This window comes from Georgenia halophila (genome assembly GCF_039541595.1).
This window is the reverse complement of sequence record NZ_BAABGN010000001.1, coordinates 226548-284218: the sequence shown is the minus strand read 5'-3', so window position 1 is coordinate 284218 and position 57671 is coordinate 226548. Positions and strand designations below refer to the sequence as shown.

General features: G+C 71.2%; 51 protein-coding genes (2 of these 51 cut by a window edge). 18 read left to right on the top strand and 33 right to left on the bottom strand.

What is annotated here, in order from left to right:
• From ABD907_RS01285 to ABD907_RS01200, 18 genes are all read right to left on the bottom strand, one after another.
• Positions 1-44: the start of an ABC transporter ATP-binding protein gene (locus ABD907_RS01285; RefSeq protein WP_345214680.1), read on the bottom strand. It extends 1078 nt beyond the left edge of the window; the window shows 44 of its 1122 coding nt (coding positions 1-44); its start codon is at positions 42-44; its stop codon lies off the left edge, out of view.
• Positions 41-1117 carry an ABC transporter ATP-binding protein gene (locus ABD907_RS01280; RefSeq protein ID WP_345214679.1) on the bottom strand — a complete coding sequence of 359 codons (1077 nt, stop codon included), beginning with the start codon at positions 1115-1117 and terminating at the stop codon, positions 41-43. The genes ABD907_RS01285 and ABD907_RS01280 overlap by 4 nt, the downstream gene beginning before the upstream one ends.
• On the bottom strand, positions 1114-2013 hold the full coding sequence (locus tag ABD907_RS01275) for an ABC transporter permease (protein ID WP_345214678.1): 900 nt from the start codon (positions 2011-2013) through the stop codon (positions 1114-1116). Before ABD907_RS01275 ends, ABD907_RS01280 begins: the two co-directional genes overlap by 4 nt.
• The gene (locus ABD907_RS01270; RefSeq protein ID WP_345214677.1) at positions 2000-3076 is read right to left on the bottom strand and encodes an ABC transporter permease; all 1077 of its coding nucleotides are present in this window, start codon (positions 3074-3076) and stop codon (positions 2000-2002) included. The genes ABD907_RS01275 and ABD907_RS01270 overlap by 14 nt, the downstream gene beginning before the upstream one ends.
• Positions 3069-4847 carry an ABC transporter substrate-binding protein gene (locus tag ABD907_RS01265; RefSeq protein WP_345214676.1) on the bottom strand — a complete coding sequence of 593 codons (1779 nt, stop codon included), beginning with the start codon at positions 4845-4847 and terminating at the stop codon, positions 3069-3071. The genes ABD907_RS01270 and ABD907_RS01265 overlap by 8 nt, the downstream gene beginning before the upstream one ends.
• A gap of 291 nt (positions 4848-5138) precedes the next feature.
• Positions 5139-6185: an amidohydrolase family protein gene (locus tag ABD907_RS01260; protein ID WP_345214675.1), complete on the bottom strand. Its 1047-nt coding sequence runs from the start codon at positions 6183-6185 to the stop codon at positions 5139-5141.
• A 10-nt stretch (positions 6186-6195) separates the two neighbouring features.
• A complete protein-coding gene (locus ABD907_RS01255; RefSeq protein WP_345214674.1) occupies positions 6196-7296 on the bottom strand; it encodes a zinc-dependent alcohol dehydrogenase in 1101 nt (366 codons plus the stop codon).
• Between the two features lie 118 nt (positions 7297-7414).
• Positions 7415-8530: a hypothetical protein gene (locus ABD907_RS01250; protein WP_345214673.1), complete on the bottom strand. Its 1116-nt coding sequence runs from the start codon at positions 8528-8530 to the stop codon at positions 7415-7417.
• Positions 8527-9072, bottom strand: a complete 546-nt coding sequence (locus ABD907_RS01245) for a UGSC family (seleno)protein (RefSeq protein WP_345214672.1) — start codon at positions 9070-9072, stop codon at positions 8527-8529. The genes ABD907_RS01250 and ABD907_RS01245 overlap by 4 nt, the downstream gene beginning before the upstream one ends.
• 107 nt (positions 9073-9179) lie before the next feature.
• Positions 9180-10301 (bottom strand): NDMA-dependent alcohol dehydrogenase, encoded by a 1122-nt coding sequence (locus ABD907_RS01240; RefSeq protein ID WP_345214671.1) that lies wholly within the window; start codon positions 10299-10301, stop codon positions 9180-9182.
• Between the two features lie 14 nt (positions 10302-10315).
• A complete protein-coding gene (locus ABD907_RS01235; RefSeq protein ID WP_345214670.1) occupies positions 10316-11812 on the bottom strand; it encodes an aldehyde dehydrogenase family protein in 1497 nt (498 codons plus the stop codon).
• 19 nt (positions 11813-11831) lie between these two features.
• Complete coding sequence (locus ABD907_RS01230) at positions 11832-12995, bottom strand: NDMA-dependent alcohol dehydrogenase (protein WP_345214669.1); 1164 nt, start codon at positions 12993-12995, stop codon at positions 11832-11834.
• 307 nt (positions 12996-13302) lie between these two features.
• On the bottom strand, positions 13303-14133 hold the full coding sequence (locus ABD907_RS01225) for an IclR family transcriptional regulator (RefSeq protein ID WP_345214668.1): 831 nt from the start codon (positions 14131-14133) through the stop codon (positions 13303-13305).
• 153 nt (positions 14134-14286) lie between these two features.
• Entirely contained in the window at positions 14287-15165 is an 879-nt protein-coding gene (locus tag ABD907_RS01220; protein ID WP_345214667.1) for an amidohydrolase family protein, read from the bottom strand.
• Positions 15165-16604, bottom strand: coding sequence for a 3-oxoacid CoA-transferase (locus ABD907_RS01215; protein ID WP_345214666.1), 1440 nt, complete (start codon positions 16602-16604; stop codon positions 15165-15167). The genes ABD907_RS01220 and ABD907_RS01215 overlap by 1 nt, the downstream gene beginning before the upstream one ends.
• Positions 16605-16611: 7 nt before the next feature.
• Positions 16612-17460, bottom strand: coding sequence for an SDR family NAD(P)-dependent oxidoreductase (locus tag ABD907_RS01210; RefSeq protein WP_345214665.1), 849 nt, complete (start codon positions 17458-17460; stop codon positions 16612-16614).
• 39 nt (positions 17461-17499) lie between these two features.
• Positions 17500-18570 carry a hypothetical protein gene (locus ABD907_RS01205; RefSeq protein WP_345214664.1) on the bottom strand — a complete coding sequence of 357 codons (1071 nt, stop codon included), beginning with the start codon at positions 18568-18570 and terminating at the stop codon, positions 17500-17502.
• Positions 18567-19127, bottom strand: coding sequence for a UGSC family (seleno)protein (locus ABD907_RS01200; RefSeq protein ID WP_345214663.1), 561 nt, complete (start codon positions 19125-19127; stop codon positions 18567-18569). The genes ABD907_RS01205 and ABD907_RS01200 overlap by 4 nt, the downstream gene beginning before the upstream one ends.
• A gap of 227 nt (positions 19128-19354) precedes the next feature.
• Here ABD907_RS01200 and trxB point away from each other — a divergent pair, with 227 nt between their 5' ends.
• The 3 genes from trxB (at position 19355) to ABD907_RS01185 (ending at position 20996) form a co-directional block, all read left to right on the top strand.
• The gene (gene trxB, locus ABD907_RS01195; RefSeq protein ID WP_345214662.1) at positions 19355-20335 is read left to right on the top strand and encodes a thioredoxin-disulfide reductase; all 981 of its coding nucleotides are present in this window, start codon (positions 19355-19357) and stop codon (positions 20333-20335) included.
• Positions 20332-20658, top strand: coding sequence for a thioredoxin (gene trxA, locus ABD907_RS01190; protein WP_345214661.1), 327 nt, complete (start codon positions 20332-20334; stop codon positions 20656-20658). The genes trxB and trxA overlap by 4 nt, the downstream gene beginning before the upstream one ends.
• Positions 20659-20777: 119 nt before the next feature.
• Positions 20778-20996: a hypothetical protein gene (locus tag ABD907_RS01185; RefSeq protein WP_345214660.1), complete on the top strand. Its 219-nt coding sequence runs from the start codon at positions 20778-20780 to the stop codon at positions 20994-20996.
• A 15-nt stretch (positions 20997-21011) separates the two neighbouring features.
• On the opposite strand, the gene ABD907_RS01180 is transcribed toward ABD907_RS01185, so the two are convergent.
• Positions 21012-21809, bottom strand: a complete 798-nt coding sequence (locus ABD907_RS01180) for an SDR family NAD(P)-dependent oxidoreductase (protein ID WP_345214659.1) — start codon at positions 21807-21809, stop codon at positions 21012-21014.
• 119 nt (positions 21810-21928) lie between these two features.
• On the opposite strand from ABD907_RS01180, the gene ABD907_RS01175 reads away from it, so the two are divergent.
• Positions 21929-22531: a TetR/AcrR family transcriptional regulator gene (locus tag ABD907_RS01175; protein ID WP_345214658.1), complete on the top strand. Its 603-nt coding sequence runs from the start codon at positions 21929-21931 to the stop codon at positions 22529-22531.
• A gap of 265 nt (positions 22532-22796) precedes the next feature.
• Here the strand turns inward: ABD907_RS01175 and ABD907_RS01170 are convergent, their stop codons facing one another.
• From ABD907_RS01170 to ABD907_RS01150, 5 genes are all read right to left on the bottom strand, one after another.
• Entirely contained in the window at positions 22797-23990 is a 1194-nt protein-coding gene (locus tag ABD907_RS01170; protein ID WP_345214657.1) for an MFS transporter, read from the bottom strand.
• A gap of 203 nt (positions 23991-24193) precedes the next feature.
• A complete protein-coding gene (locus ABD907_RS01165; RefSeq protein ID WP_345214656.1) occupies positions 24194-26320 on the bottom strand; it encodes a beta-galactosidase in 2127 nt (708 codons plus the stop codon).
• A 73-nt stretch (positions 26321-26393) separates the two neighbouring features.
• Entirely contained in the window at positions 26394-27731 is a 1338-nt protein-coding gene (locus tag ABD907_RS01160) for an ABC transporter substrate-binding protein (protein ID WP_345214655.1), read from the bottom strand.
• 74 nt (positions 27732-27805) lie between these two features.
• Complete coding sequence (locus tag ABD907_RS01155; protein WP_345214654.1) at positions 27806-28714, bottom strand: carbohydrate ABC transporter permease; 909 nt, start codon at positions 28712-28714, stop codon at positions 27806-27808.
• Position 28715: 1 nt separating this feature from the next.
• Positions 28716-29630 (bottom strand): carbohydrate ABC transporter permease, encoded by a 915-nt coding sequence (locus tag ABD907_RS01150; protein ID WP_345214653.1) that lies wholly within the window; start codon positions 29628-29630, stop codon positions 28716-28718.
• 185 nt (positions 29631-29815) lie between these two features.
• Here ABD907_RS01150 and ABD907_RS01145 point away from each other — a divergent pair, with 185 nt between their 5' ends.
• A complete protein-coding gene (locus tag ABD907_RS01145) occupies positions 29816-30805 on the top strand; it encodes a LacI family DNA-binding transcriptional regulator (RefSeq protein ID WP_486334037.1) in 990 nt (329 codons plus the stop codon).
• Between the two features lie 24 nt (positions 30806-30829).
• Here the strand turns inward: ABD907_RS01145 and ABD907_RS01140 are convergent, their stop codons facing one another.
• Entirely contained in the window at positions 30830-31747 is a 918-nt protein-coding gene (locus ABD907_RS01140; RefSeq protein ID WP_345214651.1) for a DMT family transporter, read from the bottom strand.
• 72 nt (positions 31748-31819) lie between these two features.
• Between ABD907_RS01140 and ABD907_RS01135 the strand changes: the two genes are divergently transcribed.
• Positions 31820-32728: a LysR family transcriptional regulator gene (locus ABD907_RS01135; RefSeq protein ID WP_345214650.1), complete on the top strand. Its 909-nt coding sequence runs from the start codon at positions 31820-31822 to the stop codon at positions 32726-32728.
• A 39-nt stretch (positions 32729-32767) separates the two neighbouring features.
• Here ABD907_RS01135 and ABD907_RS01130 read toward each other — a convergent pair whose 3' ends face one another.
• Genes ABD907_RS01130 through ABD907_RS01120 form a run of 3 tightly spaced genes read right to left on the bottom strand, consistent with a single transcriptional unit; the run spans position 32768 to position 36185 of the window.
• Complete coding sequence (locus ABD907_RS01130; RefSeq protein ID WP_345214649.1) at positions 32768-33163, bottom strand: PPOX class F420-dependent oxidoreductase; 396 nt, start codon at positions 33161-33163, stop codon at positions 32768-32770.
• A 41-nt stretch (positions 33164-33204) separates the two neighbouring features.
• On the bottom strand, positions 33205-35172 hold the full coding sequence (locus tag ABD907_RS01125; RefSeq protein ID WP_345214648.1) for a DUF2264 domain-containing protein: 1968 nt from the start codon (positions 35170-35172) through the stop codon (positions 33205-33207).
• Entirely contained in the window at positions 35169-36185 is a 1017-nt protein-coding gene (locus ABD907_RS01120) for a hydroxyacid dehydrogenase (RefSeq protein WP_486334036.1), read from the bottom strand. Before ABD907_RS01120 ends, ABD907_RS01125 begins: the two co-directional genes overlap by 4 nt.
• A 194-nt stretch (positions 36186-36379) precedes the next feature.
• On the opposite strand from ABD907_RS01120, the gene ABD907_RS01115 reads away from it, so the two are divergent.
• From ABD907_RS01115 to ABD907_RS01100, 4 genes are all read left to right on the top strand, one after another.
• Positions 36380-38332, top strand: coding sequence for a heparinase II/III domain-containing protein (locus ABD907_RS01115; protein ID WP_345214646.1), 1953 nt, complete (start codon positions 36380-36382; stop codon positions 38330-38332).
• Positions 38333-38577: 245 nt separating this feature from the next.
• Positions 38578-40620, top strand: coding sequence for an acyltransferase family protein (locus ABD907_RS01110; RefSeq protein WP_345214645.1), 2043 nt, complete (start codon positions 38578-38580; stop codon positions 40618-40620).
• Positions 40621-40781: 161 nt separating this feature from the next.
• Positions 40782-41564: an ABC transporter ATP-binding protein gene (locus ABD907_RS01105; RefSeq protein WP_345214644.1), complete on the top strand. Its 783-nt coding sequence runs from the start codon at positions 40782-40784 to the stop codon at positions 41562-41564.
• Entirely contained in the window at positions 41561-42919 is a 1359-nt protein-coding gene (locus ABD907_RS01100; protein ID WP_345214643.1) for an FtsX-like permease family protein, read from the top strand. Before ABD907_RS01105 ends, ABD907_RS01100 begins: the two co-directional genes overlap by 4 nt.
• A 5-nt stretch (positions 42920-42924) precedes the next feature.
• On the opposite strand, the gene ABD907_RS01095 is transcribed toward ABD907_RS01100, so the two are convergent.
• Positions 42925-43965, bottom strand: a complete 1041-nt coding sequence (locus ABD907_RS01095) for a hemolysin family protein (protein WP_345214642.1) — start codon at positions 43963-43965, stop codon at positions 42925-42927.
• Complete coding sequence (locus tag ABD907_RS01090; RefSeq protein WP_345214641.1) at positions 43958-45346, bottom strand: hemolysin family protein; 1389 nt, start codon at positions 45344-45346, stop codon at positions 43958-43960. Before ABD907_RS01090 ends, ABD907_RS01095 begins: the two co-directional genes overlap by 8 nt.
• Before the next feature lie 403 nt (positions 45347-45749).
• Between ABD907_RS01090 and ABD907_RS01085 the strand changes: the two genes are divergently transcribed.
• Genes ABD907_RS01085 through ABD907_RS01055 form a run of 7 tightly spaced genes read left to right on the top strand, consistent with a single transcriptional unit; the run spans position 45750 to position 53658 of the window.
• Entirely contained in the window at positions 45750-47054 is a 1305-nt protein-coding gene (locus ABD907_RS01085; RefSeq protein WP_345214640.1) for an MFS transporter, read from the top strand.
• Positions 47051-48298, top strand: a complete 1248-nt coding sequence (locus ABD907_RS01080; protein WP_345214639.1) for an alpha/beta fold hydrolase — start codon at positions 47051-47053, stop codon at positions 48296-48298. Before ABD907_RS01085 ends, ABD907_RS01080 begins: the two co-directional genes overlap by 4 nt.
• On the top strand, positions 48288-49763 hold the full coding sequence (locus ABD907_RS01075; protein ID WP_345214638.1) for an aldehyde dehydrogenase: 1476 nt from the start codon (positions 48288-48290) through the stop codon (positions 49761-49763). Before ABD907_RS01080 ends, ABD907_RS01075 begins: the two co-directional genes overlap by 11 nt.
• Before the next feature lie 11 nt (positions 49764-49774).
• Positions 49775-50695, top strand: a complete 921-nt coding sequence (locus tag ABD907_RS01070; RefSeq protein WP_345214637.1) for an NAD(P)-dependent oxidoreductase — start codon at positions 49775-49777, stop codon at positions 50693-50695.
• Positions 50692-51525 carry an N-acyl homoserine lactonase family protein gene (locus ABD907_RS01065; RefSeq protein ID WP_345214636.1) on the top strand — a complete coding sequence of 278 codons (834 nt, stop codon included), beginning with the start codon at positions 50692-50694 and terminating at the stop codon, positions 51523-51525. Before ABD907_RS01070 ends, ABD907_RS01065 begins: the two co-directional genes overlap by 4 nt.
• On the top strand, positions 51506-52972 hold the full coding sequence (gene tcuA, locus ABD907_RS01060; RefSeq protein WP_345214635.1) for an FAD-dependent tricarballylate dehydrogenase TcuA: 1467 nt from the start codon (positions 51506-51508) through the stop codon (positions 52970-52972). Before ABD907_RS01065 ends, tcuA begins: the two co-directional genes overlap by 20 nt.
• A 47-nt stretch (positions 52973-53019) precedes the next feature.
• Complete coding sequence (locus tag ABD907_RS01055; RefSeq protein ID WP_345214634.1) at positions 53020-53658, top strand: GntR family transcriptional regulator; 639 nt, start codon at positions 53020-53022, stop codon at positions 53656-53658.
• Between the two features lie 45 nt (positions 53659-53703).
• On the opposite strand, the gene ABD907_RS01050 is transcribed toward ABD907_RS01055, so the two are convergent.
• From ABD907_RS01050 to ABD907_RS01040, 3 genes are read right to left on the bottom strand one after another with little or no spacing between them, the layout of a single operon-like run.
• Entirely contained in the window at positions 53704-54969 is a 1266-nt protein-coding gene (locus ABD907_RS01050) for a type III PLP-dependent enzyme domain-containing protein (protein WP_345214633.1), read from the bottom strand.
• A gap of 10 nt (positions 54970-54979) precedes the next feature.
• Positions 54980-55672 carry an N-acetylmannosamine-6-phosphate 2-epimerase gene (locus ABD907_RS01045; protein ID WP_345214632.1) on the bottom strand — a complete coding sequence of 231 codons (693 nt, stop codon included), beginning with the start codon at positions 55670-55672 and terminating at the stop codon, positions 54980-54982.
• Positions 55669-56649 (bottom strand): ROK family protein, encoded by a 981-nt coding sequence (locus tag ABD907_RS01040; RefSeq protein WP_345214631.1) that lies wholly within the window; start codon positions 56647-56649, stop codon positions 55669-55671. The genes ABD907_RS01045 and ABD907_RS01040 overlap by 4 nt, the downstream gene beginning before the upstream one ends.
• A 206-nt stretch (positions 56650-56855) precedes the next feature.
• Here ABD907_RS01040 and ABD907_RS01035 point away from each other — a divergent pair, with 206 nt between their 5' ends.
• Positions 56856-57671: the 5' portion of a LacI family DNA-binding transcriptional regulator gene (locus ABD907_RS01035; RefSeq protein ID WP_345214630.1), read on the top strand. The gene runs 249 nt beyond the window's last position; only the first 816 of its 1065 coding nucleotides appear in the window; the start codon lies at positions 56856-56858; its stop codon lies off the right edge, out of view.

Here is a 57671-nt window from a genome sequence, read left to right as displayed (position 1 = left end):
CGTGCCGGGTCCTGGGTGGCCGGGATCGAGTCCGTGACGGTCACGACGGCTCCTCCTCGTGCGTCGGGTGGTCGGTGGCCAGGGGCCCTCCGCCGGCGTCGGGCGTGGTCGGGTGCCAGCACGCGTACTTGTGGTCCGGCTCGTGCTCCAGGAGAGCGGGCTCCTCGACGCACTGGTCGGTGGCGCGCGGACAGCGCGGCCGGAAGGGACATCCCTCGGGAAGCGCCCCCAGGTCGGGCGGGTGGCCGCCGACGACGGTCAGCTGGCTGTGCGACGGCGTCGTCAGCTGCGGGATGGCTCCGAGCAACGCCTTGGTGTAGGGCATCCGCACGTTGCGGAACAGCGTGCTGGTCGGGGCCTGCTCGACCGCCTTGCCGGCGTACATGACGAGCACGTCGTGCGCGTAGCAGGCCGCCAGGCCCAGGTCGTGGCTGATCATGACGACGGCGGTCCCGAGCCGCTCCTGCAGGTCGACCAGCAGCTCCATGATCTGCGCCTGGGTCGTCACGTCGAGCGCCGTCGTCGCCTCGTCGGCGATCAGCACCTTCGGGTCGGCGGCGAGCGCGATCGCGATCATCACCCGCTGGCGCATGCCCCCGGAGAGCTGGTGCGGGTAGTCCTTGATCCGCCGCTCCGCGGCCGGCAGCCGCACCAGCTTCAGCAGCTCGACGGCGCGGTCGGTCGCGTCCTGGCGGCTCACCTTGGAGTGCATGCGCACGGCCTCGGTGATCTGCGCGCCGACGCTCATGGTCGGGTTCAGCGACCGGGCCGGGTCCTGGAAGACCATCGCAATGTCGTTGCCGCGGATCGAGCGCAGGGAGGGCTCGTCCAGACCGACCAGCTCGGTGTCGGCGAGCTTGGCGGAGCCGCTGATCTGCGCACTCGGCGGCAGCAGCCCGGTCAGCGCGCGCACGCTGACCGACTTCCCGGATCCGGACTCGCCGATGATGGCCAGGGTCCGACCGGGACGGACCTGATAGCTCAGCCCGTTGACGGCGTGGATGTGGCGGCCCCCGGCCGTGAACCGCACGCGCAGGTCCTCGACGGCGAGGACGGGCTCGGTCGTGGGGGCCTGGACGTCGGGCGTCGGGGCGTCGGTCGTTCCCAGTGTCGTCATTTGCCAGTGACCTCGTCTCGCACGTTCTCGCCGAGCATGTTGAAGGACAGCACCGTCAGCAGCAGCGCGACGGCGGGCCACAGGACCAGCATCGGCGTCGCGGACATCGACTGCTGGGCGTCGTAGATCATGTTTCCCCAGCTCGGTCGGGGCGCCGGGATCCCGAGGCCGAGGAAGCTCAGCGCACCCTCCGTCACGATCACCAGGCCCATCCCGAGCATCGCGTAGGTGGTCAGCTGCGGTGCGATGTTCGGCACCACGTGGCGCAGCAGGATCCGCCAGCCCGGGCTGCCGCTCAGCTCGGCGGCCTGCAGGTACGGCATGTTCATCACCCGCAATGTCGCCGACCGCGAGACGCGGGAGACGGCGGGGATGCTGAAGGCGGTCAGCGCCAGGATCGTGTTCGGGAGGCTGGGCCCGAGGATCTGCGCGAGCACCACCAGCAGGACCAGCGACGGGAACGCGATGAGCACGTCGAGCGCGCGCATGATCAGGGAGTCGGACTTCCCGCCGAGGTACGCGGAGATCGCGCCGACCGTGCCGCCGATCGTCAGTCCGATGACGTTCACGGTGATGCCGACGATCAGCGACGAGCGCCCGCCGTGCAGCAGGCGGGAGAGCACGTCGTTGCCGTTGACGTCGGTGCCGAGGGGGTGGCCCGGGGTGCCGGGCGGCAGCGCGCTCTCCAGCACGTTGCCGCCGACCGGCGGGGCCAGGGGGAAGATCAGCGGGCCGACGAAGCAGGCCAGCACGATCGTCAGGACCACGCCCGCCGGTACCCAGACCAGCAGGTGCCGCCGCAGCTTCGACCGGCTGACCTTCGGGTCCGGCGGCAGGGGCGCCACCCCCACCGTCTTGGGGCTCGTCGTGGTCGTCTCGGTCTCAGTGGCTGCCATAGCGGATCCTCGGGTCGAGCACGGCGTACATCACGTCGACGAACAGGTTCGCGAACACGGCGACGGCCGCGAAGATGAAGACACAGATCTGCACGACGGCGGTGTCGAGCGACCCCACCGCCTGCAGCATGAGCATCCCCATGCCTGGCATGGCGTAGATCTGCTCGATGATGACGGTGCCGCCGATCAGGCCGCCGACGTTGAGGCCGACGAGCGTGAGCAGGCCGAAGGAGGAGTTGCGGAACGCGTGGAGCCACAGCACCCGCCACGGACCCGCTCCCTTCGCGCGTGCGGTGTCGACGTAGTCGGCGGACTTGAGCTGCTCGACGAGGTCGCCGCGGAGGAACCGTGCGTAGAAGCAGGCGATGGGGATGCCCAGCGCCAAGACCGGCAGGATCACCGAGCGCAGGTTCGGGATCAGACCCTCCCCGAGCGGCACGTAACCGATCGCCGGCAGGAGGCGGAGGACCACCGCGAACACCAGCACCAGCAGGATGGCCATCACGAAGTTCGGGATGGCGAGCAGCGTCATCGACATCACCATCACGGCCTTGTCCACCAGCCCGCCCGGGCGCCGGGCGGCGAGCAGCGCAACCGGCAGCGAGACGACGAAGGAGACGACGAACGCCAGCCCGACCAGCTCGAGGGTGACCGGGAGCCGCTGGGCGAGCAGCGTCGTGACGGGCTGCCCGCTCACCGACGACTGGCCGAGGTCGCCGGTGACGAAGCCGCCCAGCCACGACAGGTAGCGCTCGGGGGCCGGCCGGTCGAGGCCCATCCGTTGCCGGACGGCCTCGACCTCCGCTGCCGTGGCGTCCATCCCCGCCTGGTTGCGAGCCGGGTCGCCCGGCATCGCCTCGAGCAGGATGAACGTCAGGATGCTGACCGCCAGCAGCAGCGGGATCGCGATCAGCACCCGGCGGGCGATCAGCCGGAGCAGCGGCGAGCCGGCCAGGCGCCGCAGCGTGCTCTCGCGGCCCGCGGCCGCGGCGGCAGGGGCCGGGCCGTTCGAGGGACCGGCCGCGGGATCAGCCGGGTTCGCCTGGGCCGTGCCACTACTCATTCTCGACCCACACCCTGTCGTAGAGGACGCCCTGGTTGACCGCAAGCGCCGGGATCGGGACATCCAGACCCGGACCGTGCACGCCCTGACGCATCACCTGCGCCGGCGAGAACGCCATCCCGAACGGCCCGTAGGCCTGGTCGGAGATGTACTTCGAGACCTCCCGGTACATCGCCTCGCGCTCCTCGGGGTCGACGGTGGCCACGGCCGCCTCGAGCATCTCGTCGAGCTCGGTGGTCAGGTTCTGCTCGAGCGCCTCCTGCGCCGAGGACGCTCCCTCCGGCAGCGGGGTGCCGCTGAACGGTGACGTCGAGCCGAACCGCACGCCGACGCCAATGCCGACCGCGGGGTCCCACGCGCCGGCCGTCTGGAGCATCGACTGCCACTCACCGCTGGTGAAGGAGGTGATGACGTCGCCCAGCGGCTGCGCGTCGATCTTGACGTCGATGCCCGCCTCGCGCCATTGCGTCTGCAGGGCCGTCGTGACCGACCGGGCGGTGACGATGTCCGTCGTCCCGAGCTCGACCGTCAGCCCGCCCAGCTCGTCGACCAGCGCTCGGGCCTTGTCCGGGTCGTACTCGCGGTAGCCCGGCACCTCGGGGTGGTGGAAGAGGCCGCCGGAGGCGGTGAACGACTGGCTCATCTCGCCCTGACCGTTGAACAGGCCTTCGTTGATGGCCTCCCAGTCGGTGGCGTAGTAGATCGCCTCGCGGGCGCGGATGTCGTCGAACGGCGGCTTCCGGGTGTTGAGTTGGATGACGTACGGCGACGTCGGAGCGCCGAGGACGACGTTGAGGTTGGGGTTGTTCTGCGCCTCGTCGATCAGGGTCACCGAGCTGAGTCCTTCGATGACGTCCCCCTGACCGGCCTGGAGCGTCTGGTACATGACCTGGTCACCCGTCACCGACTGGAAGTTGAGTGCGTCGAGGTACGGCAGCCCGTCCTTGAAGTAGTTGTCGTTCCGCTCCAGCTCGAGGCGCTCGTTCTGCTTGTTGCCGGTGATGACGAACGGGCCGGCGCCGACGGGCTTCTGGCTGAACTTCTCCGCCCCCATCTCGGCGTACGCCGTCGGCGACGCGATGAGGTTCAGGTTGGACGCCGGGAAGCCGTTGACGAGCGAACCGTCGGGCTGGTTGAGGTTCATCTCGACCGTGAGGTCGTCCACCGCACGGATGGAGCCGAGCCGGGCCATGATGAGGTCCCGGTCGACGTCCTGGGGCAGTGCCGCGAAGAGGCTGTCGAGGAACTCCTGGTCGAGGTCGGGCGGTTCCATCTCGAGGTTGAGGTCGAGCTGGGGCGCCCCGGTGCTGCCGGAGGAGATCTGCCGGATCCAGTTCCACACCACGGCGTCGGCGTCCATCGTCGTGCCGTCGCTGAACTCGATGCCTTCGCGGATCTTCACGGTCAGCTTCAGCCCGTCCTCGGACCACTCGTAGCTCTCGGCCTGGTTCGCCACGATCTCGCCCTTGCCCGCGTCGGTGGCCTCGAGGGTGAAGAGGCCGCCGAAGATGGCGCTGTTCTGCGGCAGGTTGGCGCCGGTCGTGTTGCTGGTCGCGGGGTCGAGCCCGGTCGCCCACCCACCGGCGAAGCCGGCGTCCAGCAGGGTGGTGATCTCGCCGCCGGACTGCGGCTCGCCGACCTCCTCGTCGCCGCCACCACCGCCGTCGTCGCCGGCCGCACCGCCGGTGCAGGCGGCGAGAGCGAGGACGGCTCCGACGGCGAGCAGGCGGGACAGACCCGCTCGTCTCCGACTCCAGAATTCTCTTCTCATGGCATGTTCCCCTTTGAACGATCGCGATGATGAAGCTGTGCGGCCCGTGCGAGCCGCCGGTCCGCGTGGCGGACCCTGACCTCATTGGCAGTCTCACCGAGCAGCCGAGTGCGCTGCGGACCGCTTCCATGTGACGAAAGGAGGACTTGGCTCCCTTCTCGGCTCGTCACCCGCAGCCGTCTCCGGGCGGGCGCGGCCCGCGCCCGTCTCCGGGGGGCATCGGCCCGCGCCCGTCAGTGCGTGGGCCGGGCCGGCTTCTGCCCGTTGCCGGGCAGCACCTCCGGTCGCCCGTCAGCGGGCGGACGCCTCCTGCGCCTGAGGTGCCGCGACGCCCGCGGTGACGGGGTCCCGACCGAGCCAACGCATGGCGTTGCGCCAGCTGAGGTCCTCCCACTGGTCCTCCGGGAGCTCCAGCGAGCGCGCCGTCTTCGAGGCCGGATCCTCGCGCGGCATGGCCGGGAAGTCCGAGCCGAGCAGGAGGCGGTCGGCGCCGAGCAGCTCGACCAGGTACTGGATGGTGCGCCGGTCGAAGACCATCGAGTCGTAGTAGAAGCGGCGGGCGAGCTCCAGCGGCGAGGGTCCGTCGTCGGGCATCACGGCCCGCTCGAGATCCTTCGGTTCCTCGTTCCAGGAACCACCCCAGAAGTAGTTGGCCCGCGGCAGCATCATCGCCAACCCGCCGGCCGCGTGGCTGAACGAGATGCGCAGGTCCGGCAGGGCGGCCGCGGTGCCACCGAGCATCATCGACGCCGCGGCGTACATCCCCTCGATGCCGACGACGTAGGTGCCCATGGCGGACGTCGGTAGGCGGTCGATCGGCGCGGGCATGGCGTGCACGAAGATCGAGAGACCCAGCCGCTCGGCCTCGGTGAAGAAGGGCAAGAACTTCTCCTCGCCGATCGAGCTGCCCAGGATGTTGGAGGCGATCTCGACGCCGGGCAGGCCGGCGTCCGCGATGGCGGCGAGCTCGGCCGTCGCGGCGTCCGGGTCCTGCATCGGCACCATGCCGAGGCCGATGATCCGCTCGGGGGCGTGCGAGCTCAGCTCGGCCGCGAAGTCGTTGACGTGGCGGGCGAGCGCCAGCCCGTCGGCCGCCGGCAGGTCGTACCGCAGCAGCGGCGGCATCGGGCTGACCACCTCGGTGTCGACGCCTGAGGCGTCCATCGCCTCGACGCGCCGTTCGGCCTCGAAGAAGACCTCCTTGGCCGGGAAACGCATCTTGCCGAACACCAGGAGGCGGTCGTCGGAGCCCTCGATGGGCTCCATGTGCGGGAAGCACTCGGGGGCGTCTGCCGGGTAGTCCTTCGGCAGGAGGTGTGTGTGGGCGTCGACGATCACTGGGGTCTCCTCAGGCGCTCGGGTGGACGGACACGTGGATGGCGGACCCGTCGCCGGCGGTCCCGGCGAGGGTGTCGATCGCGAGACCGACCTCGTCGAGGCCGAAGGTGTGCGTGTGCAGCTTCTCCAGCGGGAAGCGGCCGGACTCGATCAGCTGGATCGCCTTGCGGTTGGCGGTGGCGTCCACGCCGAAGGCGCCCTTGACGGTGAGTCCGCGGTTGATGAGCAGGTCCGTGACCAGCGGGATCTCCTTGTGTCCCTTGAGCCCGGCGAGCACCACCGTGCCGCTGTGCCGCACGGACTTCAGGGCGTCGGTGATCGGCTCGGCCGCCATCGGGGTGAGGTCGACGGCGACGTCTGCCATCTGCCCGTCGGTGAGCTCGCGGACCTCCTCGACGACGTCACTGCCGCCTTCGCCGACGACGATGGTGTGGTCCGCGCCGAGCTCCTCGGCGACGGCGAGCTTGTGCTTGTCGCTGGCCAGTCCGGTGACGATGATCTTGGACGCGCCGACGGCCTTCGCGGCGATGACGGCGGCGAGACCGCGCTGGCCGGCGCCGAGGACGACGAGGGTGTCGCCCAGCCCGACGCCGCCGAGGTCGACGGCCCAGCGCACGCCGGCGCCCAGCGGGTTGTACATGGCGGCGATCTCGACCGGCAGCGTGTTGTCGATCTTGTGCAGCACGGCGGTCGGGGAGAGGTAGAGGTACTCGGCGAAGCCGCCCCACAGGCTGGGGGCGATGTCGATGTCCGTGACGCCGTGGCCGTACTTGCGGGCCCGGCAGGACTGGTAGCGGCCGGTGAGGCAGTCGTTGCAGGCGCGGCACGGGACCATCACCTCGAGGGCGACGCGGTCGCCCTCCTTGACGCCCCAGCGCTCGGCGGCCCGCTCACCGATCTCCTCGATGATGCCCATGGGCTCGTGGCCGGGGATGAACGGCGCGCGTGCCCCGCCGATGTGGCCGCGGTAGATCTCGACGTCGCTGCCGCAGATGCCGTTCGCCTCGACGCGGAGCAGCCCGTCGTCGGGGCCGGTCTTCGGCCGCGCGAACTCGCGCATCTCGATCTGTCCGGGTCCGGTCTGTACCGCTGCTCGCACCATCTGTGCCATGACGTCCTCATCTCTGTGTCGCCGTCGTGCTGCGTCTCGTCGTTGCTGGGTCGTCGTCGGGTCGTCGTCGGGTCGTCGTCGGGTCGTCGTCGCTGTGCTGTCGCTCAGAGCGATCGCGTCACACGGCCTGCTCCGCGCGCTGGCGGGCCTCGACCGGGACGGGGCTGCCGGACCAGTCGGCGAAGTAGCGCACGACCATGGAGATGCCGGCGTTCCGTGCGCCGGCGACGGCGACGAGCATCGAGGAGGTGTCGGCCGGCGGCATGGTGCGCTGGAAGGCGTCCGGGGTGCCGTCCCCGCCGGGAAACCGCACGCCCCGCCCGTCCGCGTGGTCCTTGCCCGCGCGCACCAGCGCGCTGGTGGTGCGGCCGGAGTGCTCCGAGAGCCACGCGACGACGTCGGCGCGGCTGTACCCGGCGGCCGCCAGGAGCTGGGCGTGCTCGGGGCAGAAGACGACGCCGGCCATCCCGTACTTGAAGATCCAGGCGCCGGACCGACCGATGGTGTCCGCGAAGTCGCCGAGGAGCTGCTCGGGGTCGGAGGTGTGGCGGTTGTCGACGTACTCCGAGGTCCGCAGCAGCGTGGTGCTCACGGCGTTCCCGGGCACGCCGAGCTCCTCCGCCAGCGGCGGCCAGGGGCTCTCCTCCTCGTTCTCGCCGAGGCAGATCGACCAGCGTCCCGGCACGCCCTGCGTGGCCTGCTCGAGCTCGTGCGGGTGCACGCCGAACGCGTTCCGCACGATCAGGCCGATCGCGCGGGCGACCGTGGCGTTGGGCCGGAAGCCCGGGCCGAACGCCCCGCCGGCGCTGTTGAAACCGAGCTCGCGCCGGATCGGGCCGTTGACGAGGATCAGCGGGGCCGGGCCGCTCGTGGACTGCCAGCCGCCGGCGGCGGCGGCACGCTCACGCATCAGCGCGTCCCAGGCGGCGAGCACGACCGGGAAGTACTCCGGCCGGCATCCGGCCATGGCGGCGTTGATGGCGGCGGTCTCCACCGTGACCGAGCGGCCGACCTGCGGCATGTGGCCGATGACCTCGCCGGGCGCGCGTGCGGTGGTGGCGAGGAACTTCTCCACGAAGGGCACGCTCACCGAGACCACCGGCAGCCCGTCCGACCAACCCTGCTCGTAGCAGTACTCGATCGTACGCTGGGTGACGTCCGGGTCGATGCCGACAGCGCCGTTCGAACCAGCAGCGCCGTTCGAGCCGACGGCGCGGGTGCCGTCCCCGCTCACGTGGCGGGTCCCGTCAGGCTGCGCACGATGCTGGGCAGGAGCTGGCGCGCCCGGTCCTTGACCTCGTCCTCGCTGAGCACCGCGATCGGGTGCTCGGTGGTGATCCACCCGTAGTCCGGGTCACCCTGGAGGTTCGCCATGGTGCGCCCCGTGGTCTCGAACGCGTCGGTCAGCACGACGGCGACGGGGAGCCCGCCGCGCTCGAGGCTGATCCCGTCCGCGACGGCGGCCGCGCTGCACGACCCGCAGTCCCCGATCCCGGTGACGACGACGTCGCAGCTGTCGCGGTAACGGGAGACGATCTCGTCGTCGACCGGTACGGAGAAGTTCCGCTTGGTCTCGACGATGCTGACCTCGGCGGCGCCGTGCTCCTCCGTGAGGAGCCTGCCGACCTCCCGCAGGAACAGCATGGCGTTGTGCTTGGTGTTGTCCAACAGGCCGATCCGGGCTCCGGTGAGGTCGTCGCGGCGCTGGGCGTGCCGTGTTCCCTGGTCGACCCGCTCTGCGGACCGGCCGGTCGGGTCGAGGATGGCGTTCGGCACCGTGGTGCTCCTCCCTTTCGGCGCGCGACGGAGGTCTCCGGCGCGGGTACGGAATTGGGCGGCGGCGCAGCAGCGGCGTCGCGGCGGGGCTCGCGGCGCTGCGAGCCCTACTGCTCGTGCACGATGATGCCCCGGATGTTCTTGCCCTCGGTGAGGTCGCGGTAGGCGTCGTTGACCTCGTCGAGCGAGTAGCTGCGGGTGATCAGCTCGTCCAGCTTCAGGTCCCCGGACCGGTAGAGGCCGAGCAGGTTCGGGATGTCGAACAGCGGGTTGCAGTCGCCGAAGAGCGCGCCGCGGATCTGGCGCTGGTAGCCGATGAGCATGCCGGCGTGGACGTGGACGGCCTTCTCGTCGATGTGCCCGACGGCGGTGATGGTGACCTTGCCGCCCTTGCCCGTCATGGCGACGGCGGCGCCCACCATCTCCTCGGTGACGGCGTCCGGCGTGAGGATCACGTGGTCCGCGAGCTGGCCCCAGGTGTGGGCGACGACGAACTCGTGCGCCTCCTCCGCACCTCCGAATGTGTGCGTCGCGCCGAACTCGAGGGCGTTCTCCCGCTTGAACTTGACGGGGTCGATGACGATCACGTTCTTCGCGCCGGCGAACCGGGCGCCCTGGACCGCGTTGCTCCCGACGCCGCCGGCGCCGAAGATCACGGCCGTGTCGCCGGCGCGGACGCCTGCGGCGTAGACCGCGGAGCCCCAACCGGTGGGCACGCCGCACCCGACGAGCGAGGCGATCTCGAAGGGGATGTCGTCGGCGAGCGGGACCACGGCCCACTCGGAGACGACGGCATACTCCGAGAAGGTGCCGAGCGAGCAGAAGCCGCCGTAGTCGTCGCCGTCCTTGTGGAACCGGTAGGTCCCGTCGAGGAACATGCCGGTCCCGGCGTTCAGACCCTTGACGCACATGTTCTGGTGCCCGGTCGAGCACGGCCGGCAGGCGCCGCAGGCGGGGATGTAGGAGCAGACCACCCGGTCACCGGGCTTGACCCGGCCGACGTTGGGACCGACCGACTCGACGATCCCCGCGCCCTCGTGGCCGCCGACGATCGGCAGCCGCACGGGGGCGTCCCCGACGGTGATGTGGTGGTCGGAGTGGCACAGGCCGGAGGCGGCGAACTTGATCCGCACTTCGTGCTCCTTGGGGGCGTCGAGCTGGAGGTCGACGAGCTGCCAGCCTTCCTTCGGTGCGTAGGCGACCGCGGCGTGGCTCGTGAGCGTTGTCATCGGTGTTCCCCTTCTCAGCGCTGAGGTGGGACGGTGGCGCCGCGCATCGACACCGTCTTGACCTGGGTCCAGTCGAGCACCGAGTCGGCGCCCATGGTGCGGCCGAAGCCGCTGTTCTTGTAGCCGCCGAACGGGCCGCCGATGACGCCGGCGCCGAGCGGGCTGTTGACGCCGACCTGGCCGGCCTGCAGGCGGCGGCTCATCCGCACGGCGGTGCCGAGGTCCTGGGTCCACACGGAGGCGACCAGGCCGTAGTCGGTGCCGTTGGCGACCTCGACGGCCTCGTCCTCGTCGTCGACCGGGATGATCGACAGGACCGGCCCGAAGATCTCCTCCTGCGCGATCCGCATGTCCGGGGAGACGTTGTTGAACAGCGTCGGCTCGACGAAGAAGCCGTTGCCGAAGTCGGCGCCCTGCGGCACGCCACCGCCGGTGACGACCTCGGCGCCGGCGTCCCTGCCGAGCTCGATGTAGCCGAGCACCCGCTCGTGCTGCTTCGCGTTGATCAGGGGCCCCATGTTGACGTCCCTGTGCCACGGCCCGACCTTGACCTGCTGCATCTGCTTGGCGAGCCGGTCCACCAGCTCCGCGTGGATGCTGCGGTGCACGACCACGCGGGACCCGGCGGCGCAGATCTGCCCGGTGTTCAAGGTGATGCCCGCGGTCATGGCGGGCACGGCCACGTCGAGGTCCGCGTCGGGGAAGACCACCTGTGGCGACTTGCCCCCCAGCTCGAGGTGCAGCGGCGTGAGGTTGCGCGAGCACGCCTCCATCACGAGCCGGCCGGTGGCGGGCGAGCCGGTGAAACCGACGCGGCGGATGCGCGGGTGCTCCGGGATCGCCGAGCCGGCCTCGGCGCCGTAGCCGGTGACGACATTGATGACGCCGGGCGGGATGCCGGCCTCGAGCGCCAGCTTGGCCAGGGCGAGCGGGGTGAGCGGGGCGTCCTCGGCCGGCTTGATGACCATGCAGTTGCCGGCGGCGATGGCCGGGGCCACCTCGTTGACGAACATCGGGCCGGGGGCGTTCCACGGGATGATCGCGCCGACGACGCCGTACGGCTCGCGGAGGGTGAAGCCGAGTTGGTCCGGCGAGTGGGTCGGCAGGGACAGGCCCTGAACCTTGTCGGCCTGGCCGGCGGTGAAGCGCAGCTGGCTGCCCATCCGGGGCGGGCCCCAGCTCGGTCGGCCGACCTCCTGCCGCTCGAGCTGGTCGAGGTCGCTGCCGTGCTGGTCGACGAGGTCGGCCCACCGGAAGAGCAGGTTGGCCCGGCTCGTGGCGTCGAGGTCGCGCCAGGCCGGGAAGGCCTGCTCGGCGGCCCGGACGGCGAGCTCGACGTCCTCGGCGTCGCTGCGCGGGATGCGGGCGAGCAGCTCACGGTTCGCCGGGTTGATGACGTCGATGGTCTGCCCGGACCGGGCCGCGACCCACTCCCCGCCGATCAGCTGGACGCCGTCCAGGGCGAGCGGGATGTCGACGGTCTGGGTCTGGTGGTCTGACGCGATGGCCATGTGGGGTCTCCTCCGTGTCTCAGTGCTCGATGGTGACGACGCCGCGGATGTTCTTGCCGTCCAACATGTCCTGGTAGCCCTCGTTGACGGTCTCGAGCGTGTACTTGTTCGTGATGAGCTCGTCGAGCTTGAGGTGACCGGTGCGGTACAGGCTCAGGAGCCGCGGCACGTCGTACAGGGGGTTGGAGGCTCCGAAGATGGTGCCCTGGATGCGGCGCTGGAAGCCGATCAGCATGCCCGGGTTCTCGTTGATCCAGCCGTTGCCGACGGCGGTGACCGTGACGGTGCCGGTCTTGCCGACCACGTTGAGCGCGTCGTGGATGACCTCGTCGTGGAGCACGCCGACGGTGATGATGGCGTGGTCGGCCAGCTCACCCCAGGTCGACTCGACGACGAACTCGGTGGCCTCCTTCGCCGTGGCGAAGGTATGCGTGGCGCCGAAGACCTTGGCCATGTCGCGCTTGAACTCGACCGGGTCGACGACGATCACCCGCTGGGCACCGGCGAAGGCCGCACCCTGGACGGCGTTGCTGCCGACACCGCCGGCGCCGAAGATCACGACGGTCTGGCCGGCGCGCACACCGGCGGCGTTGACGGCGGAGCCCCAGCCGGTGGGAACGCCGCACCCGACGAGCGAGGCGACGTCGAAGGGGATGTCGTCGGGGATGGGGATGACGGAGTACTCGGAGACCACGGAGTACTGGGAGAACGTGCCGAGCACGCACAGTCCGCCGAAGTCGTCGCCGCCGGAGTGGAACCGGAAGGTGCCGTCCGGGAAGATCCCGGTGCCGGCGTTCTTGCCCTCGTCGCAGAGGTTCTGGCGGGCCGTGGAGCAGTAGCGACACTTCCCGCAGGCGGGGATGAAGGAGCAGACGACGTGGTCGCCGACCTTGACGCGGGTGACGCCGTCACCGATCGCGTCGATGACACCGGCGCCCTCGTGCCCCCCGACGACGGGCATGCGCATCGGGGCGTCACCCTTCTGGATGTGGTCGTCGGAGTGGCAGAGACCGGCGGAGTGGAACTTGATCCGCACCTCGTTGGCCTTGGGCGGGTCGAGCTCGAGCTCGGTGAGCTCCCACGGCTGTCCGGGTGCGCGGCACACGACCGCTCGGGTGGTGATGCCCTGCAGACCCCGGCCCGTCGTCGACGGTGAGGTGGTGGTGCTGGCGGTCGTGCTCATGTGTCCCCTTACTCCCGCTGGTGATTAGGACGAAAGACTCTGATCCCTCGAAAGACTCTGATCTCTCCTTCGAGATACGCGGGGGCGGCTCGACTGGCGAGCCGGACCACGTCCCTGTGGTGGCGTCCTGCTGGCGCTTCGTTGCTGGCTTCGTTGCTGTGATTGCTCGCCATGCTCGTCCGGTGCGGTAGCCACATCAACGGCCCTTCCGTGCCACGGAAGCGTCCGTCGTCGGGTCGGGCTGCGCCGTCGCCGGGTCGGGTCGTGGGGCCGCTGTCGCGCGGCCCGGGACGGCGGCGAGCCGGGCTCAGATGAGGCCGGCGTGGCGCCGGTTGAAGTCGATGGTCCGCGGGTCCAGGTTCGTCTTGCGCTCGCGCAGGCTGTGCGAGATGCGGTTGGCCGTCGCCCGTACCTGGTCCACGAGTCGGCACGGGTCGTAGTCCTTGGTCAGGTACACCATCCCGACGGCGGTCTCCACCGTGCCGTCGAGGCCCTTGACCGGCGCGCCGACGGACCCGGCCTCCATGACGACGAACTTCGAGGCGATCGAGGACCCGTTCTTGCGCACGTTCCGCAGGTAGGCGCGCAATGCGGCGGGGTCGGTGATCGTCTCCGACGTGTAGCGCTTCAGCGGCTCGCTGAGGTAGCCCTCCAGCACCTCCTCGTCGGAGAAGGCGAGCAGGACGAGCCCGGTGGCGGTCACGTGCAGGGGCAGGCGGCCGCCGATCCGGTTCTCGCCGCTGTAGTTCGGGTGGGCCCGCAGCGCCTCGAGGTACATGACGTTGTCACCGTCGCGCACCGACAGGTGCACGGTCAGGCCGGTCCGTCGGTGCAGCTCAACCAGGTGCGGCAGCGCGGTCTCGCGCAGCTGCAGCGCCTGCGTCGAGGAGGAGGCGAGATCGAGGATCTTGCTGCTCAGCCGGTAGTGGCCGGTGTCGTCGAGCTCCAGGCCGCCCCACTCGAGCACCTCCTTGACGAGGCGGTGCGTCGTCGTCAGCGTGAGGTCGGCGTACCGGCTGATCTCCGAGAGGGTCAGCGAGCCGCCGCCGCGGGAGAAGGCGCCGAGCAGCGCGAGCACGCGCGCGGCGGCCGTGCGCTTTCCGCCCGACGGGGTGACATCGTCCGTCCGTTCTGACATTCGGCAGTTCATCCTCGAACATTGCGATGCGACGTCGCCCTCGTGCGGCGTCGCGGTCGTGTCACCTCACGATAGCCGCGCGCGGCCGCAGCCGGGACGGCCTTTCACCGCGCGGAAGCCTGGATGATTTCGCTGCTTCACGACCCCCTGCCGCTACGCCTCCAGCCCGAGCAGGGCGGCCGCGTTGTCCCGCATGATCAGGCGCGTGACGTCCTCGTCGTAGCCCAGACGTTCGAAGTCCTTCATCCACCGTTCCGGCGTGATCACCGGGTAGTCGGTCCCGAACAGCATCTTCCGCTTCAGCAGCGTGCGGGCGTACTGCACGAGGTTCGGCGGGAAGTACTTGGGCGACCATCCGGACAGGTCGATGTAGACGTACGGCTTGTGCAGCGCCACCGACAGCGCCTCGTCCTGCCACGGGAAGGACGGGTGCGCCAGGATGATCCGCAGCTCCGGGAAGTCGACCGCGACGTCGTCGGCGTACATGGGGTTGGCGTACTTGAGCCGGATCCCGCCGCCGCCCGGCCGGCCCGCGCCCGCACCGGTGTGCCCGCTGTGGAACAGCGCGATCGTCGAGGTCTCCTCGATGGCTTCGTAGATCGGGTAGACGTCGCGGTCGTTGGCGTAGAACTGCTGGCTGGACGGGTGGAACTTGAAGCCGCGCACGCCCCGCTCGGCGAGGCGGCGGACCTCGCGGGCCGCGCGGCGGCCGCCGTGCGGGTCCACGGTCCCGAACGGGATGATCACGTCGGGGTGCTCGGCGGCCAGGTCGCACAGCTCGTCGTTGCTGACGGCCGGCTCCTCGCCGGTCGCCCAGCTCGTGTCCACCGTGAACGCCACGCACATCATGTTCAGCTCGCGGTAGGTGGTGGCCAGATCGTGCACGGTGGGACGCACCATGTCGGTCTTGAAGTACTTCGCCATGGCCTCGGAGTGCTCGACCTCGTCCTCCCCCGAGACCTGGCTCACCGAGGCGAGCACGTGGGTGTGGACGTCGATCGCGACGATGTCCTCGTTCAGCGCCATCGTCATCACCACTGCTCCTGCATGATGCGCGGGGGGCCGAGCACATCGACCGCCATCGCGGTGCGGGCAAGAACCTCGTCGACGGTGAACCCGGCGGCGATCTCCTCGATCACGAACCCGTTCTCGCCGCGCCGCAGCAGGGCCAGGTCGGTGACGATGATGTCGGTGCACGCGGCGGCGGTGATCGGGTAGTCGCACTGCTCGACCAGCTTGGGCCGGCCCTTCGAGTCGACGTGCTCCATGGTCACGATGACGGACTGCGCGCCGACGGCGAGGTCCATGGCCCCGCCGATGCCGCCGCCCGGCCGGCCGGGGTGCGCCCAGTTGGCCAGGTCGCCGTTGCCGCCCACCTGGTAGGCCCCGAGGACGACGAAGTCGAGGCGGCCCCCGCGGGCGATCTCGAAGGACGTCACCGAGTCGAAGAAGCTCACCCCGGGCAGCACGCCGATGAAGTTGCCGCCGGCGTCGTGGAAGTCGGGGTCGGCCTCGTCGAGGTCGACGAACCGGCCGTAGCCCAGGATGCCGTTCTCCGCGTGCAGCGTCACGGCACGCCCCTCCAGGTAGTTCACCGCCTGGTTGGGCAGCCCGGCGCCGAGGTTGGCCACCGCGCCGTCGGGCATCAGCGCTGCCGCGCGGCGCCCGATCTCCTGGCGGGACAGGGCCGGCTTGCCCTCGTACTCGCGGCGAGAGTCGGCCGCGCGGTTGGCCCGTTGAGGCAGCTGGGTGACGTCCACCCGGGTGGTGGTCCGCACCACCCGGGAGACGAAGACGCCGGGCAGGTCGATGTCCTCGGGCCGGAGGTCGCCCACCTCGAGGATCTCCTCGACCTCGATGATCGCGGTCCGAGCGGCCTTGGCGAACGAGTCGTTGAAGTTGCGTGAGCCTCCCCGGAACTGCACGTTGCCGTACCGGTCGGCGCGGTACCCGCGCAGGATCGCGTAGTCGGTGGTGATGGCACGCTCGAGGATGTGCGGCACGCCGTCGAAGTCGCGGACCTCCTTGCCCTCGGCGACGGCCGTGCCGACGCCGACGGTGGTGTAGAAGGCGGCGAGGCCGGCGCCGCCGGCGCGCATCCGCTCGACCAGGATCCCCTGCGGCACCACCTCGAAGTCGAGCTTGCCCGCGACGATCTGTTCCTCGGCCAGGGTGGGCGGGCCGGGCCGGGAGGAGAAGCTCGCCACCAGGTGGGAGATCTGCTCGTTCTCGGCCAGCAGCTGCGCCGTCGGGGCGCCCTGCGAGCCCAGTCCGTTGCAGTAGACGGTCAGCGCCTTGGCGCCCTGGTCAGCCAGCGCCTCGAGCAGGCTCGAGGGGAACCGGTGCGAGATGCCGAAGCCGGAGATGGCGACGGACGCGCCGTCGGGGATGTCGGCGACGGCCCCGGCCGCCGAGTCGAAGACCTTGTCGGTGATGCCGTGCATCGTCTCGGGTGCGTCTTGGATCGTCATCGGGACCTCACTTCTGCTGCGAGCCGGCGGCGCCGGTGTTCCGGGGGATGGCGAAACCGCCGCCGTCGACGGCGAGGACCTGCCCGGAGATCCAGCGGGCCTGCTCGGTGGAGAGGAAGAACGCGGCGGAGGCGATGTCCCACGCGTTGCCCTCGACCTGCATGGCGACGTTCTGGCGGCGCAGCTCGCGCTGCTCCTCGTTCATGCCGCGGGCGGCGAAGGCACCCCAGATCATCCCGACGCGGATGCAGTTCGCGCGGATCCCGCGCGGCGCGAGCGTGCTGGCCACGCCAACGGTGAGCTTCTCGAGCGCGGTCTTGGCGACCGTGTACGGCATGGACGGCCCGCGTCCCTCCGCGGCACTGGAGGAGACGGTCACGATCGCGCCGCCGCGGGTCATGTGCTTCTCCGCGTGGCGCATGAGGAGCCAGGCCGACTTGCAGTTGAGGTCCATGGCGGCGTCCCAGTCCTCCTCGGAGATGTCGAAGACGCTGCGCGCGCCCCCGCCGCCGATGGAGGTGGCCACGACGTCGATCTGCCCGAAGTGATCGTGCGCGGCCTGCACCGCCGCTGCCGTGGAGGCGTCGTCGGTGATGTCGAGGTCGAAGTGCTGGGCCTCGCCGCCGGCCGCGTGGATGGCGTCGATGGTGCGTTCGGCCGCGGTCCGGTCGCGGTCGAGCACGGCGACCTTGGCCCCGCTGCGGGCGTAGAGCCACGCCATGGCGAAGCCGACGTTGCCCAGCGGACCGCTCAGGCCGCCACCGGCGACGAGGGCCACCTTGCCCTCCAGCCAGGGTGGGCCGGCGGCCGCGAGCGAGTCCTCCAGCTGGGGTTCCCAGGTCACTTCGGTTGTCATTGCGCTCCTCGTGGGCTTCGTTGCCGGGTGCTATGGCGTTCAACGTATCGGGAAGGACTGTCCTGACCAGGTCGAGAAGACTCGGACCACCATAGACATGGCGGCGTTGGGCGACCCCGCGACGACGATGGGCAGGCTCGCCGGTGAGGCGTCCGCGAAGACGGGGTGGACGTGGTCGGGCTCGAAGGGGCCGGCCGGCAGATGGTTGAGGCTCTTGCCCACCCGCGCCAGCTCGGCCTCGGTGCGGCCGGCACGCTCGACCAGCCACTCGCGCACGTCCTGCTTGCTCATGCCGGCCTCGGCGAGCACGCGGGCGTGGTCGGGGTTCATGACGATGCCGACGGCGGAGTGCCGGAAGATCCACGAGCCGGCCCGCTGGATGGTGTCGGCGAAGTCCAGCAGCACCTGGTGCGGGTCGTGGAAGTGCCGGTTGTCGACGAACTCGCAGGTGCGCACCAGCATCACGGAGACGGTGTTCTCGCCGGGCGCCATCCCGCCGTCGACCGAGAGCGGCTCCCAGGGGCTGTGCTCCTCGTCCTCGCCCAGGCCCATGGTCCAGCGCCCGGGCAGTCCCTGGGTGGCCTGCTCGAGGGCGTGGGGGACGATGCCGAAGCTGTTGCGCACCGTCAGGCCGATCGCACGCGGGATGGTGGCGTTCGCGCGGAAGCCGGGACCGAGGACCCCGCCGGTGGAGTTGATGCCCAGCTCCGCACGGATCGGGCCGTTGACGACGACGAGCGGCGCGGGTCCGCTGGTGCTCTGCCAGCCGCCGCCGAGCGCTGACCGCTCGGCCGAGAGCGCGTCCCAGGCGGCGAGCACCACGGGCAGGTACTCGGGCCGGCAGCCCGCCATGACGGCGTGGGTGGCGACGTCGCGGACGGTGGCGGTGCGGCCGAGCTGGGGCAGCCGCGCGACGATCTCGTCCTCGTCGCGGCTGGTGTGGTCGAGAAAGGCCGCGACGCTCTCCGGCGTGGCTGGCACCAGCGGCAGCCCGTCGGACCAGCCCTGCTCGAAGAGGTGCTCGGTGACCCGGGTCGCGTTGACCGGGTCGAGCTCGGGCGCGGTCGCGCCCGAGCCGGTGGACCTCGCGGTGGTCGAGTCGGTGCTCACGCGACCACACCGGTCCTGGCGCGCGCCCCCGCGAGGCGGTCCGCCACCCGGCCCGCCAGCTCACGAGCGCGCTCGACGATCTGCTCGTCGGTGAGGTTCGCGACGGGGTGCCCGGTCAGCAGGAACGGATAGCCCGGGTCCCCCTTGAGCTCGGCCATCGCCGTGGAGGTCGCTTCGAAGGCCTCCGTGCAGATGACCGCCGAAGGGGTGCCGGCGGTCTCCAGGGCGATGCCGTCGGCGACGGCCGAGGCGCTGCACGAGCCGCAGTCACCGACACCGAGGACGACGACGTCGCACTCGTTCACCAGGTCTTCGAGCAGCTCGTCGGGCAGCGGCATCGCGAACTGCTTCTTGAGCCGGCGCACCAGCACGCCGGCGCCGTGCTCGCGCACGAGCACCTCTCCTACGGCGTCCAGGATCTGCGCCGCGTTCCGCTTGCCGTTCTCGAGCAGGCCGACGCGGAGGCCGTCGAGGCTGTCCGGCCGCGGCGCGTCGCTGCGCGCGGTCGTGACGCTCTCCCGGCTCCCGCCAGTCGGGTCGATGATTCCACCGGCCATGATTTCCTCCAATGATCGCGAGGCCAACTATGTGGCGTCGGCCGCGGTGCTCGCCTCGCCGCTTCCGCGTCACGGAAAATTGCCGCATCGCGCCGGCGGAGCCACTCTCGTCCACCGCACGGCCCGCGTCCGCGCCAACTTTCGCCCGGTGGAAACCGACCGTGTCCGGTGACCGGTGCGGTGCTAGCAATGGGTCTCCAAGACACTCGCACCGGGAGGAGCAGGACGTGCACGACATCGTCATCATCGGGTCCGGCCCTGCCGCCTGGACGGCCGCGATCTACGCGGCCCGCGCGGCCCTGCACCCGGTGCTCGTGGCCAGCTCCGTCGAGGTCGGCGGCGAGCTCATGAACACCACGGAGGTCGAGAACTACCCCGGTTTCCCCGAGGGCATCACCGGTCCGGAGCTGATGGCGAAGCTGCAGGCGCAGGCCGAGCGCTTCGGCACCGAGGTGGTCTACGAGGACGTCGTCGCCGTGGACCTGGACGGACCGGTCAAGCGGGTCTCGCTGGCGGACGGCACCGAGTACGACACCGCGACGCTCGTCTACGCGACGGGTTCGGCGTACCGGAAACTCGGGCTGCCGGAGGAGCAGGCGCTGTCCGGCCGCGGGATCTCCTGGTGCGCCACCTGCGACGGGTTCTTCTTCCGCGGCAAGACGATCGCCGTCGTCGGCGGGGGCGACTCGGCGATGGAGGAGGCGACCTTCCTGACCCGGTTCGCCGAGAAGGTCTACGTCATCCACCGCCGCGAGACGCTGCGCGCGTCGAAGATCATGCAGCAGCGCGCCTTCGACAACGAGAAGATCGACTTCCTCTGGAACGCCGATGTGGCGGGCATCCACGGCACGACGGCGGTCACCGGAGTGACGTTGCGGGACACCGTCACCGGTGCGGAGCGCGACCTCGAGCTCGACGGCGTGTTCGTCGCCATCGGCCACGACCCGCGCACCCACCTGGTGCACGGCCAGCTCGAGCTCACCGTCGATGGGACCATCGCGGTGAAGGGCCGCTCGTCCGGGACGTCGATCGAGGGCGTGTTCGCCGCCGGCGACGTCGTCGACCCCCACTACCGGCAGGCCGTCACCGCGGCCGGCTCGGGTGCCGCGGCGGCGCTCGACGCCGAGAGCTATCTCGCTGCCCGTGAACCTGCCGCACCCGAACCCGCCGTCGCCGTCGCGGCGGCCACTACGAGGAGTACCCCATGAGCGCACGTTCCGTTGACGAGAGCACCTTCGATCAGGAGGTGCTGCAGAACGACAGGCCCGTCCTCGTCGACTTCTGGGCCGACTGGTGCGGGCCGTGCAAGTCCCTCAGCCCGATCCTCGACCAGCTGGCGGCCGACCACCCGGGCACGCTCGACGTCGTGAAGGTCAACGTCGAGGAGAACACCGGGCTGGCCGCGTCGTACATGGTCACGGCGCTGCCGGCGATGAAGGTCTTCCAGGGCGGCGAGGTGGTCCACGAGATCAGGGGTGCCAAGCCGAAGCGGGCTCTGGAGGCCGAGCTCGCGCCGTATCTCGGCGCCTGACCGACGCCTCCCGCACCAGCGCCGTGCGACGGTGGACGGCGGTGACGCACTCGTCGGCGCTTCCGCTGAAGCGCGCACCGTCGGGACCTGCCCCAGACTGGAGACCGGAGGTGCCCGGCATGGACGAACTGCTGCTGCAGCGGCTGCAGGACGGCTTCGCGGCCGACGGCTTCCGGATGGAGGTCGAGCGCACCGGTGACCACGCGGTCGTCACGGTCACGCCCGACGGCGGAGACGACTGCCTGATCCCGAAGGCCACCCTCACCGGCTACCTCCGGAATGCCCTCGATCTCGACGCCGCACGCATCGAGGTGCGGTACCCGGAAGGCGCCGAGTAGCGGCACCGTCCGCGATCACGCCGCTCGGGTCGTCAGGCGCCGTATCAGGCGCCCGCGCTGCCGGCTCGAGAGCAGGCGCGGCGCCAAGGCCGCCGCGAGCCGGTTGCCCCGCCCGACCGCGATGCTCGGCGGCGGGGTGCGTCGGTCCAGCGCCGAGAGGGTCGTCTCCGCGACCTCTCGAGGGCTCCGCAACCGCGCACCGCCGGAGGCGGCCGGGTTCCCCACGACGTCGAAGAACTCCGTCTGCGTCGCCCCCGGGGAGACCGCCATGACCTTGAGGCCCGTGCCCTGCGACTCGTGCCAGAGGGCCTCGGTGAAGTTCAGTACGAACGTCTTCGCTGCCCCGTAGACCGCCATGTTCGGGGCCGGCTGGTACGCCACCATGCTGGCGACGTTGACGAGGACACCCTGTCCCGACTTGCGCAGCTGGCCGATGAAGGTGCGGCTGATGTCGACGACGGCGCTGACGTCGACGGCGATCTCCTCACGCAGCCGCTCGGGATCCTCCTCGTGGAACGGCCCGAACGTGCCGAAGCCGGCGTTGTTGACGACGCTGGTGATCTTGTCTCCGCCGATCGCCTCCACGATGCGTGCGCCCGGTGCGGGCTCGGCCAGGTCGAGCGGCACCACGTGCACCGCGGTCCCGTGGCGCGCCGTGATCTGCCTCTCAATCTCCTCGAGCCGCTCACGCCGGCGGGCCACGAGCACGAGGTCCGAACCTCGTTCGGCGAGCACGTCGGCGAGCTCGATGCCGATGCCGGCGCTCGCTCCCGTCACGAGAGTGGTCTGTCCGCGGTAATCGACTGCCGCCATGATGTTGCCGTCCTGTCGGAACGAAGAACCTGTCGGCCCGAAGGCTTGCTGGCACTGTACGTCTTCCTGGCACCTTGTGCCAGGTCGGCACGGGAAGGCACGGGCGATAGGCTCGTGCCATGCCCTCCCGTCCGTCGAGCGCCAAGAACCCTCCCCTCTGGGAGCGGGCGCGTGCCGGCGTGCGTTCCGAGGTGGTCGAGACGGCGATGCGCCTCTTCGCCGAGCAGGGCTTCGAGGCGACGACGATCGGGCAGATCGTCGAGGAGGCGGGCGTCTCCCGGCGTTCCTTCTTCCGATACTTCGGGACGAAGGAGGACATCCTCCTGGGTGACCTGATGGAACGCGGCGCGAAGATCGCCGAGGCATTGCGCGAGCGTCCCGCCGACGAGAATCCGTGGACGGCCCTCGAGGAGTCGTTCCGCACGTCCATGGGTGACGCTCCGGTTCCGACCGAGCACGATCTCCTCGTCTCGCGTCTCGTCGTCGAGACGCCGTCTCTGCGGGCCGCGCACGCGGCCAAGCACCAGCGCTGGCAGCGCGACCTCGCCCCCGTGCTGGTCGAGCGCCTGCGTCAGGAACCGAACGCCGAGCTCGCCGCCAACGCCATCGTGGCCGCCGCGCTGGCCTGCCTCGAGACCGCCACCCAGGCCTGGGTGGCGAGCGGTGGGCGCGAGGATCTCGAGCGGCTCTACCGGCAGACAGTCGCCGTGATCCGGACGTAACGCCTCAGGGGGCAGGGTCGCGGTACCACCGGACGTGGCCACACCGGGCGAGCCCGTGAGCGCCGGGTCCACCGCGTCCCACTCGACCGGCAGCTCGGTCGTGGCGCCGATCTCCGTCACGCCCATGACGGTCTCCGGCAGCACCGGCTCGCCGCCACGGCCGGCACCGCAGTAGGCGACGCCCTCCGCGGTCATGCCGCTCGGGTCGTCAGCGGGCGGTCGTCGTCGGGACATCCCGGCGATGACGGAACGTCGCGGCGAACTCTCATCCGTCTGCCGAGCGCCGGTCCCTCCCGGCAGGTACGGCCACCAGGACCAGAGCCGCCGCCAGCGCCACGAGCATGACCATCGGCGCCTGCCACCCGCCCGTGCGCTCGGCGAGCACCCCGGCGGCGATCGGGCCGCCCGCGGCCAGCAGGTAGCCGAGCGACTGGGCCATGCCGGACAGCCGCGTGGTCTCGTCCGGGTCACGCCCGCGCAGGCTGATGAGGGAGAGCGCCATCACGAGGGAGGAGCCCGATCCCACCCCCGCCACCAGCACCCACGGCAGCATCGCCGAGGGCATCAGCAGGATGCCGCTCAGGCCGACCAGGAGCATGCCGGAGGCCCCCACCGCCGCCACACGTTCGTCGGCGGTGCGATGCAGCAGGTTGGGAATGGCGAGCCCGGCGAGGATGCCGGCCATCTGGTAGGCGAACAGGTGCAAGCCTGCGACCGCGGGACCGACCCCGGAGGCGACCTCGATCGTCGGCAACCAGGTGACGACGACGTAGAAGCAGGTTGACTGCAGGCCCATGAAGGCGGTGACCAACCAGGCGTCGGGCTGCCGCCAGACCGTGATCCGGCGGGTCGTGGGCAGCAGCTGTGCGTCCGGGTGCGGGTTTTGCTCCTCCTTGGCGCGCAGTGACCAGATGGCGGCCACGAGGATCGTCGGCACCGCCCAGATGGCGAGCGCGCCCCGCCAGCCGGCGACCTGCGAGATCGGGACGGCGACGGCGCTGGCCACCGCGGCGGAGCCGGCGATGCAGGCCGAGTAGACGCTCGTCGCGCGGGCGACCCGGCGCGGGTAGTCCCGTTTGATCAGGGTGGGGACCACGACGTTGCCGACGGCGATGGCGCAGCCGATCACCGCCGTCCCGAACCACAGCCCGGCTGTGCCGGTGTACGACCGGACGACGAGCGCCGCCGCCAGGGCCAGCAGGGCGAGCAGGACCGCGCGCTCCGGACCCGCACGCCGGACGGCGTGGTGGACGAGGGGCGCGGAGGCCGCGAAGGCGAGCAGGGGCAGCGCACCGAGCGCCCCGAGCGCGGCCTCCCCGAGGCGAAGGTCGGCGCCGACCTGCGGCAGCACCGGTCCGACCGTCGTGATGGCGGGGCGCAGGGAGGTCGTGATGAGGAAGACGGTCGCGAGCAGGACCGGACCGTGCTGCGGGACGCCCGTCCCCGTTCGCCCGGCCATCGCTCTGCTGCACCTCCTCGACGGCCCAGGACACCACAACGAGGACCGAGCGCGCCCAGCGTCTCAGCCGGCGAGGAGCGGCGACGCCCCGCTTCGCACGCGACATGTACTCGGCACGACGCCGCACGGTCTCGACGAGGGCCTGAGGGCACACCGCTCGCGCTGGTGGCCCGCCGGGAGGTTCGGGCGTCAGCCCTCGAGCCTCACCCCTCGGCAGGACGCTGCAGCACCCGGACCGCACGGGGCGGGAGCTCGCTGCCTCGGTCGTCTTCGCCCGCCGAGTCGTCGCCGTCGTCGTCGTCACCGCCGGCCCGGACGCCGCCCAGCGTGGCGACCTCCGTGCCGAGGACGTCGGTCAGGTCGGTGAGGTCGACCGGCTCGGCCGTGCGGTTGACGAGGAAGACGAACTCCCGCTCGCCGTCGGTGCGCACGGCAAGCTCGACCGTGCCGCGCAGCGACTCGGGCAGCTCGCTGGCGACGCCGGCGGCCTCGAGCAGCTCGGGCACGACTGCGGTCAGGCCGTCCACGCCGAGGCTCGTGGACACGTAGGCGGCCGATCCCGATCCGACCGTGCGGCGGGTCACGGCCGCTCCGCCGTCGAGCTCACCGCCGACGTACCGGCGCAGCACGTCGGCCTCGAGGACGTCGACGGGCTCGGACCACAGCGTGCCGGTGGTATCGGACCACACGCTGCCGGTGGGCCCGTCGTCCAGGGTGACCGTCTCCCCCGCTGCCAGCGGCGCGAACTCCTCGACGCGGACGCCGAGCAGGTCCCGCAGCGCCCCTGGGTAGCCGCCGAGGTAGGCGTGGTCGTTCTCGTCGACGATCCCGCTCAGGTACGTGGCGACGAGGTGACCGCCGCCCTCGACGTAGGAACGCAGCCGCTCGGCCCGATCCTGCGAGACCAGGTGAAGCACGGGAGCGATCACCATCGCGTACCCGTCCAGGCCCGAGTCCGCCGCGTGCGAGGCGGGCACGACGTCGACCCGCACGCCGAGGTCCAGCAGCGCGGAGTACCAGGCGCGCAGCTCCTGGCGGTACGACAGCAGGCTGGTGGGATGGGAGTCCGCCTCGACGGCCCACCAGGACTCGTAGTCGAAGAGGAGTGCCACGGGCGCCTGGGCGCGGTCGGCACCGACCACGGCGGACAGCGCACGCAGGTCCTGGCCGAGGGCGACGACGTCGCGGAAGAGGCGAGTGTCCTCGCCGCCGTGCGGAACCATCGCGGAGTGGAACTTCTCGGCGCCGGCGGCGGACTGGCGCCACTGGAAGAAGCAGACGGCGTCGGCGCCGTGCGCGACGTGGACGAGGGAGTCGCGGGCCATCTCGCCGGGCTTCTTCGGTGCGTTGACCGGCTGCCAGTTCACCGCCGACGTGGAGTGCTCCATGAGGAACCACGGCCGGCGGCGGGCGATGTTGCCGGTCAGGTTCGCGGAGAAGGACAGCTCGTCCCGCTCCCGGTCGAGCCAGGACAGCACGTAGTGGTCGTTGGCCACGAAGTCGACCTCGTCGGCCCAGTCCGTGTAGTCCATGTTCTTGGAGCCGGACAGCATGAAGTTCGTCGTCACCGGCACGTCGGGCGTGATCCGGTCGAGGACGTCCCGCTCGGCACGCAGGTAGTCCTTGAGCGCGTCGGAAGAGAACCGCCGGAAGTCCAGCTGCTGCGTCGGGTTGGGGAAGGAGGCGGCCAGCCGCGGTGGCAAGACCTCCTCGAAGGCCGAGTATCGCTGCGACCAGAACGCGGTCCCCCACGCGGCGTTGAGTGCCTCGACGGTGCCGTAGCGCTCGGCGAGCCAGGTGCGGAAGGCGTCGGCTGCATCGTTCGAGTAGTCGTAGAAGTTATGGCAGCCGAGCTCGTTGTTGACGTGCCAGGCCACCAGCGCCGGGTGGTCCGCGTAGCGCTCGGCGAGCGCGGTGACCAGCCGGAGGGCGTGCTCGCGGAAGACGGGTGACGTCGGGCGCCAGTGCTGGCGGCCACCGGGCCACAGCGTCGCTCCCTCGGCGGTGACGGGGAGGATCTCGGGGTGGGCGGTGCTCAGCCAGGCCGGCGGCGAGGCGGTCGCGGTGGCGAGGTCGACGCTGATGCCGTTGGCGTGCAGCAGGTCCATGATCTCGTCGAGCCAGGCGAAGTCCCAGGTGTCCGCCGTCGGCTGGATCTGTGCCCAGGAGAAGATCGCGAGGGAGACGGTCGTGACGCCGGCCTCGCGCATGAGCCGGACGTCGTCGTCCCAGACCTCCCGCGGCCACTGGTCCGGGTTGTAGTCGGCACCGAACTCGATGCGCGGAGCTGTGCCCTCGGGCAGGCGGAGCCAGCGGTACGGGCGGGTCATGACATCTCCTTGACGGTCGGTTCGGCGATCGGCGAGGGCCGGCGGGCCGGGAGTGTCCCGGCCCGCCATGGTGTCACTCGACCGTGAACCCTTGCTCCTCGGCGTAGTCGATCGACGCCTCCTGCCACGCCTGCAGGCCCTCGGCGATCGTGGTGTCGCTGACGTACGCCTGGCCGACGGTGTCGCTGTAGATCGAGTTCGCGTAGACCTGGAACGGAAGGTAGGTCCAGCCCTCGAGCACGTTCGAGGCCGACTCGGCGAAGATCTTGTTCGCCTGCTGGCCGCCGAAGTACTCGAACTCGCGGTTGAGGAACTCCTCGGACTCCATGTGCTCGACGGTCGCCGGGAACGCGCCCTCGTCCAGGCGGGTCTGCACGCCCTCCTCGGCGGTGGCGTAGGCGATGAAGTCGTAGGCCAGGGCGGCGTTCTCGCTGGCGGCCGGGACGGCGAGCGAGCTGCCACCGTTCTCCGCGCTGGCGTTGGCGCCCTCCTCCCACTGGGGCAACGGGGCCACGCGCCAGTCACCCGAGGCGGACGCGACGCCGGACTCGAGGTTGGCGGGCATCCATGCCCCGACGGCGAGGGTGGCGATGGTGCCGTCGGCGAGGCCCTGGTACCACTCGTCGGTCCAGCCGGAGATCGGCGCGACGAGCTCTTCCTCGACGAGGGTGTTCCACGTCTCGGCGTACTGGCTGGAGCCCTCGTCGGTGAAGTCGATGCCGATCGTGGTGCCGTCCACCTGGTACGGCTGCCCACCGGCCTGCCAGATCAGGCTCGTGGTCGTGCCGGCGTCACCGGTGTCGCTGGTGATGTAGGCGTTCGGGTCGGCCTCCTGGAGCTTGCGGGCCGCCTCGACGTACTGGTCCCACGTCTCCGGGACCTCGATGTTGTGCTCGTCGAAGACGGTCTTGTTGTAGAAGAGCGCCATCGGCCCGGAGTCCATCGGCAGCCCGAAGATGCCTTCGCCGGACTGCACCGAGCTCCACGGCCCGGGGGTGAAGGTGCCCTCCAGGTCGGCGGCGCCGAGGTCGCTCAGGTCGGTCACGGTCTCGGCGAGCGAGAACTGGCTGAGCGCGTAGTACTCGATCTGGGCGACGTCCGGCACGCCGGAGCCGGCCGAGATGGCGTTCTGCAGGGCGGTGTACTGGTCGTTGCCGGTGCCCGCGTTGACCAGCTCGATGTCGACCTCCGGGTTGGCCTCCTCGTAGTCGGCGACCACCGACTCGAGCGTGGGCTCCCACGCCCAGACGGTCAGGGAGCCGCCCTCCGCGGCGGCGTCGTCGGGAGACTGGCCGCCGCCCCCGCCTCCTCCGCCGTCGCCGGAGTCCGAGCCGCAGGCGGCCAGTGCGACGGCGACGGCGCCGGCAAGCGCGGTGGCCTGCAGGGCGCCGCGACGCTGAGTGATCCTCATCGTGGTGTCACATCCTTGTGTGGTCGTGGCCCGCCGGTGCGGCGGCCCGTCGGTCGTGGGTCATTCGTCGTGGGTCATTCCTTGACAGAGCCGGCGGCGAGGCCGGACTGCCAGTAGCGCTGGAGAAGCAGGAAGGCCGCGACGAGCGGCAGGATCGTCAGCAGCGATCCGGTGATGACGAGGTTGAAGATCGCCTCGCCGCCCGCCGTGGCCGCTTGGTTGTTCCAGGCGTTCAGGCCGATGGTCAGTGGGTACCAAGACGGGTCGCGAAGCATGATCAGCGGCAGGAAGTAGTTGTTCCAGGTCGCGACCATGGTGAAGAGGAGCACGGTGACGGTGCCGGGCCCCAGCAGCGGCAGCGCGATGGAGAAGAACGTGCGGAACTCGCTGGCGCCGTCGATCCGCGCCGCCTCGAGGAGGTCGTCGGGCACGGCCTCGGTGGCGAAGACCCACATCAGGTACAGACCGAACGGCGAGATCAGCGACGGGATGATCACCGACCAGGGCGTGTTGGTGATCCCCATCTCGGCGAACATGAGGAAGGTCGGCACGGCGAGCGCGGTCCCGGGTACGGCGACCGCACCGATGACGACGGCGAAGACGGCGCGCCTGCCGGGAAAGTTGAACTTCGCGAGGCCGTAGCCGCCGACCAGGGCGAGGAAGGTGGCACCGCCGGCGCCGAGCACCACGTACATGACGGTGTTGAGCAGCCATCGCAGGAAGACGCCGTCGTCGTAGGTGAGTGTGGCGACGACGTTGTCCAGGAGCGAGAAGTCGTCGGCGAACCAGAGGCCGAACGAGTTGAGCAGGCCGCTGCCGTCCTTGGTCGCGTTGATGGCCAGCCAGGCCAGGGGGACGAGGCTGTAGAGCAGCACCAGCCCGGTGAGCACGGTCAGCAGGACGCTGCGGCGCGGGTTGTCGATGCTGTGGCGGCGGCGCGGCCGTGGGCCGGGGGTGCGCAGGCGGGGTCCGGCGACGCTCATCTCAGCTCCCCCGCCGCATGCCGCGGAGCTGGACGACGTACGCGACCGCCATCGTGACCAGTCCCATGATGATCGCCACGGTGGCCGAGTAGTTGTACTGCTGGCCGGAGAAGGACAGCGAGTACGCGTACAGGTTCGGCGTGTACGCGGAGGTGATCGTGTTCGGCGCGAGCGGCTGCAGGATCGACGGCTCGTTGAACAGCTGGAAGCTGCCGATGATGGAGAAGATCGTCGCGATCACCATGGCGCCGCGCAGGGCCGGGAGCTTGATGGCCGTGACGACCCGCAGCTCACCGGCGCCGTCGATGGCGGCGGCCTCGTAGAGGCTGCGCGGGATGACGCGCAGCGCTGAGTAGAAGATCAGCATGTTGTAGCCGACGAACTCCCACGTGACGATGTTGCCGATGGCGATGAGCACCAGCTGCGCGTTGAGCGGGTTGGGCAGCGAGATCCCGAACGCGTCGTTGAGGTTGCCGACGAGGCCGAAACGAGTGCCGTACATGAAGCCCCACATGAGGGTGGCCACGACGGCGGGCACGGCGTACGGCATGAAGATCGAGATCCGGAAGAACGACTTCCCGTACAGCCGGCCGCTGTCCAGCGCGAGCGCGACCAGCATCGAGATGAACAGCATGATCGGGACCTGCACGAGCAGGAACAGCGTGACCCGGCCGAGCGCGTCCCAGAACTTCGCGTCGTTCAGCACCTGCTGGTAGTTCTCGAGCCCGACGAACGAGACGCCGCCCACGAGCTGGTTCTGGAACAGGCTGAGGTAGATCGAGTAGGCGATCGGCGCGAGGAAGACGAGCGCGAACACCAGCATGAACGGACCGACGAAGGCCCAGCCCGACCACCTGCGGCGTTCCCTCCGCCGGGGCGCGCCGGTGGTGGACGTCGGCATCGCCGTCGTCGTCATCTCATGCACCTCGCCGCCGTTGGTCTGCGACTCCCTCGCCGAGGGTGCCGGGCCGACACAAGCCGTGATGTTTGCGCAAACACGGTGAGTGGGATGCTTGCACCATGTCGAACACGACGTCAACCTCGAACGGCCCGGTCACCTCGGGCGAGAACGGCGCCGACGGCGGCCAGCGCCGGCCGTCGATGGCGGACATCGCGCGCCGGGCCGGCGTCTCGTCGCAGACGGTCTCGCGCGTGGCCAACGGCTCACCGCAAGTGGTGGAGGCGACGCGGCTCCGGGTGCTCGCGGCGATGGAGGAGCTCGGCTACCGGCCGAACAGCGCGGCCCGCGCCCTCAAACGGGGCGACTTCCGCACGATCGGCGTCATCATGTTCAACCTGTCGACGACCGGGAACATGCGCACGCTGGAGGCGATCGCCGCGTCCTCGGCGGCGGCCGGGTACGCGATCACGCTGCTTCCGGTGGCCGCGCCCACGCGCGGACAGGTCGAGGGAGCGTTCACCCGCCTGGGTGAGCTGGCGGTGGACGCGGTCATCGCGGTCATGGAGGTCCACCTCCTTGACTCGACCTCCATGGTGCTGCCACCGAGCGCGCACGTCGTGGTGGTCGACTCCGACGCCGACAACAGCTACACGGTGGTCGACACCGACCAGGCGGACGGGGCAGGCCGCGCGGTCAACCACCTGCTGGAGCTCGGGCACCGGACGGTGCACCACGTCGCCGGTGCCGAGGAGTCCTACGCGGCGCAGCGGCGGATGTCGGCCTGGCGGGAGACGCTGCGCCGCCACGGCCGGGAGGTCCCGGCGCCGCTGCACGGCGACTGGTCGGCCGACTCGGGCTACGCGGCCGGGGTGCGGCTCGCCCAGGACGAGGGGTGCACGGCCGTGTTCGTGGCGAACGACCAGATGGCGCTCGGCGTGCTGCGTGCCCTGCACGAGGCCGGCAGGCACGTGCCGAACGAGGTCAGCGTCGTCGGCTTCGACAACATCCCGGAGACGTCGGCCTACTCCCCTCCCCTGACGACCGTCCACCAGGACTTCGCCGAGGTGGGCCGCCGATGCGTCGAGGCCGCCATCAGCCAGCTGCACGGCCGGGACACCCAGCACGGGCGGGACCTGGTGCCCACCTCGCTGGTGGTCCGGCAGAGCACCGCGCCGCCGCGCGGGCGATGAGGCCGGCAGGCGACGGCGCACAGCTCAGTCGCCGGACGAGACGCGCGCCCGTCGACGTTGTGCGCGATCGAGCCCGAGACCCAGGAGCAGCCCGAGGATCACCAGGCACAGACCGACCATCGTGGCGGTGGTGGGTCTGCTCTCGCCGAGCAGCAGGCCGGCCAGCAACGCCCCCACCGGGGTGCAGGCGTAGAACAGGGCGGCGTGATCGGCGCCGATCCTCGGCAGCGCCGCGTACCAGAGCAGGTTGGCGAGCACCGCGATCCCGACCGTCATGTAGGCCAGGCCGGCCAGCTCGTCCGGCGTGGGCACGTGCAGGTAGGTGCCTGGTCCCTCCACGATCAGCGCGGCGAGGACGAGCTGGAGCGCCGCCGCGGACACCGCGTACGCCGTGGTGCGCACCGTCCCGATCCGGTCGATGAGCGGGACGGCGAGCAGCGCGAAGGCGACCTCGCACACGAGCGCGCCGAGCCCGAGGCCGACACCCAGCGCCGTGGCCGTTCCGAAGCCGGCCCCCAGCGCGGTCCCGACGGTGACGAGGGCACATCCCAGCACCACGAACGCCCCGGGCCGACGGCGGCGCAGGACGGGGTCGAGCACCGCCAGCGCCAGCGGTGCGGCCCCCAGCATCATGCCCACCAAGGCCGGATCGGCACGGTGTGACGCGGCCACGAGCAGCACGTTGAAGCCGGCGATACCCACCAGTGCGAGCAAGACGGTTCGCGCCATGGTGCCGGGGCTCAGCCGGACCGGGCCGTCCGGCAGCCGGCGGACCCACAGGAGCAAGACGGCGCCGGCGACGACGAACCTGAGCGCCTGACCACCGAGCAGCGGGTAGTCCTCGAGCCGCGCCGCCGCGGGCGCCGACGTGCCGATGAGGAACAGTGCCGCAGCGGCCGCGAGCTGGCCCACCATCCGCTCGCTGACGGCCCTCGCACCCACGGGCGCCACGCTCGTCGTTCCCGTCTAGTAAGACCAGCGACAACTGAGGCCCGGTCCGTTAAGTTGGACTTCATGCTCGCCTTCGGCCGCCTCGTCGTCCTGCGGGCGGTGGCCGAGCACGGGTCGATGACGAAGGCCGCGGAGGAGCTGTCCTTCAGTCCTTCGGCGGTGTCGCAGCAGATCACCGCTCTGGAGCGACAGGCCGGCACGGCGCTGGTGGTCCGTCACGCCCGCGGCGTGCACCTCACCGAGGCCGGCCAGCGGCTCGCCGAGCACGCCGAGGCCATGCTGGAGCGCCTGCGGCGAGCCGAGGAGGAGCTCGACGACCTGGTCAACCTGCGAGCCGGGCGGTTGCGGCTGGCGGCCTTCCCCAGTGCCGGTTTCCGCCTGGTCCCGGACGCCGTCGTCGCCTTCCGGCGAGCACACCCCGATGTCCGGCTGAGCACGGAGGTCCGCGAGTCCTCAGCATGCGCCGAGCTCGTCCGGAACGGCCAGCTGGACGTCGCCGTGGTGTTCGACTTCGCCACCGGGCCGCTCTTGCCGGCACCCGGACTGGACCTGCGACCGCTGACCGAGGACGTGCTGCACGTCGCCGTGCCGACCGAGCGTGCGAGCACCTTGGAGCACCGCGACAGCGTCAGCATCGCGGAGCTGCGCGGCGACGCGTGGATCCGGGACGGTGGGCCCGACCCCATGTGTCGAGAGAAGCTGGACGAGCTGTGCGCCCAGGCCGGCTTCCGGCCGCGCGTCTCCTTCGAGAGCGACGGGTACCTCACGGTCAGCCGGCTGGTCTCGGCCGGGATGGGGGTTGCCCTGGTGCCCCAGCTGGCGGCAGAACAGATGGAGCCGGGCGTCGAGCTGCGCCGCATCCACCCGCCCGTGGTCAGGCGGGTCTCGGTCCTCACGGCGGCCACTCCCACGCCGGCGGCCGAGGCGATGAGGGACATTCTGACCGCGGCAGCAACCCCGGACCCGGCTTGATCGGCGGGCTGCGGCATCGGCTGCGCCGGGAGGCGTGCCCTACGCGTCCAGCGCGATCTCCAGCCCCACGGGCGGCCCCCCGCGACGCCGCGGCCGACCCAGCAACGTGACGAGGCGGAAGATCCGGAACTGCATGCCGTACTTGGCGGTCAGGGCGCGCATGGCCAGGCGCCGGTCCCGTCCGGTGAGGATCCTGGCGCGGCCGGCGCGCGCGGGTTCGCGCGGCTCGCCGTGGAAGTCCGACGCGGCGATCTCGACCCGAGGATCGCGTCGCAGCCGTCGCACCTTCCACGAGTGGCCGGGCGTGTACCCGTACCAGTGCCCGTTGTCCGGCGCGAGCCAGATGGGGCCGCTCACGCCAGAGCCGTCCTTGCGGTACGTCGTCAGGGCGAAGAACTGGTCCCCGGCCGGGTCGTCCCGGAACTGCATCGGCATGGCGTCAGTGTCTCAGCGCCGCGCGGCACTGCTGAACCGGGTCAGGGCACCTCGGGCAGCGGCACGTTGGTGCTGGCGCCGTCCGGCCACCTGACGCTCGCCCGGCCGCCTGAGATCTCGACGGCGGGCGATGCGGCGGCCGCGTCGCCCGCCTCGAGCCCGACGGCGACGGCGTGCCACTCCCCCGGCCTCGCCGGTCCGCCGACCACGGGAACGGCCGCCCGGTCACTCAGGGGCGAGGCGTCGTCGTGCCGGCTCACCCGGGTAGTGTCAGCCCCGCCGAGCCCGACGACGGTGGAGCGCAGGTTCCCGTCCGTCACCGTGGCACCGGCACGGCTCGCGTCCACCGTCTCCGCCGGCGGCACCTCCGCGGCCAGCGGCCAACCGCCGGCCTCCCAGCCGGTGACCGACTCCGCGACGCCGTCGAGGTGCAGCAGCCGCACCTCCCAGGCGCCGCGGACGACGGAGACGACCGTGACGGTGCCGGCGTGCTCCGCGTGACCGCGCAAGCCCGACCCGTGCGCCCGGCGGCCGGGCTCGTGCGTGACCCAGCGGACCCGCGAGCGCGAGGCACCCACAGCGGCAGGTGCGCCGCCGTCGCCGGACGCACCGCCGTCGGCCATCCCGACGGTCAGCAGCTCCATGCCGCAGCGGTGGGTACGCCGACCGGCACTGTCGAGAAGCACCACGGCGTTGTCGACCGGGTCCCGCCAGGCGGCGTCGTCGAGCAGCGGGGCGGTCGCCGTGGAGTAGCCGAGCCGGGCGTAGAGGGGCGAGTCGCCGGCGTCGGAGCCCGGAAGGTCGTGATCGGTGCCGTGGTTGACGACACGGACCACGCCGCCGCTGCCGGAGACCAGCCAACCCGGGGAGCGCAGGACGTGCGTGAAGTCGCCCGCCTCGACGGGCAGCGGCTCGTCCTCGGCCGCCCACACCGGGTGGTCGGCGGGCAGCGCGACGCCGAGCAGACCCTTGCTGGCCCAGTAGGGCGAGCCGGGCCCGGAGTAGGACTGCGCGATCCGGAGCCATTCGTGGTGCCAGCCGAGGGTGAGGAGGCCGCGGTCGTCCGGGGCGCCGTGCTCGATGAAGTGGCCCACGATGGAGCCCGCCGCGCGGCGGAGCTTGCCGAGCGGGACGGTGTCGACCTCGGCGAGGGCGCCGACCCAGAACGGAGCCGCGGCGGCGAAGCGGTAGGTCAGGCTGCGGCCCTGGATGAGCGGGCCGCCGTCGGCACCGACGAGGTGGACGGCGTCGGTGAGGAACTTTTCGAGCCGGGCACGATCGGTCGCGGCGCGCGGTGCGGCGAGGTCCGCGGCTCCGGCCATCCGTGCCCACAGGGTGGGGTACAGGTGCAGCGCCCAGCCGACGTAGTGGTCGTAGTTTCGGCCGCGGCCGTCGGAGAGCCAGCCGCCCTCGCGCACGAAGGAGTCGTGCGTGGCGAGGTCGGCGGTCATGTCGTCGAGGGAGTACGGGCCGCCGACGGACTTGAGGAAGGTCTGGACGACGAGGCGGAACCACACCCAGTTGTTGACCGGGTAGCGGTCGTCGCCGACGCACTCGGCGAGGTAGTCGACCACCTGCTCCTGCTGGCGCGGGCCGAGCCTGTCCCAGATCCACGGGCGGGTCATGTCGAGGATGAGCGCGATGGAGGCAGCCTCGACCTTGGCCTGGCCGTGCTCGCTCATCCGGACCCACCGCTCGGGTGAGGACGGGTCGGTGCCTTCGGCGAGACCTCGCGCGTACCGCTCGGCCAGGTTCGTCGGGTCGTCGCCACGTTCCCCGGCGAGCCGGAACCCCGCCAGCAGGAAGGACCGGGCGAAGCCTTCGAGGCCGTCGATGTCGTGGCCGTAGCCGCCCTCTGGACCGGGTGGGGTGATCCGCGCTCCGCCGGGCGAAGTGTACGGCTCGAGGGAGGTGAGCAGGTGGTCTGCGAAGGCGAGCCAGTCCGCGCGCCGCCCGGTCGCGCCGCCGGTACCCGGTCCGGCGACGGCGGTAGATCTCTGCGTACTCATGCGCTCACCTCGGCGGCGGTCGGGTCCAGCAGGCCATGGAGCGGCTCGCCGCGCAGCCAGCGGTCGAGCTCGTCGACGGCGTGGTCGCTCATCCGGCGGGTCTCGCTGCCGAGCGAGCCGGCCACGTGCGGGGTGATCATCACGTTCTCCATCCGGCGCAGTGGCGAGTCGGCGGGCAGCGGCTCGGGCTCGGTGACGTCGAGGATGGCGTCGATCCGTCCCGTGGCGCAGGCGGCGGCGAGCGCGTCGTGGTCGACGAGTGCGCCGCGGGCGGTGTTGATGAGCGTGGCGCCGTCGGGCAGCATCGCCAGCTCGGCGGCGCCGATCAGGTGCCGGGTCTCGGGCAGCGCCGGGGCGTGCAGCGTGAGGATCTCCGAGCGCCTGAGCACCTCGTCCAGGGCGGTCAGTCGTCCGCCGAGCGCGGCGACGGCGTCGGCGTCCGCGTACGGGTCGGCGACGAGGATCTCGGCGGTCTCGAGGATGCGGAGCATCTCCATGACGCGCCGCCCGGTGCGGGAGAACCCCACGACGCCGATGCGCCGGCCTCGGTTGCTCAGGTCCCTCCGGCCGTGGGTCTCCCGCCGCCCGTCCGCCGCCGCGAGGTCGGCGCCGTCGTCGCCCCCACCGGCCCATGCCGCGCGGCGGGCCAGGAACGGCGCCTTCTTGCCAGCCATGATGATGGCGGCGAGGGTGTACTCGGCGACCGGGACGGCGTTGACGTCGGCCGCGGTGCTCACCGCGATGCCGCGCTCGTGCACGGCGCCCGTGACGATGGCGCGCACGCTCCCGGCGCAGTGCAGGACGGCACGCAGGCGCGGGGCGGCGTTGAGGATCTCGGCCGTCAGCGGCGGTGCGCCCCAGGAGGTGAGGAGGACGTCGGCGGTGGCGAGCCGGCTGCGCGCCTCGGGCGAGTCGAGCTCGTGGAGCACGACCGGCTCCTGGAGCGTGACGATCTTTCGCAGACGTGCCAGCTGCTCCGTGCCGAACTGGAGCCCGAAGGCCCACGAGCTCATCACCAGCAGCGCCTCGCTACGTTCGACTCCCACGTCACCCTCTCCTGACCGAACGGCACCACGGCGTACCTTCCCCGGTCGCTCCGACATCGACGCGGCCGACGCTACCGCCGTTGCGGACGCGGCCGGATCGTTACGATCACAATCGATCACTGAATCCAGCCGGCCCCGGCCGGGAACCGCGAGGAGGCGGAATGGCCGCGACCGGCAAGCTGGCCGAGACCTGGGGTGATCTCGCGACGGCGGACGAGCTGCGCCGCCTGCTCCTGCCGCCCGCGAGCGCGCTACCGGTGCCGCCCGCCACGGACCGGGCGACGTGGGATCTCGACACCGGCACCGCCGACTCCCCCACCGTCCGCGACCTGCTGGCGCGTGCCGAGCAGGACCGCGGCACGTGGCCGCAGCCCACCGCCACGCTGTTCGCCGACTACGTCCGCACCGGCGACCGCGCCAGCTACGAGCACCAGGTCTTCACGCGGCAGTACCGCCTCTCACGAGCCGTCGTCGCGGCCGCCACGACGGCGGATCCGGCCTGGCTCGACGAGGTCGCCGACGGCCTGGTCCTGCTCTGCGAGCAGAGCACCTGGTGCTGGTCCGCGCACGACGACTCCCACCGACGGAACGGCTGGCTGCTTCCCGACGTGACGAACCCCTACCTGGACCTGGGCGCCGGGGAGGTCGCCGGCCAGCTGGCGTGGACCGACCACCTCCTCGGGTCGCTGCTGGACGAGCGGATCCCGGGGCTGCGCGCCCGCCTGCGCCACGAGGTGCGCAGCCGGGTGATCGACCCGTACGTGCGGCGTCGGGACTTCAAGTGGCTGGGCCTGCAGGGCGAGGTGAACAACTGGAACCCCTGGATCTGCGGCAACGTCCTGCTCGCCGGCCTGGTACTGCTTGACGGCGCCGACGAGGAGAGCCTGCGGGCCGAGGTGGTCGCCCAGACCATCGAGGACGTCGACCGGTTCGTCGCCTCGGTCCCGGACGACGGCGCCGTCGACGAGGGCAGCTCCTACTGGTGGGAGGGCGCCTGCCGCCTGCTCGAGATGCTCGACGTGCTCCGCCACGCGACCGGCGGCGCGCTGGACGCGACCGGCGTCGCCTCCCTGCGCGAGTCCGTGGCCTTCCCGCACCGGATGCATCTCGGTGACGGCTGGTACCTCAACGTCGCCGACGGCACCGCCCGGCCCGGGCAGGACCAGCCGTGGGACGTCCCGCACCGCTGGGCGCTCCGCCTCGGCGACGACGCCGCGCGCCGCCACGCCGCCGCCCACCGCCGGTCGGGGCGCCCGGTGGCCGGCGAGCAGCGCGGTCTCGGGCGGCTGCTGCGCGCCATGACCGACCGGGACTGGATCGTCGCCGAGGGCGAGCCCGCGGCCGAACCGACCGGCGAGGTGTGGCTGCCGTCGGTGCAGGTGCTCCTCGCTCACGCGCCCGTCCGCACCGGCGCCGCGAGCCATCGGCTGAGCCTGTCGGTCAAGGGCGGCCACAACGGCGAGAACCACAACCACAACGACGTCGGCAGCGTCGTCGTCGCGCTCGACGGCGTCCCCGTCCTGGTGGACCCGGGCCGGCCGACGTACACCAGGCAGACGTTCGGGCCGGACCGGTACGACCTGTGGCCGATGCAGAGCCGGTGGCACAACGTGCCCCTCATCCGCGGATCGGCGCAGCAGGTGGGCGCACATCATGCGGCCCGCGACGTCGTGCGGATCGGCGACGGCGGAGCGGTCGGCCTGGAGCTCGACCTCGCCGCGGCCTACGGCCGCACGGACGTGCGCGGCTGGCGCCGGCGCGCGGTGCTCGACCGGGGCGGGTCCGGCGTCGTCGTCACCGACACGTGGGACCTGGACAGGGCCGCCGATTGTGGCGAGGGAGACCGCAGCGGGGCGACCCGCCTGCACTGGATGATCGCCGGCACCGTCCACCTGACCGCACCCGGCCGGGCCGAGATCGAGCCGCTCACCGGGACGGGCACGCTCGAGCTGACGTGGGATCCCGCGCACCACGCCGAGCTCGAGGTCAAGGAGCTCGACGACCCCTACCTCACCGAGCCCTGGGGTCCGAGCCTGACCCGGCTGGCGATCGACCCCGGCCTCGGCAACGGCCAAGAGCACGGCTCCTGCACGTTGAGAGCTCAGCTCCGGTAAGGCGGCGTTCCGCCGCCATACGTTCGAACAACCTGGCTGCCGCTCGGGCTCGGCGCCGCATTCGGCGACCACGATCGACGATTCACGTCCCGGGAGTCCGCCGACCCGCCTTCGGCAGCAACTCGCCGTGACCAACGGAACACAGCGCTGCGATCCCCGGCACCGCGCCGTTCCGACGGGCGTCGATCGACACGCGCCGTTATCATTCTGTGACATTCGGTGGTGAGGTAGGTAGCGTCCGAAACATGGTGGCCAGCGCATCCGCCCAGCCCACGACGGGCCGGCACTTCCGGTCCGACGTGCAGGGACTGCGCGCCGTCGCGGTGCTGCTGGTCCTCGCCTACCACGGCGGCGTCCCCGGAGTGCACGGCGGATACGTCGGCGTCGACGTCTTCTTCGTCATCTCCGGCTTCCTCATCACCACGCACCTGATCCGCGAGGTCGACACCGAGGGCCGGCTCGACCTCATGGCCTTCTACGCGCGGCGGGCGCGGCGGATCCTCCCGGCGGCGCTCACGGTGCTGACCGCCTCCGCCGCCGTCGCCTACCTAGTCGTGCCGCCGGTCGAGCGGCAGGCCGTGCTCGAGGACGCGACGGCGAGCGCGCTCTACTTCCCGAACATCCACTTCGCCGTCCAGGACACGAACTACCTCGCCGACGGCTCGCCGTCGATCTTCCAGCACTTCTGGTCCCTCGGCGTGGAGGAGCAGTTCTACCTGTTTTGGCCGATCGTGCTGCTGCTGGTCCTCAAGCGGTGGGGCAGCACACGCCTGGGTGCCGTCCCCGCGGTGGCGGGCCTGGTGGCGCTGTCCTTCGTCGGGTGCCTGCTGGTCATGGAGGTCTCGCAGTCGTGGGCGTTCTTCGCGCTGCCGACGCGGGCCTGGGAGCTGGGCGTCGGGGCGCTGATCGCCGTCGTCGCCTCCCGCGGGGTCAAGCCGACCGGCCCGTTCGCCGGTGTGCTGGCCTACGCGGGCCTCGCGATGATCCTGGTCTCGGGGCTCGCCTTCAGCGACAAGACCACGTTCCCCGGGGTCGCCACCCTCCTGCCGGTCGGCGGTGCGGCCCTGGTGATCCTCTGCGGCGGTGGCGACAGCCGGACCTCGCCGGGCTGGCTGCTCGCGCTGCGGCCCATGGTCTTCGTGGGCGCGATCTCGTACTCGCTCTACCTCGTGCACTGGCCGCTCGTGATGATCCCGCAGGCGGCCGGGGAGGCGCCGCTGCCGGCCTGGGCGACCATCGGGCTCAGCCTCCTCGCCATCCCGGTCGCGCACCTGTGCTACCGGTTCGTCGAGCAGCCGTTCCGCCGCCCGCGCAGCGCCCGCTCGACGCACCGTCGCACGGTGGCCGTGTCGTTGGCGGCCTCGACGGCGTTGGGTGCCGTCACGATGTCCTCCGGCGTCGCCGTCTCCCACGCCCCCATCCACGCCGGTGAGGATGCCCCGGCGTACCAGCTGGAGCCGAACCCGTCCGGGACACCGTTCGTGCCGGCCAACCTCACGCCCGACCTGCGCAGCGCTGGTGACGACAACCCCGAGATCTACGACAACGGCTGCCTGCGCGGGCAACGTGAGGTGGACGGCAGCGGCTGCCAGAAGGGCGAGGACTCGGAGGCGCCGCGGGTCGTGCTGTTCGGTGACTCGCACGCCGCGAGCTGGTACCCGGCGCTCAAGGGCATCGCCGAGGAGGGCGACATCCAGCTGGACGTCAACGCCAAGAGCTCCTGCCAGTCCGCGATGACCGAGGGCGACGGCGAGGGTCGCGAGGCGTGCGTCCAGTGGCGGGAAAACGTGATCGGCCGCCTCAACGAAGACCCGCCGGACCTCGTCATGCTGGCGAACTACCCCAGGCTGTACGCCTCGGAGGCGGAGGACAGCGAGGCGTTCTGGCGGGACGCGCTGAACCAGACGATCGACGCGCTGCCGGAAGAGACCCAGGTGTCGATCGTGGCGGACAACCCCACGATGCCGGCGGTACCCGCGTCCTGCCTGTCCCGGCACGTCGAGAATGCCGACCGGTGCGCAGCGGACGTGCAGGACGCGCTCGATGCGCCGACCCGGGCGGCGGAGCGCACGCTGGCGGCCGAGCGCGACCGCGTCGACCGCATCGACCTGACGTCGTTCTTCTGCAACGACAGCACCTGCCCGGCGGTGATCGACGACCGCCTGGCCTACCGGGACACCCACCACCTCACCCGGACGTTCAGCGAGTCCCTCGAGCCGCTCGTGCGCGAGGAGCTGGCGGGCCTGCTCGACGACGTCGACGCGCCGCCGGTGATCGCTTCCGGCTGAGCCGTCGTAGGGCAGGAGTCAGCCCCTGGTGGGACGGCGCGCGTCAGCCTCCGGTCGCACGACGGCGGAGCGTCCGCCGCCCCCTGGGTGCACCCCGGCGCCCGCAGCGCTAGCCCGGGGGCCGACGACATGACGGGCGGGGCGCGCCGATGCTGGTGGTCATGGATCAGACCACCCAGTACACGGGCTTCCCCGTCCGCACCGCCGACACGGTGCTGATCGGCCACGGCCTGACCAAGACCTACGGACCGACGCTCGCCCTGGGCGGCGTCGACATCGCCGTGCTGCGCGGGGAGTCCGTCGCCGTGATGGGCACCTCGGGTTCTGGCAAGACGACGCTCCTGCACTGCCTGGCCGGCATCCTGGTGCCCGACGCCGGAACCGTCACCCTGCACGCCGACGGCGCACCCGTCGCGGTCCACAGCCTCTCCCCCGGCGGCCGTGCGGCACTGCGGCGCGAACGGTACGGCTTCGTCTTCCAGCAGGGCCTGCTGCTGCCCGAGCTCACCGCCCTGGAGAACGTCGCGCTACCGCTGCTGCTCAACGGCACCGCGCGCCGCGAGGCCGAGACGCAGGCCGGCAGGTGGCTGGACTGGCTCGGCCTGGAGGGCATGGGCCAGCGCCGCCCGGGACAGCTCTCCGGTGGCCAGCAGCAGCGCGTCGCCGTGGCCCGCGCCCAGGTCGCCGCCCCGCCGGTGGTCTTCGCCGACGAGCCGACCGGTGCCCTGGACAGCGCGACGTCGGAGGAGACGATGACCGCCCTGCTGGCGGCCACGACCGGACGTGGCGGGACGCTGGTGCTGGTCACCCACGACGAGTCCGTCGCCCGCCGCTGCGACCGGGTGGTGCGCCTGCACGACGGCCAGGTCGCCCACGACGGCCCGACGGCGCACGAGCGCCCCGTGCCCGGCGCCGCCCCCACCGGCACGCAGGTGAGCCGGTGACCGCCCGGCTGGCCGTCCTGCTGCTGCGGCGCGAGGCCGCGGCCGACCGCGCGGTGCTGGCGCTGCCCGTGGCCGCGTTCGCCGTGGTGACCGCGTTGGCCCTGACGGTGTTCGGCGGCGCCCGGTTCTTCTTCTCCGTCGAGGGCGACAGCGCCCTGTTCTACGAGGGCCTCGCGATCCTGGCCGTGACCCTCCTGCTCATCCCGCTGCTCACCCTGTGCGGGGCGGCCGCGCGGCTCTCGGCCCGGCGCCGGGACCGGCGCCTGTCGACGCTGTCGCTGCTCGGTGCGCCGGCCGGCACGGTGACCGCCATGACCCTGCTGGAGTCGACGCTGCTCGCCCTGACCGGGACGGTGCTCGGAGTCCTCGGACACCTGGCACTGGCGCCGCTGGTCGGCCTGGTGCCCTTCCGTGGCGGACCCATCGGCGCCTCCCAGGTGCTGCTCGGGCCGCTGGGGACCGTGGCCTGCGTCCTCGGGCTGGTGGTCCTCGCCGCGGCCAGCGCGCTCGCCGGGCTGCGCCGGGTGGTGGTCTCCCCGCTCGGGGTCCGCACGCGGCAGCAGGCACCGCGCGCATCGCTGCTGCGGGCGCTCGCGTTCGTCCTCGCGATGGCGGCGGGCCTGGTCATGGGTCAGCTGATGAGCGTCGACGGCGGCACCATGGGGCTGGCCGTGGGGATCGTGATCACCTTCGGGCTGACGATGGCGGTGCTGAACCTCGTCGGGCCGCTCGTCCTCGGTGTGCAGGCCAAGATCCAGCTGCGGCGCTACGGCGGACCGAAGGCCGCGGAGCGGCTCCTGGCCGCACGCTCCGTGCTGGACTCCCCCAAGGCCGCGTGGCGCCAGGTGGGCGGCGTCGCGATGACCTCCTTCGCCGCCGTGTTCGCCGGCGTCGGGCTGAGCATGGTGCAACCGACGGCCGACGGCGGCCCGGGCGGTGCCGCAGCCGTCGAGGAGCAGATCCTGCTCACCGACATCCGCACCGGCGTCGTGCTCACCCTGGTCATCTCGTTCGTCACCGTCGCGGCCTCCGTAGCCGTGAATCAGGCGGCGGACGTCCTCGACCGGCGCGACCTGTTCGCCGCGCTGGACCGCATGGGCATGCCGCCGCGCCGGGTCGACGTCGCCCGCACCCGGGCGGTCATGGGCCCGCTGACCACCGTCGCGCTGTGGTCGGCCGGGTCCGCGGCGATCCTGATCCTGCCGATGGCCAGCGTGTCCGCGGTCGCCGACCCCATCACGGCGCTGACGGTCGCCGCCGGTCTGGCCGGCGGCATCCTCCTGGTCCGGCTGGCGCTGCTGGCCACGCGACCGCTGCTGGACCGGGTGATGGCCGGACCGGTGCCGACGGCCTGAGGCCCTCAGGTGCGGGTGGCGTCGCGGACCTCACCGACGAGCTCTTCGAGGACGTCCTCGAGGGTGACCACGCCGACGACGTCGCCGTTGCTGTCTTCGACGGCCGCGAGATGCGCGCCCTCGTCCTGCATGGTGCTCATGACGGTTCTCAGCGGGGCATCCGTCCTCGTGCGGGCCAGTGGCCGGAGCGCCTCGTCGAGGACGGGTTCGTCCCGGTGCCGCGGATCCATGCTGATCAGGTCTCGGACATGGAGGTAGCCGGTGATGGCGCCGTCGGCGTCGCGGACCGGGAAGCGCGAGAATCCGGTCCTCGCGCACAGCTCCTCGAGCACGGCGGGGGAGGCAGTCGCGGGGGCGGTGACGACCTCGGACAGCGGCAGCAGGACATGCGAGGCGTTCCGGTCCTCGAACCCGAGGGCGCCGCCGAGCAAGTTGAACTCCTCGTCGTCGAGAAGTCCCTCGCGACCCGACTCGGCCACGAAGCCGGCGACCTCCTCGCGGCTGAAAGCGGTCGTGACCTCCTCCTGGGGTGCGACCCTCATCAGGCGCAGGACGGTGTTCGCCGAGCCGTTCAGGATCCACACGACGGGCCGGCTCGCCCACACGAGCGCGTACAGCACCGGGCCGAGCACCAGAGCCGAACGCTCGGGCCCCGCAAGCGCGATGTTCTTGGGCACCATCTCGCCGAGAACCATGTGGAAGAAGACGACGATGGTCATCGCGACCGCAAAGGCCAGCGGGTGGACGAGACCGTCGGGCAACCCGGCCGCGGCGAAGGGAACCTGCAGCAGGTGCGCAACCGCGGGCTCGGCGATCGCACCCAGCCCGAGGGAGCACACCGTGATGCCGAGCTGCGCGCCGGCCATCATCGACGAGACCTGCTCCATGGCCCGCAACGTGACCCGGGCCGCCCTCGACCCCTCGGCGACGCGGGGCTCGATCTGCGTCCGGCGCGCCGAGACGAGCGCGAACTCCGCTCCCACGAAGAACGCGTTCCCGATCAGCAGGCCGAGGGCGACCAGCAGCGCAGGCGCGGAGTCACTCATCCCGCTCCTCCCCGCTCGACGAGTCCCCTTCGACCGCTTCGGTGCTCGGGATGCGGAGCCGCACCGCGGCGACGCGGTGGTGCTCCATCCGCGCCACGATCGCCTCCACGTCCACGCTCTGGGGAAGCAAGTCCTCGGAGTCTGGCGGGCGTCGGCACCGGAGGCGGACGGTGTCGCCCGCCTCGGGCAGCCTTCCGAGGGTCTCCGTGACCAGGCCGCCCAGGGTGTCGGACTCTTCACCCTCGGGGAGCTCGACGCCCACGAGGTCACTGACCTCGTCGGGACGCAGCAGGCCGGACACGGTCCAGGTGCCGTCGGGAGCCTGGACGTGCAGCTGCTCCGGGTGGTCGTGCTCGTCCTCGATGTCCCCGACGATCTCTTCCAGGAGGTCTTCGAGAGTGACCAAACCTGCGGTGCCGCCGTACTCGTCGACCACAACGGCCATCTGCAGTCCTTGCCGGCGCAGGTCCCGCAGCAGGGGGTCCAGCTCCATGGACTCGGCGACCATGGTCGGCTCGATCATGATGTCGCGAACGAGCCTGGTGGAGCGCTGCTCGAACGGGACGGCCACCGCGTGCTTGAAGTGCACGAAGCCGACGACGTCGTCGACTCCCTCCCCGGTGACGGGGAACCTGCCGTGGCCGGTCGCCCTGGCCTGGGCGATCACGTCGGCCACCGGTGCAGCCACGTCCACGAAGTGCACGCGCGGCCGTGGAGTCATCACGTCCCCGGCGCTCCGACGGCCGAACTCGATCGAGCGCATCACCAGCTCGGCCGTCACCCGGTCCAGGGTCCCCTCCTGCTCGGACCGGTCGACCAGCGACGACAGCTCTTGAGCGGTCCGTGCGGAGGCGAGCTCCTCGCGGGGTTCGATACCGAGCATCCGCAGGACGATGTTCGCCGCGCCGTTGAGAAACCGGATCACCGGGCCGGCAACGGTGGCGAAGACGTGCTGCGGCAACGCGATGAGCCGGCCCACCCGAAGTGGCTCCGCGATGGCCCAGTTCTTCGGCACCAGCTCACCGAAGATCATCTGCGTGTAGGTGACGAGGATCAGGGCAAGGGTGAGGGACAGGCCGACGACCGCGGCGTCCGGGACGCCTGTAAGCCCCAACGGTCCGCGGAGCAGCGTCGCCAGGGACGGCTCGGCCAGGGCGCCCACCAGCAGGCTCGTCACCGTGATGCCCAGCTGAGCGCCGGAGAGCTGGGTCGACAAGGTCTTCAGCCCGGCCACCAGGGTCGCCGAGCGCTTGTCGCCGTCAGCGGCCCGACGTTCGACCGTGTTGCGGTCAACGGTGATGTAGGCGAACTCGACCGCGACGAACAGTGAGTTGGCCAGCACCAGTACCGCCGCGATCGCCAGCAGGAGCCACTCGCTCATCGGGCGCGCACCCGCCCCGGCATCAGCGTCATAGACCGATGGCGGCCCGGACTGTCGGACTCCGAACTGTCCGCGCCGGCGGACGAGCGATCGCGGCCCCGATGGGCGCTGGCATGGGTGTGCACCGGCTCAATCTACTAAGGATCTGCCTCCGGCAGGCATGCGGCCGGTCACGTTTCAAGCCCGCACGGCGAAGCCGCCTGCCGTTGCGCTCGGCGGCTGACCACATGAGCCACGAGCACTTTCGTGTTCCCGCACTCTTGCGTTCTTCCTGTCGACATCTGTATACATTCGTGCACATGGCGCTGACAGATGCGGACGAAGCGGCACGGCTGCCGCGGGAAGGCCAACGATGACCAAGGACTCAGCAGGCACCCCGATGGACGGGCTCGGATCCCGTCAGATGCGACGACGTGTCGTCCGTGCGAGCTTCATCGGTACAGCGATCGAGTGGTACGACTTCTACCTCTACGGCACGGCTTCGGCACTGATCTTCAACCGGCTGTTCTTTCCGGAGTTCGATCCCGCCGTCGGTACGATTGCGGCATTCGGCACCTTCGCGGCCGGGTTCCTCGCACGCCCGATCGGCGGCATCGTCTTTGGTCACTTCGGAGACCGCCTGGGGCGCAAGAAGATGCTGATCTGGAGCCTGCTCGGCATGGGGATCGCGACGTTCCTCATCGGCCTGCTACCGACCTACGACCAGATCGGTGTTGCGGCCCCGGCCCTGCTGATCCTGCTGCGCTTGCTCCAGGGCTTCGCCGTCGGCGGCGAATGGGGCGGCGCGGTGCTGATGTCGGTCGAGCATGCCGAGAAGGGCCGGCGAGGGCTTGCCGGAAGTTGGACCCAAACAGGTTCACCGGCCGGCCTGGTCCTGTCCACCGTTGTCTTCGGTCTGGTTTCGCTCCTCCCGGACGAGCAGTTCACGTCGTGGGGTTGGCGGCTGCCGTTCCTGTTCAGCGCCGTCCTGGTGGTCGTGGGCCTGTTCATCCGCCTGCGCGTCATCGAGAGTCCGGCCTTCACGGCCGTGGAGAACGCCGGCAAGAAGTCCTCGCTGCCGCTTCTCGATGCGCTGCGTCGCCACCCGCTGAACATCGTGCTCGCCATCGCAACGTGTCTCGCGCCGTTCGTGAACTTCTACCTCTTCGCGACGTTCCTGCTCACGTACGCGACCACCAACCTCAACATCGAGCGTGCCGTCGCTCTGACGATCGTCGCGATCGCCGGCGCCGTCGAGATCGTGACCACCCCGCTCGCCGCCGCACTGTCCGACCGACTCGGGCGGCGCAGGGTGTTCCTGTCGGGCGCCGTGCTCCTGGCGCTGTACGCGTACCCGTTCTTCCTCATCAACGAGGCGGCGCAGGATCCGGTGATTCTCGGCATCACGTGCGTGGTCGGTCTCTCCCTCATCCATCCCCTCATGTACGGACCGCTGGCGACGTTGTTCGCCGAGCTCTTCTCTCCGGAGGTGCGATACAGCGGCGCCTCGCTCGGCTACCAGATCGGCGGCATCCTCGGTGGTGGCTTCGCCCCGCTCATCCTCACTTCGCTGCTCGCCACGGGCGCCGGAGCCGCCGTGGCGATCCCGCCGTACATCATCCTCGTCTCCGTCCTCACCTTCATCGCTGTCTGGTTCGCCACGCGGCCGGGGCGGCGCTGGGAAGATGACGACGTCTCCACCACGACCCCCGCCGGGACGGCACCGTGACAACCGCTCCGCCACCGTTCGACGACGCAGCCTCCTGGTTCCGAAAGTGCAGCCACGACGGCGAGCTCGGCGTCGCCGGCCGGGACGCGACGGTCACCTTCGCGGTCCGGTGCGGCGACGCGCGGCTGGTCGTCGACTGCGACCACGGCACATTCGCGCCGGGCAACGCCGAAGCGGAGTTCGAGCTGGTCGCCACGCCCGAGGCCTGGACCCGCTTCTTCTCGGCCGAGCCGCCACCCTGCTACCACCATTTCCTAGCGATGCGGATGCGGGTCCCCGGCACGGCCGTAGAGGGCGACGAGCGCGCGTACGCCCAGCACGCGCGCATCGCCCACCGGGTTCTCGCGCTGGGGCGCGAGCTGCTGCAGGGCCCACCCGAGCGGGACCCCGACCCGCCGATCGACCGGTCCGGCATCCGCGAGGACTACGTGTCGATCGAGGTCGAAGACACGCACCTCGACATCCACGTCGCCAGAGCCGGAACGGGGGCGCCGCTCGTCGTCCTGCACACCGCGGGTGCCGACGCGCGTCAGGCGCACGCCCTGATGGCTGACGCCGGACTCACTCGGCGTCACGAGGTGATCGCCTTCGACCTGCCGGGCCACGGCAGCTCCGAGAGACTGCCTGGCCCGGTCGGCTCCTGGACGCTGACCACCCGCCGGTACGGTGACGTGATCCTTGCGGTGGTCGCGGCGCTGGGCCTCGACCGCCCGATCCTCGTCGGCGCGTCGATGGCAGGCGAGGTGTGCCTGGAGATGGCCTACCGGGCGCCCGATGCCTTCTGCGGCGTCATCGCGTGCGAGGCGAGCGAGCGGGTGCCAGGACGGACGACGCCGTGGGCGCGTGACCCTCGAGTCGACAGCGCCACCTTCATCCCCGAGTGGATCGCCGGGCTGATCGCGCCGCGGAGTCCCACCACATGCCGGGAAGAGATTCTGTGGACGTACTCGCAGGGCGGCGCTGGAACCTTCGCCGGTGACATCGACTTCTACAGCGGCGACTGGGACGGCACGGCGAAGGTGGCGGACATCGACACGGTGGTCTGCCCGGTCGTCATGATGACCGGGCAGTACGACTACTCGTGCACACCGTCAATGTCCGAGCAGACGGCGGCGAAGATCTCGGGTGCCGTGTTCTGGGAGATGCCTGGGCTGGGGCATTTCCCCATCTGCGAGAACCCGGCGGTCTTCGCGCCGCATCTGGACCGCGCGCTGAACCACATCGGAGGAGAGAATGCCCACTGACACCCGGATGCTGATCGGCGGCGGGCGGCCCGAGGTCGAGTCCGCACGGTCGCTGCCTGTCGTGAGCCCCATCGACGGGAGCGAACTCGGCCGCATCGCGGACGCGAGCGCGGACCAGGTGCGCGACGCCGTCACTGCAGCGGAGGAGGCCTCCGCCTCGTGGCGGCGCACCTCCGGCGGCGAGCGCTCCCGACTCATGCACGCCCTCGCCGACCTTATCGAGCGCGACGCCGACGATCTCGCACGACTCGAGACGGCCGACAACGGCAAACTTCTGCGAGAGACCCGCGCACAGGCACGGTTCGCTGCGCGCAACTACCGCTTCTTCGCGGGGCTCGCCGACAAGATTCACGGCCGCACGGTCCCGCTCGACTCCTGGGACGCTTTCGACTACACGGTGCGTGAACCGGTCGGCGTGGCCGCGCTCATCACGGCGTGGAACTCGCCCATGCAGCTGTTGGGTAACAAGCTCGCGCCCGCGCTTGCGGCGGGCTGCACGGTCGTGATCAAGCCGAGCGAGATCGCTCCGCTGACAACTCTTCGCCTCGCCGAGCTGGTGGCGGAGGCGGGCTTCCCGGCCGGCGTCATCAACGTGATCACCGGCGGTCCGGAAGCGGGTGTGGCGCTGACCTCGGACCCTCGTCTCGGCCGTATCAGCTTCACCGGTTCCGTCGAAGTCGGCCAGGCGATCCAGCGTGCCGCGACGGCCGCGCTGGTGCCGGTGACGCTCGAGCTGGGCGGCAAGTCCGCGAACATCGTCTTCGACGACGCCGACGTCGAGCGGGCACTACCGGGGGCAGTGGCGGGCATCTTCGCTGCAGGCGGCCAGACCTGCATCGCCGGCAGCCGCCTGTTGGTGCACGAGCGCCTCCACGACGAGTTCGTGGAGCGGGTAGCCGACGTCGCGCGTCGCATCGTGCTGGGTGATCCGACTGAGGAGGCCACCCAGATGGGTCCGGTCGCGAGCACGAGGCAGCGCGAGCGCATCCTCGACCGGATCGAGCAGGCACGCGCCGACGGCGCCCGGCTGCTGACGGGCGGTGGGGCCCCCGAGGGCGGCGCCCTGGCGTCCGGGTGCTACGTCGAGCCAACAGTCTTCGCGGACGTGGACCCGGCCGCCGACCTGGCACAGCGGGAGGTGTTCGGTCCCGTGCTCGTGACCCACCGCTTCGCTGACGAGGAGGAGGCCGTCGCCATCGCCAACGCCACCGAGTACGGCCTGGCGAGCGGCATCTGGACGTCGGACGTCTCGCGTGTTCACCGGCTCGCCCGTGAGCTCGTCGCCGGCACGGTCTGGGTGAACACCTACCGGTACAGCGCCGCTCAGGCACCGTTCGGCGGTACCCGCAAGTCGGGATACGGCCGCGAACGAGGCATCGAGGCGGTCGATGAGTACCTGCGTACAAAGAACGTGCTCATCGACCTCTCCGACGAGGTGCGTGACCCCTTCGCGATCAAGGCATGACGGAGGCCGGCATGACACAGACCGACACACCGAATCATGTTGGCCTCTGCGGGCTCGGTCAGATGGGGCTGCCCGTCGCGGGCAGACTGGCTGCGAGCCGGGCCGTCCTCGCCTACGACATCACGGGCGAACGCCGTGCTCTCGCCGCCCAGCTCGAGCAGGTCACGACCACGGACACCTTGGTCGGCCTCGCCGCGTGCGACACGATCGTGCTCTCCCTGCCCAGTCCGGCCGTGTCCCGTTCCGTCGTCCGTGAGCTCGCCGACCACGTCAAGCACGGCACCGTTATCGTCGAGACCGGCACTGTCCTGCCGGCCGACGTCCGCGAGTGGCACGGAATCCTCGATCCCGCCGGCGCCCGGGTGATCGACGCGGCGATCCTCTCCGGCGTCGCACAGATGGAGCGGGGCGCCGCCACGCTGCTCGTCGGCGGAGCCGTCGACGACATCGACGCGGCACGAGGCGTGCTCGACGTCCTCGGCGGTGCCGGCTGGTCACGGTTCGGCGACCTGGGTGCCGGCATGGCGGCCAAGGTCGTGAACAACGGCGTCGCTCACGCGGTCATGGTGGTGCTGGTCGAGGCCTTCGCGATGGCCAAGGCCGAGGGGGTCGAGCTCGCCGACATCGCCGCGATGCTGGAGCGACCCGACGGCGGACTCGTGCGGCCGCTCACGCACCGAGTCATGGAGCGGGTCGCGCAGGCCGACTACGACGGCGGTATGCCGCTCGAGGCAGCACGCAAGGACTCCACGCTCGCCCTAGCCATGGCACAACAGTCCGGGACACCGCTGTTCGCGACCCAGGCGGTGCAGACCGTCTACGACCTCGCGCAGGCCGCAGGACGCGGACGCTCCGACTACGCCGCCGTCGCCGAGCTCTGGGAGGAGTGGGGCAACGCGCCGCTGACCTTCCAGGCCAGGGACGAGTCGTGAGCGGCGCGCAGGGAGTTTTCGCGCTCCGCTACGCCTACCGCACGGCTTCCGTGCGCGGCGAGCACTTCTACGGTCATCCCGACGGATGCCTCGACCCGTGGCCGATCGACTACTTCACCTGGGCAGTCCTCGATGGGGACCGGACCGTCGTCGTCGACACCGGGTTCACTCCCGAGACCGCCGCGGCACGCGGCAACCGCCCTTACCTCGCCACACCGATCAAGTCGCTGGGTCGTCTCGGTCGCGACCCGGAGGACGTTACCGACGTCGTCGTCACCCACCTGCACTACGACCACACCGGGCACCTCGACGGGTACCCGAAAGCCCGGATCTGGCTCCAGCGGTCGGAGCTGGAGTTCTGGTCCTCGCCGATGGCGGGCCGGCCTGCCTTCGCGCACCTTCTCGACCGTGATGACCTCCGCGCCGTCAAGGACCTCGCCGGCCAGGGCCGGGTCGAGCTGCTCGACGGCGACGGCGCGGTCGGCGCGGGGATCACGCTCCATCACGTCGGCGGACACACACCTGGCATGCAGGTCGTTCGTGTCGTGAGCGACGACGGCGCGATCGTCCTCGCCTCCGACGCGAGCCACTTCTACGCGAACGTCGAGGAGGACAAGCCCTACGGCGTCGTCTACTGCCTGACCGACATGTACGGCGCCTTCGACCGACTCCACGAGCTCGCCGGCCCCGACGGTCTCGTCGTGCCGGGCCACGACCCCAGAGTCGCCGACCGGCATCCGCCTGTCCCCGGCACCGACGACCTCGTCTACGACCTCGCACGGACCTACCCGCAGACAGAAGGAGAACCAGATGCCCGCAGCCAGCGTTGACGTGATTGTGGTCGGGGGCGGCAACGCTGGGTTCTCGGCGGCGCACGCCGCCGCCGAACGTGGACGTCGCGTCACCGTCCTCGAACGCGGGACACCGGAGACGGCCGGCGGGAACTCGTTCTACACGGCCGGCGCAACGCGTATCGCCCACGGCGGCCTGGACGACCTCCGCGACGTCGTGGAACCCGACGAGCGGCACCCTGCCACTGAGGTGCCGCCGTACAGCCGGGCGGAGTACCGCGCCGACCTCGAGCGCGTCACTGACGGGCGAACAGACCCCGCCATGGCCCAGGTGCTTGTGGACGAGGCCGCCGACGGCGTTCGCTGGTTGCACGGACTGGGCCTGCGGTACCACTTGATGTACGAGCGACAGGCATACACACGACCGGACGGCTCATACCTGTTCTGGGGCGGCCTGCACCTCGGAAACGTCGGCGGAGGCGAGGGCCTCATCGCCGACCACACCACGGTGGCCGATCGTCTGGGCGTCGAGGTCCGCTACGGCGCCGACGTCCGGCGCCTGCTCACCGAGGGCGACCGGGTGGTCGGCGTCGCGTACACGGACAGCGAGGGTGAGCACGAGCTGCGAGCACAGAACGTGGTGATCGCCGCCGGTGGATTCGAGTCGAACCCGGAGCTGCGCGAGCGGTACCTCGGCCGGGGCTGGCGCAACGCCAAGGTCAGGGGCACGCCGCACAATGACGGCGCCATGATCCTGGCAGCCCTGAAGCTCGGCGCCGCCCGGGGCGGCGACTGGTCGACGGCGCACAGCGTGCAGTGGGACGCGTTCACCGAGCAGAACGAGTCGAACCGCATTCTCACCAACCGGTTGACGCGGCAGAGCTACCCGTTGGGCATCATCGTCAACCGGGACGGCGAACGCTTCCTGGATGAGGGCGCCGACTTTCGCAATTACACCTACGCGAAGTACGGCCGTGAGATCCTCGCCCAGCCCGGCAGCGTCGCCTTCCAGGTCTTTGACGGCGCGCTCCGCCCGAGACTGAGCACCGCCGAGTACGACATGCCGGGCATCAGCGAGGTGACTGCTGAGTCCATTCGCGAGCTCGGTGAGCGGCTCAGCATCGACGCCGACCGCTTCGTCGCCACGGTCGAGGAATTCAACGCCGCTATCGACCGCCACGCGCCCTTCGACCCCACCGTCAAGGACGGGCGCGGCGCTGACGTCAGCCCACCGAAGTCGAACTGGGCCGCGGCGCTGGAGACGCCGCCCTTTTACGCCTATCCGGTCACCTGCGGCATTACGTTCACCTTCGGTGGGCTCAAGGGTGACCTCGACGGACGCGTGCTGCGCGAGGACGGGACGCCCATCGCGGGGCTGCTCGTCTGCGGAGAGGCTCTCGGCGGTCTGTTCAGCGGCAACTACCCTGGCGGCTCCGGGCTTGCGGCGGGCATCGTCTTCGGCCGCAGAGCAGGCCTGGTGGCGTGACAGGGGCGCGGCACGAGCTTCAGGCCGGATCGGAGAGAGGGCGGTACGTGGCGACAAGCGTCTACGAGCGCGTCCGTGAGGCCATCGTGCGCGGCGAGTTCGCGCCGGGTGAGGCACTCGGTGAGATGGCGCTCGCTCGGAAGTTCGGAACGAGCCGCACGCCGGTCAGGGAGGCCCTCCACCGCCTCGAGATCGAGGCGATCGTCGAGCGCAGCGCCCGCGGCGTGCGCGTCCGCGTCTCGTCTCCCGAGGAGATCCTGGACATCTACGAGGTGCGCATCACGCTCGAGAGCGCCGCTGCCAGGGCCGCCGCCTCAAGGGCCACCGAGCTCGACCGCGTCCGACTCCGCGCCGCCCAGGATGCGATGATCGCCACCGGTGACTCGCCCGTCGAACGGGCCGACGCGAACCGGGTCTTCCACGAGGCGGTCTGGCAAGCCAGCCACAGCGCGACACTCGTGGACCTTCTCCACCGGCTCAACGTCCACCTCATTCGCTACCCGAGCACCACGCTGGCCCACGGCAACCGTTGGAAAGAAGTGCTCCGCGAGCACGAGGAGCTGCTGGAAGCGATCGAGCAGCGTGACCCCCAGCGAGCGCACGACATCGCCGAGCACCACATGGCGGGAGCCCGGGAGGTGCGTCTCAGGATGTACGCCGAGAAGGAGAACCGGCCTGAAAGCTGAGGGCCGGCCCCACGCGACAGGCGCGACGGCCAGCGCGAGTACAGATCAGAAGTACGTCCGGATGGTGCCGACGGCCCGATCGCCCTCGACGAGCACCACCGACCGCCACTTGTCGAACATGGTGCACGGGTGGGACAGCCCGAGGCGCACCACGTCCCCGACGGCGAGCGTCCCGGCCGTCACGCTCACGTACGCGTGCTGGTCGTTGAGCTTGACCACCTCCGCCTCGACCTTGGCCTCCTCCCCGGAGGCGCCGCGGCGCACGGACAGGACCCGGGGCAGGCCGGCGTCGTAGGGCACGTCCCGCTTCCCGGCATCCAGCAGGGCCAGCCCCGGCTCGGGGACCGAGAGCACGCGCGCCCACACGTGCGCCGCGCCGCGAAACGCCGGTCCGTGCCGGGTCGCGGCCGGTGTCGCCGCCGAGTAGTGGCCGTGGTCATGGACGAAGTACGCCCCGGACCGCAGCACCACGAGCGCTCCGGGCACCTGCCCGGCCACCCCGTCGAACGCCTCGGCGACCAGGTCGAAGTACTGGCTGCCGCCCGCCGTCAGGATCGGCTCCGAGACCTCGTAGAGGTCGGCGAGGTCGGTGAACGCGCGCCGGCTCATGGCCAGGAACTCACGGATCTGGGCGAGCAGCTCCTCGCGTGACTCGGCGTGGATGCCCTCGTACGCGGCGTGGATGCTGCCCTCGTACGCGGCGATCCCGCGCAGCTCGAGCACGTCGGAACCACGGACCGCGAGCGCGATCTCGCGTGCCTCCCCCGGGGAGCGCGTCCCGGTCCGGGAGTCGGCGGCACCCAGCTCGACGCAGACACCGAGCGGCCGCGTCGCCCCGGCCGCCCGCAGACCCGCGGCCATCTGCTCGACGCCGGCCACCGAGTCCGCCCAGCACGTCACGTCGAACCCGTCGGCCAGCTCACCGGCCAGCCAGGCGAGCCCGTCCGGCGAGATCAGCTCGTTGGCCACGAGCACCCGTGGCACCCCGAACGCGCGCGCCACCCGCAGCTGGAAGGCGTTCGCCACCGTGATGCCCCAGGAACCGCTCGCCAGCTGCCAGTCCCACAGGGCCGGCGCCATCGTGGTCTTGCCGTGCGGGGCGAGCAGCACCCCGCACGCCGCGGTCCAGTCCTGCATCGCCCCCAGGTTGTCCCGGACGGCGTCGACGTCGAGCGTGAAGCTCGGTGTCGGCAGGCCGGAGACGTCTACGGGAAAGCCGCCGGCCACATAGTTCTTGTCGAGCGGGCCCGGCGTGAAGAGGTGCTCCGAGAACACCTCCCGCCAGCCCGGCACGCTGCTGTCGTCGCTCACGGCACCATCCTCACCCACCGACCGGCTCCCCTGGCGCACCCAACGCATCGACGAACCACGACGTGATGGTGGTCGGATGGGTGATCGCGGTACCCACGCACACTGCGTGCGCCCCGGTCGCGAGAGCGGCCGCTGCCTGCGCGGACGTGTGGATCCGTCCTTCGGCCACCACCGGCACGCCGACCGAGCGGACCACGTCCTCGAGCAGCGCCAGGTCCGGTCCGTCGGTAAGCGGACGGTTCCCCGTGTAGCCGGCGAGCGTGGTGCCGACGAGGTCGGCGCCGGCGTCCTCGGCAGCGTGCGCGTCGTCGAGCGAGCCGCAGTCGGCCATGACGAGCACGTCCGCCCGCTCGCGCAGTCCCGCGATCGTCTCCGCGAGCGTGCGCCCGTCCGGCCGGGGACGGCGAGTGCCGTCCAGGGCGACGACGTGAGCGCCGGCACGAGCGACGGCGAGCGCGTGGTCCATCGTCGGCGTGATGAAGACGCCGTCGTTGCCGTCCTTGATGAGCCCGATCACCGGCACGTCGACCGCGGCGGAGGTGTGGCGGACGTCCTCCTCGCCCTGCACGCGGACGGCCGCGGCCCCGCCGGCGACCGTGGCTTGCGCGACCTGCGCCATGGTCCGCGGATCTCGCATCGCCTCACCCGGGTAGGCCTGGCAGGAGACGATGAGCCGGCCCCGGATCGCTTCGATGACGTTCATGGCTTCTCCTCGAGCAGGTCGAGAGCGCCGCGGGCGGCACCTACGACGGCGGATCGGGCTCCCAGCAGCGGCCGCAGCACCGGGATGCCCGCCAGGGGATCGATCAGTTCCGCCCTGAGGGTCGACTCCATCGCCTGCCACCACATCTCCCCGGAACCGGCGACGCCCCCGGAGACGACGACGGCGTCCGGGTCCAGCAACGTCACGGCTCCGGCGAGGGCTCGCCCTACGGCGGTCCCGGACTCCTGGACCGCTCGGACCGCGAGCGCGTCACCCGACGCGGCTCGGGAGAACACCTCGTGTGCGTTCCCGGTCCCCGAACCTCCGAGGGCGACGTAGCGCCGGTGCAGCGACAACCCCGACGCCAGTGCCTCGAGATGGCCCGTCCGTCCGCAGCTGCATCGCAGCCCCTCGGCGCCGGGTACGGGCAGGTGGCCGATCTCGCCGGCGACGTGGTGGGCGCCGCGCAGGACCACGCCGTTGCGCACGACGGCACCTCCGACGCCCGTGCCGACGGCGACGAGAAGGACGTCGTCGAGACCGGCGGCGGCGCCGAGCCACGCCTCGCCGGCCGCGTGCGCATCGACGTCGTTCTGCACGTGGATCCGCACACCCGGGTCGAGGGAGCCGGCCAATCGCGAGCGGAGGCCGTCGACCACCGCCGTACCCGTCCAGCCCGGCAGCACGTCGGTGGCCGAGAGGATCATGCCCGCACCGACATCCACGACGCCGGCCGTCCCGATGCCGACGCCGCGGACGCTGCCCGGCCCTTCCACCGTCGCGGCGAGCCGCGACACGAGCCGGGCGACGGCGTCGAGCAACGCTGCCGGTCCGGAATCTGCGGGCGTCGGGACGGTCAGCACGTCTCCCCCACGACCGTCGGATCCCACCAGCGCACCGGCGATCTTCGTGCCGCCGAGGTCGACGCCGACCACCCGCACCTGCCCGTCGCCGGGCAGGGAGCCATCACCATGCATGAGTTCGACCCTCCGATCCACCGCTGCGACCTGCAACGCTACACAAGCCGGTCATGCGCAAAACAATGCGCTTCGCCTCAGCCACCGCAGCAGCGACGGAGCGGCTTGCGGCACCATGTTGCGAGATCGTGACCTCCCGCGGCCTTGTAGTTTTGCGCAAAACTCGTTTCGGTAGGGCACCGGACCAAAGGACGAAGGGACCGACGATGAGTCCACAGACTCGACGCGCCACCCAGGCCGACGTGGCGCGCCTCGCCGGCGTGAGCCAGACGACGGTGTCGATGGTGCTGACCGGCACCGGAGCCGCCCAGCGGCGCGTCAGCGACGCGGTTCGTGAGCGGGTGCTGCGTGCCATCGAAGTCACCGGGTACGCCGCCAACCCGGCCGCCCAACGGCTCGCGGGCGGCCGGACGTCCATCGTGGGCGTCTACACGTACGAGTCGGTCTTCCCGACGTCGGCGAGCGACTTCTACCACCCGTTCCTCGAAGGCGTGGAGAACGAGGCGGAGCGCACCGGCGTGGACCTGCTGATGTTCACCTCCATGTCGGCGGGCACCGGACGCCGCCTGGTCTCCTCCGGGGGAGTCGGCCGCCTGCGGCTCGCGGACGGCTGCGTGCTCCTGGGTCGCCACAGCTACCCGGAGGACCTGGCCGAGCTGCTCCGCCAGGACTTCCCCTTCGCGTTCGTCGGTCGCCGGGAGGCGCCGGGTGGAGCCGTCCCCTGGGCGGGCGCGGCGTACGCCCCGGCCACCGAGCAGGTCACCGATCACCTGCTGGCGCTGGGGCACCGGCGGATCGTCCTCATCAACGAGTTCACCGGCCACGAGTCGATCGAGGACCGGGCAAAGGGGTATCGCGTCGCGATGGCGCGCGCGGGGCTGCAGCCCGTCAGCCTCGACGAGCCGGACCTGACCTCCGGCGAGCTCCTCGACAACCTGCGCACCGCGGGCGTCACGGCCGCCGTCGTGTCCTCCGACCTCGCGGCGCCGCTGCGCCGGGCCGCACTCGCACGCGGCCTCTCC

Coding starts and splice junctions, on each gene's coding strand:
- ABD907_RS01075 (WP_345214638.1), top strand. CDS start 48,288: ATGCCCACTGACACCCGGATGCTGATCGGCGGCGGGCGGCCCGAGGTC.
- ABD907_RS01270 (WP_345214677.1), bottom strand. CDS start 3,076: ATGAGTAGTGGCACGGCCCAGGCGAACCCGGCTGATCCCGCGGCCGGT.
- ABD907_RS01175 (WP_345214658.1), top strand. CDS start 21,929: ATGCCCTCCCGTCCGTCGAGCGCCAAGAACCCTCCCCTCTGGGAGCGG.
- trxA (WP_345214661.1), top strand. CDS start 20,332: ATGAGCGCACGTTCCGTTGACGAGAGCACCTTCGATCAGGAGGTGCTG.
- tcuA (WP_345214635.1), top strand. CDS start 51,506: ATGCCCGCAGCCAGCGTTGACGTGATTGTGGTCGGGGGCGGCAACGCT.
- ABD907_RS01160 (WP_345214655.1), bottom strand. CDS start 27,731: ATGAGGATCACTCAGCGTCGCGGCGCCCTGCAGGCCACCGCGCTTGCC.
- ABD907_RS01115 (WP_345214646.1), top strand. CDS start 36,380: ATGGCCGCGACCGGCAAGCTGGCCGAGACCTGGGGTGATCTCGCGACG.
- ABD907_RS01210 (WP_345214665.1), bottom strand. CDS start 17,460: ATGACAACCGAAGTGACCTGGGAACCCCAGCTGGAGGACTCGCTCGCG.
- ABD907_RS01095 (WP_345214642.1), bottom strand. CDS start 43,965: ATGAGTGACTCCGCGCCTGCGCTGCTGGTCGCCCTCGGCCTGCTGATC.
- ABD907_RS01045 (WP_345214632.1), bottom strand. CDS start 55,672: ATGAACGTCATCGAAGCGATCCGGGGCCGGCTCATCGTCTCCTGCCAG.
- ABD907_RS01240 (WP_345214671.1), bottom strand. CDS start 10,301: ATGACAACGCTCACGAGCCACGCCGCGGTCGCCTACGCACCGAAGGAA.
- ABD907_RS01255 (WP_345214674.1), bottom strand. CDS start 7,296: ATGGCACAGATGGTGCGAGCAGCGGTACAGACCGGACCCGGACAGATC.
- ABD907_RS01170 (WP_345214657.1), bottom strand. CDS start 23,990: ATGGCCGGGCGAACGGGGACGGGCGTCCCGCAGCACGGTCCGGTCCTG.
- ABD907_RS01185 (WP_345214660.1), top strand. CDS start 20,778: ATGGACGAACTGCTGCTGCAGCGGCTGCAGGACGGCTTCGCGGCCGAC.
- ABD907_RS01265 (WP_345214676.1), bottom strand. CDS start 4,847: ATGAGAAGAGAATTCTGGAGTCGGAGACGAGCGGGTCTGTCCCGCCTG.
- ABD907_RS01040 (WP_345214631.1), bottom strand. CDS start 56,649: ATGCATGGTGATGGCTCCCTGCCCGGCGACGGGCAGGTGCGGGTGGTC.
- ABD907_RS01125 (WP_345214648.1), bottom strand. CDS start 35,172: ATGAGTACGCAGAGATCTACCGCCGTCGCCGGACCGGGTACCGGCGGC.
- ABD907_RS01090 (WP_345214641.1), bottom strand. CDS start 45,346: ATGAGCGAGTGGCTCCTGCTGGCGATCGCGGCGGTACTGGTGCTGGCC.
- ABD907_RS01110 (WP_345214645.1), top strand. CDS start 38,578: ATGGTGGCCAGCGCATCCGCCCAGCCCACGACGGGCCGGCACTTCCGG.
- ABD907_RS01145 (WP_486334037.1), top strand. CDS start 29,816: ATGGCGGACATCGCGCGCCGGGCCGGCGTCTCGTCGCAGACGGTCTCG.
- ABD907_RS01120 (WP_486334036.1), bottom strand. CDS start 36,185: ATGAGCTCGTGGGCCTTCGGGCTCCAGTTCGGCACGGAGCAGCTGGCA.
- ABD907_RS01180 (WP_345214659.1), bottom strand. CDS start 21,809: ATGGCGGCAGTCGATTACCGCGGACAGACCACTCTCGTGACGGGAGCG.
- ABD907_RS01105 (WP_345214644.1), top strand. CDS start 40,782: ATGGATCAGACCACCCAGTACACGGGCTTCCCCGTCCGCACCGCCGAC.
- ABD907_RS01135 (WP_345214650.1), top strand. CDS start 31,820: ATGCTCGCCTTCGGCCGCCTCGTCGTCCTGCGGGCGGTGGCCGAGCAC.
- ABD907_RS01220 (WP_345214667.1), bottom strand. CDS start 15,165: ATGACGATGGCGCTGAACGAGGACATCGTCGCGATCGACGTCCACACC.
- ABD907_RS01155 (WP_345214654.1), bottom strand. CDS start 28,714: ATGAGCGTCGCCGGACCCCGCCTGCGCACCCCCGGCCCACGGCCGCGC.
- ABD907_RS01235 (WP_345214670.1), bottom strand. CDS start 11,812: ATGGCCATCGCGTCAGACCACCAGACCCAGACCGTCGACATCCCGCTC.
- ABD907_RS01225 (WP_345214668.1), bottom strand. CDS start 14,133: ATGTCAGAACGGACGGACGATGTCACCCCGTCGGGCGGAAAGCGCACG.
- ABD907_RS01165 (WP_345214656.1), bottom strand. CDS start 26,320: ATGACCCGCCCGTACCGCTGGCTCCGCCTGCCCGAGGGCACAGCTCCG.
- ABD907_RS01200 (WP_345214663.1), bottom strand. CDS start 19,127: ATGGCCGGTGGAATCATCGACCCGACTGGCGGGAGCCGGGAGAGCGTC.
- ABD907_RS01130 (WP_345214649.1), bottom strand. CDS start 33,163: ATGCCGATGCAGTTCCGGGACGACCCGGCCGGGGACCAGTTCTTCGCC.
- ABD907_RS01275 (WP_345214678.1), bottom strand. CDS start 2,013: ATGGCAGCCACTGAGACCGAGACGACCACGACGAGCCCCAAGACGGTG.
- ABD907_RS01280 (WP_345214679.1), bottom strand. CDS start 1,117: ATGACGACACTGGGAACGACCGACGCCCCGACGCCCGACGTCCAGGCC.
- ABD907_RS01150 (WP_345214653.1), bottom strand. CDS start 29,630: ATGACGACGACGGCGATGCCGACGTCCACCACCGGCGCGCCCCGGCGG.
- ABD907_RS01085 (WP_345214640.1), top strand. CDS start 45,750: ATGCGACGACGTGTCGTCCGTGCGAGCTTCATCGGTACAGCGATCGAG.
- ABD907_RS01230 (WP_345214669.1), bottom strand. CDS start 12,995: ATGAGCACGACCGCCAGCACCACCACCTCACCGTCGACGACGGGCCGG.
- ABD907_RS01215 (WP_345214666.1), bottom strand. CDS start 16,604: ATGACGATCCAAGACGCACCCGAGACGATGCACGGCATCACCGACAAG.
- ABD907_RS01070 (WP_345214637.1), top strand. CDS start 49,775: ATGACACAGACCGACACACCGAATCATGTTGGCCTCTGCGGGCTCGGT.